Origin of the sequence: Flexivirga sp. (genome assembly GCF_051955415.1) — a bacterium.
In the GTDB taxonomy this organism is placed as follows: Bacteria; Actinomycetota; Actinomycetes; order Actinomycetales; family Dermatophilaceae; genus Flexivirga.
This window is the reverse complement of record NZ_JBQCGS010000007.1, coordinates 1-57,671: the sequence shown is the minus strand read 5'-3', so window position 1 is coordinate 57,671 and position 57,671 is coordinate 1. Positions and strand designations below refer to the sequence as shown.

The following is a 57,671-nucleotide window of genomic DNA, read 5'->3' as shown; positions in this document are numbered from 1 at the left end:
TCAGTCGCACCACCTCACCGGTGGCCGGTCGTGCGCCGGTCCGCACATGAACGGCCTCACCCGAGCGCAGGTGCGCCTCCACGGCGAACTCCCTGCCCTGGTATTCGACCACGTCGACGGTGGCGTCCACGGTGAGCGCGGCCACCGCGCCCGGGTCCCCGATCGTCAGGTCCTCGGGTCGGATGCCGACCTGCACCCGATCGCCTGGGCCGAGCGGGCCGGCGGCGACACCGCGCGCCGTCGTGCCCAGGACCGAGACGCTCACCTCGCCGCCCTCGACCCGCTCCACCACGCCGTCGAACAGGTTGCGGTAACCCATGAAATCGGCGACATGTGCGTTGCTCGGTCTCTCGTGCAGTTCCTGCGGGGTGCCGACCTGCTGCACCTCGCCGTGTCGCAGCACGACGAGCCGATCGGCGAGCGACAACGCCTCCTCCTGGTCGTGGGTGACGTAGATCGTCGTCAGCCCGAGAGACTGGTGCAGGCGCCGGATCTCGGTGCGCATCTCCAGGCGCAGCTTCGCGTCGAGGTTCGACAGCGGCTCGTCCATCAGCACCAGCGGCGGACGCAGCACGACCGCGCGCGCGATCGCGACGCGCTGCTGCTGGCCGCCGGACATCTGGCCGGGCAGCTTCGTGGCGTGCGGCCCGAGCTGCACCAGCTCGATGGCTTCCGCCACACGACGCTTGATCTCGGCGCGCGGCACCTTGCGCATCTGCAGACCGAAGGCGATGTTCTTGCGCACCGACAGGTGCGGAAACAGGGCGTAATTCTGGAACACCATGCCGAATCCCCGCTTCTCGGGCGGCAACTGGTCCACTGGGTGATCGTCGAGCATGATGCGGCCGGCGGTCAGCGGCAACAGACCGGCGATGCAGTTCAACGCCGTCGACTTGCCGCAGCCGGAGGGGCCGAGCAGCGCGATGAACTCGCCACGCTGGATCTGCAGGTCGAGACCGTGCAGTGCCGTGTGACCGCCGAAGCTGCGGGTCAGCCCGTCCAGCCGCAGGGTGTTGAAGTCCTCGTGTCGGCCGGTCACTGACTCCCCGCCTTCCCGCCGCCGACCTTCTTGTCCCACATGCTGAAGGCCTTCACCAGCTTCTGCGCGTCGATCGGCGTGACCACCGGGTGGGACGCGATGAGGTCGGCGTACTCGGGCCGGCCGTATTCCTTGATCACCTGCTGGCTCTTGGGCGGCGCCATGTCGATCGTCACGCCCTTGACCGCCGGCCCCGGGTAGAAGTAGCCGTCGTCGAACGTCTTCGCCTGCTGCTTCTGGGTGAGCGCGTAGTTGAGCACCTGCAGGATCGCCGACATCTTGTCCGCCGAGACGCCCTTCGGCACCGCGGCATACTGCGCGTCCGACACCCACTTGAACCCGTCGAGCGAGGTGACCTTGAAGTTCTTCGGCACCTGGTTGAGCGCCCGCGGATTGATGTCCCAGCCGGTGGTGGTCAGGGCCATGTCCCAGGCACCGGTCTTCAGGTTGTTCATCGTGACGCTGGCGCCGGTCGGGTAGGTCTTGACGTACTTGCCGAGCTTCTGCAGGTAGTCCCAGGTCTTGGTCCAGCCGTTGACCGGGTCCTTGGGGTCGTTGTCGCCCAGGATGTAGGGCAGCCCCATCAGCCAGGTGCGGCCGGGGCCGGAGTTCGCCGGTTGGGCGTAGCCGAACTTGCCCGGGTGCGCCTTGGCCCACGCCAGCAGTTCGTCCGCCGTCTTCGGCGGGTTCTTCACCTTGTCCGGGTTGTACTCCAGCAGCGGACCGGACGGGTAGTAGACCAGCTCGACGGCCTGGTCCTGGGCGAGCTTCTGCATGTTCGCCGCGGGTGCCTGGTAGTCGGCCATGTTGGACAGCCGGTCGGAGAACTTCTTCATGTTGACGAACAGGCCCTGCTCGATGCCGGCGGACAGCCCGTCGGTGCCGGTGAGCACCAGGTCGATGTGCAGGTTTCCCGCGTCCTGCTGCGCCTTCACCTTGCCGGCCATGTCCGGCGCTCCCGCGGTCTGCCAGGTGACCTTCGAGATGACGTCGGGGTGCTCGTGGGCGAAGGACGAGAAGATGTCGCCGGTCAGCTGCTTGTTGCCGGCGACGTCGAGGATGTTGAGGGTCACGGGCTTCGATGGTGTGGTCGGCACCGCCGAGGCCTGGAGCGCCTTCGACGGATCGGAGCCGCCGCCTCCCGGCGTTCCGCACGCGGTCATGACGAGCCCTGCCGCCGCGAATGCGGCGACTGCTCCAACTGTGGTGAAACGCATAGGGTTTCGCTCCTTGATGTGTGCGAGCGTGTGGCTCACGCCCTGAACGAGAAAGAGTTCAGCGGTGGTGCGGGGGCACCGAGGTGGACTGCCGAACCACCAGCTGGACCGGCAGGTCTTCCACCGAAGTGGGCCGATCCGTGGGGTTGATCAGATCGACCAGGTTGTTGACCGCGGCCCGACCGACCCGCTTCAACGGAGAGCGCACGGTCGTCAGGCCGGGCGAGACCAGGGTCGCGACGTTGACGTCGTCGATGCCCATGACCGAGAGTTCCTCGGGCACCCGCACACCCCTGGTGCTCAGCCGCGCGAGTATGCCGAGCCCCACCAGGTCGTTGTATGCCAGCGCCGCGGTGGCGCCCGAGGCCAACACCACATCGGCGGCCGACTGGCCACCGTCGAAGTTCGGCGCATAGGAGCCGACCTTGTCGACCTCGAGATCGTCGAAGGCCGGCGCGATCCGCTCGATGGCCGCCCAGCGTTTCTGGTTGGACCAGGACTTCTCCGGACCTCCGACGTAGGCCACCTTGCGGTGGCCGAGCGCGTGCAGATGCTCCAGCGCCAGGCGGATGATCTCCTCGTCGTCGACGATGACGGAGGTCAGTCCTTCCCACTCACGGTTGATCAGGACCATCATCGTCTGGCCGGCGACGGCCGCGATGTCGGAGGCCGACATACGCGGCGAACACAGGATGAGACCGTCCACCTGCTTGGACAGCTGATGCACCAACTCCAGCTCGGTCCTCGTGTCCTCGTCGGAGTCGGCGATGAACACCGAGTATCCGGCCGCGAGCGCGCGACTCTGCACGCTCTTGGTGATCGAGGCGAAGTAGGGGTTCTCCAGGTCGGGGACCACCAGCCCGATGTTGTGGGTCGTTCCGGTGATCAGTCCTCGTGCGGCGAGGTTAGGCCGGTAGCCCAGCTGACGGGCGGCCTCGACCACGCGATCGCGGGTGTCGGCCGCTACGGCGGTGTTGCCGGACAGCGCCCGGGACACCGTCGACGCGGACACGCCGGCGGCTTTGGCCACGTCGTGAACGGTGATGGATGTCGCCACCGGCCACCTCCTTGATGTGCGGTGCAGCACAGACTGCAATCGTGCCCACGACCACGTCAATGTCCGTTATCAAACCGTTACCTTCCGAGTTCTGCGCCTCCTGCAAGTCGCGTGCCGGATACGGATTTTGTTGAAGACACTGCAAATAACTCTTGATCAATTCACGGCCCGCGTGCATAGTGATCTCTGCAATCGGTTGCAGACCATTTCATCGAGAGAGTGCAATGACTGAGCGCTGGCAGCTTGATCCGGACCGGGCCCTCCCCGCCGACCCGACCACTCGCGGGCTGGCCCGCACGATCTACCGGCACGCCGCGGCATGCCCCCTGGTGTCGATGCACGGGCACGTCGACGTCGAGCTGTTCGCCGACGACACACCGTTCGGCGACCCGGCCGAACTGCTCATCACCCCGGATCACTACCTCGTGCGCATGCTGGTGTCGCAGGGCTACCGGCACACCGAACTCGGCGTCGACTATCGCGGCACCGCGCATCCGCAGGGCGCCACCGGGGCCGAGGCAGGCGCCGTAGACGTCGAGCGTGACCCACGCGCCATCTGGCGCCGCTTCTGCGAGAACTGGCACCTCTTCCGCGGGACGCCGACGCGCTACTGGCTCGAACACGAACTGGTCGAGATCTTCGAGCTGCCCGCACCGCCCTCGGCTGCCGACGCAGACGATCTCTACGACCACCTCATCGCGACGCTGCAGCGCGACGATTTCCGGCCGCTGGCTCTGCTGGACCGGATGAACGTCCAGATCCTCGCCACCACGGACTCGGCGCTGTCCGATCTGTCGGCACATGCCGCGCTCGCCCACCGGCTGGGGCCCGACCGGATCGTTCCGACGTTCCGCCCCGATTCACTGGTGCACGTGGGCCACCGGGCCTGGCCCGCCGAGATCGCCCGGCTCGCCGACGTCTCGGACATCGACACCGGCGACTACCGCGGCTTCCTCGCTGCGCTGCGCGAACGGCGCCGCGCCTTCATCGCAGCCGGCGCCCGCGCCACCGACCACGGTCATCTCACCGCCGACACGACGCCACTCCCGGCCGCCGAGGCCGAGCGGATCTATCGCGCGGCGCTGCGCGGCGACGTCCGTCCGGCGGATGCCGACGCGTTCGCGGCCCACATGCTCTTCCAGATGGCGCAGATGTCCGCCGAGGACGGCCTGGTGATGCAGCTGCACCCGGGCGTGCTGCGCAACCACAACAGTGAGATCTACCGGCTCCACGGCCCCGATCAGGGTTTCGACGTGCCCGTCCGGGTGGAGTTCACCCGCAGCCTGCAGCCGCTGCTGGAGCGGTTCGGCCTGAGCCGCGACTTCCGGTGCATCCTGTTCACCACCGACGAGACCGTCTACTCCCGCGAGCTGGCACCGCTGGCCGGTGCCTACCCCTCCATCCGGCTCGGAGCGCCCTGGTGGTTCCTGGACAGCCCCGAGCAGATGCGCCGTTTCCGGGAGTCGGCCGTGGAGACCGCCGGCTTCTACAACACCAGCGGGTTCGTCGATGACACAAGGGCTTTCGCATCGATCCCGGCACGTCACGACCTCGCCCGGCGCATCGACGCTGGCTACCTCGCCAAGCTGGTCGCCGAAGGCCGGCTCGCGATGGACGAAGCCCTGGACACGATGATCGATCTGGCTCACCGACTCGCGCTGGCGGCATACGCCCGCCGCCTCGACTGATCCGCGCAGCGGGCAGGAAGGAGAATCATGGCAATCGCGTCAGCAGAGGTGCTGGTGACCAGCCCCGGCCGCAATTTCGTCACCCTGCGCATCACCACCGGTGACGGCGTCACCGGGCTCGGCGACGCCACGCTCAACGGCCGCGAGCTCGCGGCCGCGGCATACCTGCGCGAGCATGTCGTCCCGTTGCTCATCGGTCGCGACGAAGCGCAGATCGAGGACATCTGGCAGTACCTCTACCGCGGCGCCTACTGGCGACGCGGTCCGGTGACGATGGCGGCCGTCGCCGCCGTCGACATGGCGCTGTGGGACATCAAGGCCAAGACCGCCGGTATGCCGCTGTACCAACTGCTCGGCGGACGCTCGCGGCTCGGCTGCCTGGCCTACGGACATGCCTCCGGCAGCACCACGGACGCGCTGTTCACCTCCATCCGCAACCACCTGGAGCAGGGCTACCGCGCGATCCGGGTGCAGACCGGCGTGCCGGGGCTCGGCCAGGTCTACGGCGTCGCGTCGGACCAGAAGCCTGGCCAGCGCTATGACTACGAACCCGCCAAGCGGCAGCCGCTGCCGGCGGAGGAGTCGTGGGACACCCGCGCCTACCTGCGTCACGTGCCGACGGTCTTCGAAGCGGTGCGCAGCGAGTTCGGCCCCGAACTGCCGCTGCTGCACGACGGGCACCACCGGATGTCGCCGAACGAGGGGGCGATCCTGGGCAAGAGCCTGGAACCCTACGACCTGTTCTGGCTGGAGGACTGCACACCGGGCGAGAACCAGGAGGTGCTGCGGCGGGTGCGGTCCCAGACCACCACTCCGCTGGCCATCGGCGAGGTCTTCAACTCCGTCTTCGACTACCAGACGCTGATCACCGAGCAGCTCATCGACTACGTGCGATCCGCGGTCACGCACACCGGAGGCATCACCGCGCTGAAGAAGCTGATGGACTTCGCGGCGATCTATGGCATCCGGTCCGGTTTCCACGGCCCCACCGACATCTCCCCGGTGGGGCAGGCCGCCCATTTGCATCTCGGCGTCGCATTGCACAACTTCGGCATCCAGGAGTACATGAAGCACTCGCAGGACACGCTGCGGGTCTTCCGCACGAGCTACACCTTTCGCGACGGCCTGCTCGATCCGGGCGAAGCACCGGGACTGGGTGTCGAGTACGACGACCAGGCAGCGGCGTCCTTCGACTACGAACCGGCCTACCTGCCGGTCAATCGGCGAGCCGACGGCACGGTGCACGACTGGTGACGGAGGATCCGATGGCCGGACTGCTGGTGCTTGCCGCCGGCGACGACGTCGCGCTGGCGACCCGCACGTTGTCGGCGGGCGAGGAAGTGGTCGCCGGCGGGCACACTGTGCTCGTCCGCTCCACCGTCCCCCCGGGGCACAAGCTCGCGATCACTGCGCGCGCGGCCGGCGACCCGGTCCGCAAGTACGGTGCGACGATCGGCCGGGCGTCGACCGCGATCTCCCCCGGCGACCACGTCCACGTCCACAACCTCTCGATCACCGAGGCCGACGAACCGCACGAGTTCGGCACTGATCGGCACGTGCCGCCGCTGCCGCCCGGGCCACGGCCGACCTTCCAGGGCTACCGCCGCGCCGATGGCCGGGTGGGCACCCGCAACTACATCGGTGTGCTGACCTCGGTGAACTGCTCGGCCAGCACGGCACGGATGATCGCCGACCAGTTCCGCGGGCCGGTGCTCGATGCGTATCCCGACGTGGACGGCGTCGTGGCGCTCACCCATCGCAGTGGCTGCGGGCTGGTCAGCGACAGCGAGGGCGCCCGCATCCTGGTGCGCACCCTGCGCGGGTATGCCGCACACCCCAACATCGCCGGGTTGCTGGTGGTCGGCCTGGGCTGCGAGATGCTGCAATCGGCGAGCATCGTGGAATCGGCGAACATCCCCGCATCCACTGTGATCCGGCAACTGGTCATCCAGGACGAAGGAGGCATCCGCCGCACCGTGCGGGCCGGCGTGGATGCGATCACCGACATGCTCGAACCGATCAATGCGCTGCGCCGCACACCCTGCGATGTCTCCGAACTCGTGCTCGGTCTGAACTGCGGCGGTTCCGACGGCTATTCGGGCATCACCGCGAATCCCGCGCTCGGCGTCGCCTCCGACCGGCTGGTGTCGTACGGCGGGACGTCGATCCTGGCGGAGACACCCGAGGTGCACGGCGCGGAGGGCCTGCTGACCCGTCGTGCGGTCTCGGAGGCGGTCGGTCGCAAGCTGCTCGCCCGGCTCGACTGGTGGCGCGCATACACCGCTGCGGGCGGAGGCAGTATGGACAACAACCCGTCGCCGGGCAACAAGGCGGGCGGGCTGACCACCATCCTGGAGAAGTCTCTCGGCGCGGTCGCCAAGAGCGGTCACGCCGAACTCACCGACGTCCTGGAGTATGCCGAGGCGCCGCACGGGCCCGGTCTGGTGTTCATGGACACGCCCGGCTACGACCCGGTCTCGGTCACCGGCATCGTTGCCGGCGGCGCCACGGTGGTGTGCTTCACGACCGGCCGCGGCTCGGTCTTCGGCTGCAAACCGGTCCCCAGCATCAAGCTCGCGACCAGCACCGAACTCTACGAGCGGATGCCGGAGGACATCGACATCAATTGCGGCACGATCGTCGACGGCACCCAGACGCTCGCCGACGTGGGCGACACGATCTTCCGTCAGATCATCGACGTGGCGTCCGGTCGCCGGACGGTCAGTGAGGAGCTCGACCTCGGCCAGGAGGAATTCGTCCCCTGGCAGCTCGGCGCGGTGACCTGACGCGCATCGGTGCACCACGAATGTGCTGGTTCCGCGCCGAATCTCCGCCGGTCACGACGAGGTGCAATTAGTCGGCTCCGGCCACGTGGCTTCCGCACAATGGCCGACAGGATTCCCACCCCGGGATCCGGAAGATCTCCGACGGGCGCGATCCAGGGCAACCACCCGAGGGAGCGGAGCGGCCTGCCACGTCAGCAGGTCGGATCGGAGGATCCATGCGTCATCTGCGCTCGATCGTCGTCGGCTGCGCGGCAGCCGGCCTCACGGTCGCCACGCCGGGCATCGCCTCGGCGCACCCGAAACCGTCGCCGCCGAGGACCCTGTCGACCTCGGTGGGCGCACCGTTCAACCTGGAGGTCGACGGCCGGCGGGTCCTGATCGCCGACGGTGGGCCCGGCTACGTCGGGCAGCTGCAACGGAACGGCTCCGTCACGCCGGTCGTCGGCGACGTCCCCGGCGCGGCCGGGGTCGCGACCCGCGGCCACTGGCTGGCCTACACCTCCACGGTCACCCAGGAGGAGACGTTCGAGAACACCGCATCGGGGCTGCACGTCCGCCGGCCCGGCGGCCAGACCGTCTACGCCGACACCACGGCATACGAGGCCGCCCACAACCCGGACGGCGCGACCGAGTACGGCCCGCGCAGCACCGATCCGTGCGTGATCGACGTCGTCGGTCCGCGCTACAGCGGCATACTGGACTCCCACGCCTACTCGGTCGCCAGCTACCGGAACGGCTGGCTGGTCGCCGACGCCGGTGCCAACGACCTGCTCTCGGTGAGCGACAACGGCGCGATCAGCACCGTGGCGACATTCCCGGCGCAGCCCGCGACCGTCACCCAGGAGGCGGCCGATGCGATGGGTATGCCGTCGTGCATGGTCGGCGTGACCTACGACTTCGAGCCCGTGCCGACCGATGTCGAGGTCGGTCCGGGCGGCACCATCTACGTCACCACCCTGCCCGGCGGCCCGGAAGGACCGGAGCTGGGTGCGCGCGGTTCGCTGTGGAAGGTCAACCCCAGCACCCACTCGGTCACCAGGATCGCGACCGGCTTCGCAGGGGCGACCAACCTGGCGATCGGCAAGCACGGCGACATCTACGTCGCCGAACTCTTCGGCGGCAAGATCTCCGTCGTGAACCGGCACGGAGTGTCGACCTTGGTGAATCTGCCCGGCGTCGTCTCGGTCGAGACCGCAGCGAACGGCACGGTGTATGCCGGCACGATGGGGATGGATCAGTCCACTCCCGGCAGCATCGTGGAGATCGCGAACGGCAGGATCCACGCTCGACACCACGTCCACTGAGCGGGTAGGTCGGTGGGCGGCCGATTCCCTGGACTCCGCCCGCCGGCCTACCTTTCGTCCCGGATGCAGCCACCCAGCTGTGCCGGATCCGTCGTGGTGCCCCCGACGGGACTCGAACCCGCACTCCAGCGATTTTAAGTCGCCCGCCTCTGCCAATTGGGCTACGAGGGCGAGAGTCAGGCTACGCGTGGAGGTCGGTGCGGCCACGCGTCGGTCCGGCCCGCGCGGTGAACGACGATCGCCGACCGACCGTTTCTTTGACGTTAAATCGTAAATACAAATGCCGTTCAGGTAACTGTGCGATCATCGTTACGTGGACCGCCGTGAACTCCGTCGCGCGGACCCGCACGCGGGTCCGGTGCTCGGGGAAAGCCGCGCTCAGGTGCTGTCGGCGTTGCAGGGGCGCGCCGCGGCCACGTCGGTGACCGAGGTCGCACAGCAGGTCGGACTGCACCCGAACACGGCGCGCTTCCACCTCGACGGTCTGGTCCGGCAAGGACTGGCGGCGCGCGAGACGGAACAACGCGATGCTCCCGGCCGGCCGCGCACCCTCTACCGTGCCAGCGCGGAGAGCCCCCGTGGGGGACGTCGCAGTTACCGGCTGCTCGCCGAGATTCTCACCAGCTATCTGGCGACCCGGACGCCGCAGGCCAGCACGGCGGCGCAAGCTGCCGGGTCCGCGTGGGGACGGTTCCTCACCGATCGCCCCGCTCCGTTCCGGCAGGTCGACACCGCGTCCGCCATACGACAGCTCACCCAGCTCCTCGATGACGTCGGTTTCGCACCGGAGGCAACGACGGCCGGGGGCGAACAGCGGATTCTGTTGCACCACTGTCCGTTTCGCGAGGTGGCCGAAGAGCATCCCGAGGTGGCCTGCGCCGTGCACCTGGGTCTTATGCGCGGCGTGCTGTCCGAGCTGAACGCTCCTGTCGAGGCGGCTGCACTGGACGCGTTCGTCGAACCCGACCTGTGCGTGACTCGGCTAACGGATCGCCTGCCCGACGACCGGTGATCTGCACTGCACCGTCATCCCGGGCGTGCCTCAACACTCGCCGCTCGTCCGCGGTCAGCCCGCCCCAGATGCCGGCGTCCTCGCCGGTGGCCAGCGCGGCCGCCAGGCACTGCGCGGCCACGGGGCAGCGGCGGCAGATCTCCTTGGCCTGCTCGATCTCCCGCAACGCGGGGCCGCTGGTGCCGACCGGGAAGAAGAGCTCCGGGTTTTCACCTCGGCAGGCGGCGTGCTCTCGCCAGTCGTCCGCCATACCTTCTCTCCTCAGCCTCGGTGCACGTGTGTCGGCACGGGCTGTCACCCGGCTCCGTCGCGATAAAGGTGCAGCCAGTCGCCGCCGATCTGGGACACCCACGACAACGCCGGAGCGCCGTCCAACGGGGGGTAACGCCGGGCATCGCTCAGCACCGGCTCGACGTCGGCGTCGAGCCGAACAATCTCCTTGCCCAGCCGGCATACCGCATCGAGGCCGGTCAGCGTCGCGTCGTCGACCAGCAGCACAGGCAGTTCCGGTGCACCGAGTTCCTGCCACTGCGCGCGCCAGTCCCGGATCCGGCGGTACGCACCCGACGTGATCGGATCGCGATGCGGCCCCACGGCGTAGCCGAACTGCAGCAGCGGGTCGGCGGCCGCTCCGGACCGCAGCATCGGCCCGGCGAGCGGAGTGCGTAACACCGTCGGGCTCCCGATGTCCGCACCTTCGCGCCAATAGAGGTCGAAGAGCAGGCGTCGCACCTCGTCCGCCACTGCGGTGCCGTGCGCCTCCGCGTAGGCCGACACCGCCGCCTGGGTCTTGGGAACCACCGGCGGCAATCGCCAGGGCAACTGCTCACCGGGCAGCAGCAGTGGCGCCAGCGAGTCGAACCTGGATCGCAGCTCGTCCGCCCGTCGGGCGCCGGGGTCACCCATGACCGGCCGGTGCGGATCGCACTCGACGGCCCGCCAGTCCACCAGGACGGGCTCGGCGGACTCGGCGGGCGCTGGTGGTTGCGAGTGCGTCAACGCATCGACGCGGCGGCCGGCCAGGTAGCACTCCGGCTCCGTGAAGTCGGCGTAGACGACCAGGTTCACGACAGTCCTCCGATCCACCGGCGTGGCACGGCGCAGTGCGCCACTTCCTTTTTAACGAGTGTATTAGTTTTTATTAGCCGCGGGAAGACCTGCGCAGAGGATCACGTGGACGGAGCCGCTCAGGCGAGGCTGAGCGCTATCCCGTCGAGGATGTCGTGCTCGCTGGCGAGCACCGTGTCGATGCCGGCGACGTCCGCCACGCGGCGGACGATGGTGCGCCAGATCAATGCCCCGGAGCCGATGACGTCGATCCGGCCCGGATGCATGTAGCCCAGCGCCGCGCGCTGCTCGCGGGTGGCGTGGATCAGCGCATCGCAGGACGCCTCGACCAGGGCGACCGGCAGACGGGCGCCGTGGATGCGGTCGGCGTCGTAGGTCGTGAGGCCGAGCGCGTGCGCAGTGATCGTGGTGACCGAACCGGCCAGTCCGATCAGGGTGCCGGTCCGCTCCAGCGGCACGACCGCCGCGGCCTCGTCGATCGCCGCATGGATGTCGGTCAGCGCCGCATCGATCTCCGCGTCCGTCGGTGGGTCGCTGTGCAGGTGGCGTTCGGTGAACCGTACGCAGCCGATGTTGGTCGAGCGTGCGGCCTCGACGTCGCGGCTGCCGAGCACGAACTCCGTCGAGCCTCCGCCCAGGTCCACCACGAGGTATGGCGCGGGCGCTGACGCGTCCGCAACACTCGTCGCGCCTCGGAAACTCAGCCGTGCTTCGTCGTCACCGGTGATGACCTCGGGCTCGATGCCGAAACCGTTGAAGGCAGAAGCGATCCCGCGAGTGAAATCGGCGGCGTTGACCGCGTCCCGGGAGGCCGACGTCGCCACGAACCGCACTCGGTGCACGCTCGCCTCCGTGCACGCGGCGGCATACCGGGTCGCCACGTGCAGCGTGCGCTCCATCGCCTCGGGTGCAATGCGCCCGGTGACGTCGACACCTTGCCCGAGGCGCACGATCTCCATGGTGCGGACCACGTCGGTCAACGCGGTCCCATCGGTGTCGGCGATGAGCAGCCGGATGGAGTTGGTGCCGCAGTCGACCGCGGCGACGCGTGTCACGAGCGTTCGGGGGCGGCGTCGCAGCAACCGCCCTCCCACCAGGCCGGCAGTGCTGCCAGGGCTTCGTCGCCCAGCGGATTGACCCCGGGACCGACGGCCATGGCGTGCGCGACCAGCACGTGCAGACACTTCACCCGCTCCGGCATACCGCCGGCGGAGATGCCGTCGATCTCGGGCACCTCACCGAGCTCCGCGCGGCGGCGCAGGTAGTCCTCGTGTGCGCCGCGGTAGGCGGCCGCGAGCTGCGGGTCGGTGGCGAGGCGGTCGGTCATCTCGCGCATCATCCCCTGCGACTCCAGTGTGCCGATCGCCGCGGTGAGGCGCGGGCAGGTCGCGTAGAAGCTCGTCGGGAACGGTGTGCCGTCCGGCAGCCGGGGCAGCGTGCGCACCACGGCGGGGCAGCCGCACGGGCACCGTGCCGCGATCGCGACGACGCCGCGCGGCAGTCTGCCGAGCTGTTGCTCGACGACGTCCAGGTCCGCCGGGTCGACCGGCGGAAACGTCTCCTCGGTCACCGGATCAGTGCTCACCGGAGGCCACGACGGACTTCCACAGCGTGCCGTACCAGGTCTGCCGCGCCTCAGCCTGCTTCGCGGCGGCCTGCTGGGACTTCTGGTCGGTGACATAGACCGTCAACGTCTTGCCCGGTTTGGCGAAACCGAGCCGCTGACCCGCCTGCGCCGCGACGTAGTCGGGGTCGCTCCACTTGCGCTTGGTCTCCTGCAGTGAGGCGACATTCGCTTGCTGGGCGGCCACCTGCGCCTGCAGCCGCGACACGTGCTGCCGCTCGGAGATGTAGGAGCGCACCGTGGGCGCGATGACCACCGCGAGGAAGACGATCAGCGCACCGAGCACCGCCAGGCGGCGCATGGACCGCGGTGACCGCGGTGCCCGCACGGCGCGGCCGGCCGCCGACGCGGTGCGCACGGTCGTGGTGCGCGCCGCGCTCGACCGACGCCGACCGGCCGACGGCGCCGAGGGGCGTGATGTCGCGCGGGACCGTCCGGTTGCGGCCTTGCGCGAATCGCGTGTCACAAGTCGGCCTTTCGTTGCGTGCGTGTCGTCGGGGCGGGCGATCGGCTCAGGCCGTGAAGCGTGGGAACGCCCCGGCACCTGCGTAGACCGCCGCGTCGTCCAGCTCCTCCTCGATGCGCAGCAGCTGGTTGTACTTGGCGACGCGGTCGGAGCGAGCCGGTGCACCGGTTTTGATCTGACCGCAGTTGGTGGCGACCGCGAGGTCGGCGATCGTGGTGTCCTCGGTCTCACCGGAGCGGTGGCTCATCATGCACCGGAAACCGTTGCTCTGGGCGAGCGACACGGCGTCGAGGGTCTCGGTGAGCGTGCCGATCTGGTTGACCTTGACCAGCAGCGCGTTGGCCGTGCCGGACTGGATGCCCCGAGCCAGCCGCGTCGGGTTGGTCACGAACAGGTCGTCGCCGACGATCTGCACCTTCTCACCCAGCTCGTCGGTGAGGGTCTTCCAACCCTCCCAGTCCTCCTCGTGCAGCGGGTCCTCGATCGAGACCAGCGGGTAGGACGCGACCAGCTCTGCGTAGTAGGCGGTCATCTCGGCGGCGGACTTCCGGGCGCCCTCGAAGGTGTAGCTGCCGTCGGCGAAGAACTCGCTGGCGGCCACGTCGAGCGCGAGCGCGATGTCCTTGCCGGGGGTGTAACCGGCAGCCTTGATCGCGTCGAGGATCAGGTCGAGTGCGGCCCGGTTGGACTCCAGGTCGGGCGCGAAGCCGCCCTCGTCGCCCAGTCCGGTGGACAGCCCACGCTCCTTGAGCACGCCCTTGAGGGAGTGGTAGACCTCGGCGCCCCAGCGCAGCGCCTCCCGGAACGAGCCGGCGCCGATCGGCGCGATCATGAACTCCTGGATGTCGACGTTGGAGTCGGCGTGCGCGCCACCGTTGAGGATGTTCATCATCGGCACCGGCAGCAGGTGGGCGTTGGGTCCGCCGACGTAGCGGAACAACGGCAGGTCCGCGGACTCCGCGGCGGCCTGCGCCACCGCGAGGCTGACCCCGAGGATCGCGTTGGCCCCGATACGGCCCGTGTTGTCGGTGCCGTCGATGCCGATCATCTCCTGGTCGACCAACCGCTGCTCGCTGGCGTCATACCCGAGCACATGCGGGGCGATCTCCTCGGCGACGGCGTCGACGGCGTCCTGCACGCCCTTGCCCAGGTAGCGCTTCTTGTCGCCGTCCCGCCGCTCGACGGCCTCGAACTGGCCGGTGCTGGCACCGGAGGGGACCGCGGCCCGGCCGACCGTGCCGTCGTCGAGGGCGACCTCGACCTCGACGGTCGGGTTGCCTCGGGAGTCGAGGATCTCGCGGGCGAGCAGGGCGTCAATCGTGGCCACTTGGTGAGTCTCCTGGCGCATCGTCGGTGAGTCCGGCAGGCACGATGCCCGCGTCGCTTTCTGCGCCCAGACTATCGCCGAAGACGGCCGGATCCGGGAGGACCCGCTCACACCGGGCCAACCGTCCCGACGGCCGGACGATCGCAGGTTCAGGCGACGGCCGCGACCGCGCCGATGTCGGCGATCTCGGTCGCGTCCGCGTTGCCGCCGGTGCATACGACGGCGCAGCGCTGCGGGCGGTCGGTGTGCTGCAGCAGGCCGGCGAGTGCCGCGGCGCCGGCGCCCTCGGCCAGCGTGTGCGCGGCGGTGCTGAACAACCGCATCGCCGCCATGATCTGCGCGTCGTCCACCAGCAGGAAGTCGTCGAGCCTCCCGTGCATCACCGACAGCGGCAGCTGCGAGCCGCGGGAGGTCGCCACGCCGCTGAAACGGGTGCCGCACTCGGCCTGCTCCACGCGGCCACTGCGCCAGGAGTTGTATGCCGCGGGCGCGGCCGCGCTCTGCACGCCGATGATCCGGCAGCCGGGGGCCAGCTGGTCGCGGACCACGCACGCGCCGGCCGCGCCGGAACCGCTGCCGACCGGCACGTAGACGGCCTCCAGGTCGGGGTGCCGGCGCAGCAGCTCCAGATAGATCGTGGCGTGCCCGTGCACGATGGCCGGGTCGTCGCCCGGACTGACGAATCGCATGCCCCGCTCGGTCGCGAGCTGCACTGCGTGGTCGCACGACTCGCCCATCGTCGCCCCGTACCGGATGACCTCCGCGCCGAGCAGCTGTGTCGCGTGCGCTTTCTCCTCAGGCGCCGTCACCGGCATCACCACGATGGTGGGTGCCTTGGCGAGCCGGCCGGCATACGCCAGGCTCTGCGCGTGGTTGCCGGTCGACGCGCTGATCAGGCCGGCGCGACGCTCGTCCTCGGTCAGGTCCGCGGCGAGGGACACCCCACCTCGTACCTTGAAAGCGCCTGTCGGCTGGACGTTCTCGTGCTTGACGACGACCTCCGCACCGACTGCCTCATTGAGCGCTGGGTAGGTCCAGGACGGCGTCGGCGGCAGCTCGGCCGCGATCGCGTCGGCTGCGTGCAGGACTCCGGCGAAGGTCAGTGCGCTCATGCCGATCAGTGTGAGCGGTCCGCGTCCCATCGGTCCAATAGATGTTTTCTCGGAATGAGAACGACAACATCGATACATTGTCTGCATGCTCGATCTGCGTCGACTGCAGGCACTGGTCGCCGTCGCCCGCACCGGATCGGTGTCCGCGGCGGCCGAGGAGTTGCACTACGGCCAGCCGACCATCTCCCACCACCTGCGCCGGCTCGAGGCCGAGACCCACACGGTGCTGGTGCAGCGGGTCGGCCGCGGCATCCGGCTGACCGCGGAGGGCCCGGCGCTGGCACACCGCGCCGAGGAGATCCTCGCGCTCGGCAGGCGTGCCGAGGAGGAGCTGCAGCTGGCCGCCGGGCTGCGAGCCGGCCGTGTCCGGCTCGCGGCCTTCCCGTCCGCAGCCGCCACTCTGGTGCCGCCCGCGCTCACCTCGCTGCGGACCTCCGCGCCCGGTGTGGCCATCGAGCTGGTCGAGGCGGAACCGCCCGATGCCATCGAACTGCTGCGGGCCGGCCGGGTGGACCTGGCGATCACCTTCACGTATGACGACAGCGACGCCGAGCTGCTCAGCGCCGACACCGTGCTGACCGACCATCTCTACCTCGTCGAACCGGCCGGCGCACGGCGCCGGACCGCCGGGCGCGCGCTGCGCGCGCATCGTCATACGCCGTGGGTGGCAGGCTGCGAGCGGTGCCGGGCGCAACTGGTCCAGTTGTGCGCGGCGAGTGGGTACGAGCCCGAGATCAGCTTCGCGACCGACGACTACCTGGCCGTGCAGGCGCTCGTGGCCCAGGGCGCGCTGGTCAGCATCCTGCCCGGCCTCACGCTCGCCGTACACCGGCATCCCGGCGTGCGCGCCACCCGGCTGCCCGCCACCCGGCAGGTGCAGGTCGTCACCTACGGCGCACCGCCGCGCCCCCGGGCGGTCGACGCCGTGGCCGATGCCATCGTGGCCGCGGCCCGCGAGGTCGTGACACCGGACTGAGCGACGGAGACCGGATTGCGCTACCGCACGACCGCCGTCAGCAGTTCACCGCCCCGACACCGCGCATCGCCACGACGAGCGGCGTGGTGCCCGCCTCGGCCTCGATACCGTCAGCGGCGCCACCGCGGTCCGCGCTGCTGCGGTGGGCACTGACCTTGAACTTGCCCACGATCCGAGAGATCCGCAGCTCGACCCCGACGATCTTGTCGAGCTGTTCGGCGAGGTAGTCGGTGGGCGCCTGACCCATGTGCCACGCGTCATCGCGCCCCCGCTCCATCGCGCCGGTGAGCTTGGCGACCACGCCACGGGTCCAGCGCGGGTCGTCGTGTACGACGAGCTCGCCGTACACGTGCGCCACGAGGTAGTTCCAGGTCGGCACGACCCGGTGGTGCTCCCGCTTGGACGGATACCAGGTGGGCGACACGTAATGATCGGACCCGTTGAACACCACCAGCGTCTCCCCCTCGTGGTGGCCCTCGCGCCATACGTCGTTGGCCCGCGCGACGTGCCCGACCAGCCGGTCGTCGCCGCTCCCGCTCTCCAGCAGAAGCGGAATGTGGTTGGCGCTCAACGTGTTTCCGTCACTGGTCACGACCGTGGCAAGCGGCACGTCGGCGATCAGTCCGGCGATCTCGGCGGCGGACGTCGCTGCGTCGTGGGCGGGCAGATAGACCATGCGGTCATCGTGGCACTTCGGAGCCGTCGGCGCCCGGTCAGGCCGTCGGTCAGGGCGTCGGTCAGGGCGATGAGGTCCGGGCGACGCGGCGCAGTACGTCGCGCAGGGCGGCGTCGGCCGACGTTCCGGCAGCACGCGCCTCCGCCACCAGGGCGAGCAGCCGGCCACCGAGGTCCACCCTGTCGTCATACGCCAGTTGTATGCCGCGCCGGTCCGCGCGGGTCAGGACCTTCTCGGCCGTGAGCAACGGGGACAAGGACACCGGTATGCCGGCCAGCAGGTCGTCCTGGTCGCGGTCCGCCTTCTCCGCCGCCTTGATGCGCTCCCAGGACTGCTCGACCTCGTCCGGCGTGGTCGCGTCACCGTCGCCGAACACGTGCGGGTGCCGGCGGATGAGCTTGTCCACCAACCCCGCTGCGACCTGATCGATGTCGAAACCGGGGTCCTCGTCAGCGGCGATACGCGCATGGAAGAGCACTTGCAGCAGCACGTCGCCGAGTTCCTCGGCCACGTGAGCGGTGTCACCGATCTCGATCGCCTCGACCGTCTCGTGCGCCTCCTCGAGGAGATATTTGGCCAGCGATTCGTGCGTCTGCGCCGCATCCCAGGGGCAGCCGCCCGGCGACCGGAGGCTGTCCATGACCGAGACGGCGTCCAGCAGGCGTGCTCCCGGCAGGTCCCAGGACCCCACCAGCACCTCGATCTGCGGCGGCGACTCCAGCCGGGTGAGTTCCTCGGCCAGCGCGTCGGTCAGTCCGGGATCGGCATCGGGCGAGCCGATCCACACCACCGAGCCGGCTGCCGCCGCTTCGACCAGCGCGCGAGCGGCCGCGGCGGCCGAGTCGAACGGCATCGCCGTGACCTCGAGACCGGAGGCGGCAACGGTCGACGGCAACGGGTCGTCCACATCCGCGGCGAGCACCCGATCGGCGGTCTCGAGCGCGAGCCAGGCGTCCCGGGACATCAGCCCGGCCGGCACGCGGGGGCTGGTGACCAGGACGGTCAGCAACGGGTCGGCGCTCAACCCTGGCCTTGGGCCTGGCCCTGCGGCTGAGCCGCCTGGCCCGACGGCGTCGCCTTGATCCACGGATCGGAGTCGGCGACCATGCCCTTGCCCTTCTCCCAGGCGCCGTACCGCGGATTGACCGTGACGTCGCTCTTCTTGGTCAGTGCCTGCAGGCTGGCGTTGTCCAGGTCGCCGTTGTTGGCCAGGGTGCTGATCAGCGCATCGACCTCCAGCGCCTTCAACGCGACGTCGGACAGCTCGGCCTTGGGCTTCTGCGCCTGGATCTGGCTGGCCGTGATGGGCGACTGGCCCTTCTGCGCGGCATACTTCTCGACCTGCGGGCCGATCGCCAGCCGGCCGGCCACCACACCGGGATCCACCGGACCACCGACGAATGCGGAGATGTCCTTGGCCGCGGTCTGCAACTGATCGTTGGTCACCGTCTTGCCGTCATACGTCAGCGCGGTGCTGCCGTCGTGCATCACGCCGCTGCTCCCGCATCCTGCGAGCGCGAGGGTGCACAGCATTGCTGCGCCGCCCAGGGCGAATCGACCGCGACGGAAGCTCGGCATGGCAGATGGGCCTTTCTCGGTACGTTGTCGTCGTGGCGTGGAGCGACGCCACGCCTCATGCATCATGCCAGCCCGACCTGGGGCGACGCCGGTCCGGGTCGCGGGTCACGATGCAGCACCGGCGGCCGCCCCGATGTCGTCCAGCAGCACCGCCTTGATCAGCTGCGCGGCCCAGCGCAACACCTCGGTGTCGCGCAGCGGCTTGCCGCCGACGGGTGCCGTCTTGGGCTGCGGCACCAGGATCTGATGGATGGCGGGCTTGACCATCGTGCCCTTGTAGAGCCGCTCCAGCCGTAGTTGCTGGCTCTCCCGCAGGTCGACCGGCCCGAAACGCACCATCCGGCCCTGCACCGCGATGTCGCCGATGCCGGCCCGGCGCGCGATGACCCTCAGTCGCGCCACCTCGAACAGGTGCTGCACCGGCTCCGGCGGGGCGCCGTAGCGGTCGCGCAGTTCGGCCTCGATCTCTCCCAGCCCCGCCTCGTCCTCGACGGTGGCCAGCTTCTTGTAGGCCTCCAGCCGCAACCGCTCCCCCGGCACGTAGTCGTGCGGCAGGTGGGCATCGACCGGCAGCTCGATCTTGACCTCCGTGGGCGCCGCGGAGGTGCCGTCGCCCCGGAAGTCGGCGACCGCCTCGCCGACCATGCGGACATAGAGATCGAAGCCGACGCCGGCGAGGGGACCGGACTGCTCACCGCCCAGCAGGTTGCCGGCACCGCGGATCTCCAGGTCCTTCATCGCCACCTGCATGCCGGCACCGAGATCGGTGTGGCTGGCGATCGTCTGCAGGCGGTCGTGCGCGGTGTCGGTCAGCGGCTTCTCCGGCGGGAAGAGGAAGTAGGAGTAGGCGCGCTCGCGGCCGCGGCCGACCCGTCCGCGCAACTGGTGCAGCTGGGACAGGCCGAGCTGGTCGGCTCGGTCCACGATCAGGGTGTTGGCGTTGGAGATGTCCAGACCGGTCTCGATGATGGTGGTGCACACCAGCACGTCGAACTCGCGATCCCAGAAGGACGTGACGACGTCCTCCAGTCGATGCTCCGACATCTTCCCGTGCGCCGTCGCCACCCGGGCCTCCGGCACGAGCTCACGCAGCCGGGAGGCGACCTTCTCGATCGTGCCGACCTTGTTGTGGACGAAGAACACCTGCCCCTCGCGCATGAGTTCACGGCGTATGGCGGCGGCGATCTGCTTCTCCTCGTAGCCGCCGACGAAGGTCAGCACCGGATGACGTTCCTCCGGGGGTGTCGCCAGCGTCGACATCTCGCGGATGCCGGTCACCGCCATCTCCAACGTGCGCGGGATCGGGGTTGCGGACATGGCCAGCACGTCGACCGCGGTGCGCATCTGCTTCAGCTGCTCCTTGTGCTCCACACCGAAACGCTGTTCCTCGTCGATGACGGCCAACCCGAGGTCCTTGAACTTCACCTCGTTGCCGAGCAGGCGGTGCGTGCCGATGACCAGATCGACTGCTCCGGAACGCAACCCGTCGAGGACCTCACGCGCCTCGCGGTCGCTCTGGAAGCGGGACAGCGCCTTCACCACCACCGGAAAACCGGCATAGCGCTCGGTGAATGTCTGGTAGTGCTGCTTGACCAGCAACGTCGTCGGCACCAGCACCGCGACCTGCTTGCCGTCCTGGATCGCCTTGAACGCGGCCCGGATGGCGATCTCGGTCTTGCCGTAGCCGACGTCGCCGCAGATGAGGCGGTCCATCGGCACCGACTTCTCCATGTCGGCCTTGACCTCGTCGATGCTGCTGGCCTGGTCCGGGGTCTCGATGTAGGCGAACGCGTCCTCCAGCTCCCGCTGCCACGGGGTGTCCGGCCCGAAGGCGTGACCCTCGGTCGCCATACGGGCGGAGTAGAGCTGGATCAGCTCGGCCGCGATCTGCCGCACGTGCCGGCGGGCCCGCGATTTGGTGGTCTGCCAGTCGGATCCGCCCATCTTGTTCAGGGACGGCGCCTCGCCACCGACGTAGCGGGTGACCTGGTCCAGCTGATCGGTCGGCACGTAGAGCTGGTCGGCCGGCTGTCCCTTCTTGGCCGGTGCGTAGTCGATCACCAGGTATTCACGGGTGGCGCCACCGACGGTGCGCTGCATCATCTTGGCGAACCGTCCGACGCCGTGCTGCTCGTGCACCACGAAGTCGCCCGGGTGCAGCTGCAGCGGGTCGACGACGTTGCGCCGCCGCGACGGCATCTTGCGCATGTCCTTGGTGCTGCCGCCGTGGGTCGAGGAACCGGTGAGGTCGCCTTCGGTGAGCAGGACGAAATCGCTTGAGCCGAGCGTGAATCCGTGGCCCAGAGCACCTGTGGCGAGCTCGACCGAACCCGTCGCCAGGTCCTCGATCCGACGTGACGGCACGTCGTGGTCGCGGAGCACCTCCCCGATGCGGTGCCCCAGCCCGGGGCCCTCGGTGACGATCAGCACCCGGTTGCCCTCGCGGATCCAGTCGCGGATGTCCCCGATCGCCTGCTCGGTGTTGCCGCGGTAGAGCGGGACCTCTGCGGTGCCGAGGGTCACCTGCTCACCGGCCAGGGCGTCGTCCTCCTGGAACTGCGTGAGCTCGTCATCGCTGGCGAAGGACGAGAACGCCCACCAGGCAAGGCCTTCGGACAGTGCGTGGTCGCGCAGCTCCGGCAACGACCAGTAGGACGCGGTTCCGAGCACCGACTGCAGGTCGACCGGCACGGCGTTGCCGGCCGCCGCGTTGGCCCAGCTCGCGTCGAGGAACTCCGCACTGGTCGCGACCAGGTCATGGGCGCGCGTGCGCACGCGTTCGGGGTCCGCGACCAGGACGTGGGTGCCCTGCGGCAGCACGTCCAGCAGCGTCTCCATGCCTCCGGCGGTCCCACCGGCCAGCAGGATCGGCGCGAGCGACTCCATGCCCTCGACCGCGATCCCCTCGGCGACCTTCAGGAGCATGTCCTGCACGCCGGGCAGCTGAGTCGCCAAGGTGGCGGCGCGCGAGCGCACGTCCTCGGTGAGCAGCAGCTCGCGGCACGGCGGCGCCCACAGCCCGTGCTCGGCGACCTCCAGGCTGCGCTGGTCGGCAACCTTGAACCACCGGATCTCCTCGACCGTGTCTCCCCAGAACTCCACGCGGACGGGGTGTTCCTCGGTCGGCGGGAAGACGTCGAGAATGCCTCCGCGCACGGCGAATTCGCCGCGCCGTTCGACCAGGTCGGTGCGGGTGTATGCCGCCCCGGCCAACGCCTCGACGACATCCGGCAACAGGGCATCCTGCCCCACCCGCAACGACACCGGCGCCAGGTCGCCCAGCCCCTTCGCGATCGGCTGCATGAGCGCCCGGACGCTGGCGATGACCACGCTGATCTCGCCATACGTCTCGTCGCCGGCATCGGGATGCGCCAAGCGACGCAGCACGGCCAGGCGCCGGCCGACGGTGTCGCTGCGCGGGCTGAGGCGTTCGTGCGGCAGCGTCTCCCAGCTGGGGAACTCCACGACGCGTTCGGCGGGCAGGAAGCCGCGCAGACAGGCGGCGAGGTCCTGCGCTTCCCGGCCGGTGGCTGTCACGGCGAGCACGGTGCGTGCCGGACGGCCGGCCGCGCCCTGGGCCACCATCGCCGTCAGCGGGCCGCGAGCGCCCGGCGCACAGGCGATGTCGACGACGTTCGCGGTGCCGACGTGACTCATCAGCCGGGCGACGGCCGCGTCGCGTGCCAACAGGTCGAGGACGGGTTGCAAGCTCACCGGTGAGCAGCTCCTTCGGGCATCGTGGCCGCGCTCGCGGACACGCAAAAGGGCCCCGTTCGCGGGCGAGACGGGGTTGACGAGGTCAATTCTAGACGTGGCCGGCGACAGCCGCGGCGCCGCGACGGTTGCTCAGCGGGCGTGGACGATGTTCTGACTGTCCGTGAGCCCCTTGGTCATCAGCAGTTCGACGGCCTCGACGGCGTCGGGCACCAGGAAGTCCAACTCCTTGCGCTCGGTCGCGTTGAAGTCCTTCAGCACGTATGCCGCGGCGTCCATCCGGCCCGGGGGCCGGCCGATGCCGACCCGCACCCGCAGGTAGTCCTTGCTGCCGACCGACTTGCTGATCGACTTCAGGCCGTTGTGGCCGCCCTCGCCGCCGCCGCGCTTGAGCCGCAGGGTCGCGAAATCGATGTCGAGTTCGTCGTGCACCACGATGAGGTGTTCCAGCGGGACCTTGAAGAAGCGCAGCAGGCCCGCCACCGGGCCGCCCGACTCGTTCATGTAGCTGGTCGGCGTCGCGATGACCGCCGGCCGGCCGGCGACGTGCACCTGCGCGGCGAGCGCGCCGGCCTTGTGGGCCCGCAGCCCCGTGCCGGCGTCGGACGCCAGCCGGTCGATCACCATCGCGCCGACATTGTGCCGGTTGCCGGCGTACTTGGGGCCGGGGTTGCCGAGACCGACGATGAGGAACACGAGGACACGGTATACGGGCCGCCCGATCGACGACTTCATGACCCGATCCCCTGACGTTGCAATTAATCCGCGACGCATTCCGGGGTCGGATTTACTGACTCGGCCGAGGGGACTTCACCCAGGTTTTCACCGCAGTAATGAGGGGGCGGCCATTCGTTGTTCACCGATATCTCGGACGGTAGTCCCGCCGCAGTCGCGGCCGGTCGTGACCGCCGGAGGTGATGCCGCGATCAACCGTCCCCCGTCTCGTTCCGAGGGCACCGGGTCACACCCGTCCGCCACAGACCGGAGGTCACAGTTGATGGCTGCCAGAACCGCTGCCTCACCGCAGCCCGGAGTCGGCGCGGACCAGGTCTCGTCGTCGCTGATACTCCGCGTCGGCACCGACGTGCAGGCCATCGCCAGTGTCACCGAATCGATACAGCGGCACGGCCGGCGCTACCTGGATCGCATGTTCACCGCGCAGGAGGTCGAATCGTGCGGCGGCTACGACGCCGAACCGTACGTGCTCGCTCCGGGGCTGACGGCGCGGTTCTGTGCCAAAGAAGCCGTGCTGAAAGCGCTGCGGCCGCTCAGCATCATCCCCGAATGGCGCGACATCGAAATCGTCCGGATGCCCGGCGGGTGGGTGGGCGTGCGACTGGTCCGCGGCGCCAAGACACTCGCCGAGGACAACCAGCTGCTCAATTTCGAGATATCGCTCTCGCACGACCGGGAGGTCGCCGTGGCGACCGCCGTCGCCATCGGCTTCCGCGAACCGGAGGACGACCGATGACTGCCCCGACAGCTGGGCGTGGCGCTCGGACCATCGGCGACCACCAGCGACGACGTTCGAATCTTCGATAGGGAGGACTCAGCAATGGAAACACGCATCAAGTCGGTCCTGGCGGCATACGGCCGATTGCCCCGTCCGGTCGAGGAACTCGGCCGCGAGGACGACCTCTACCGGGCAGGACTCACCTCACATGCCAGCGTCAACGTCATGCTCGGCCTGGAGGACGAGTTCGACATCGAATTCCCGGACTCGATGCTGCGCAAGAGCACTTTCGAATCAATCATCGCAATCGAATCGGCGCTGCGCGAGCTCACCGATCAGACGCAGCTACCTGCCTGAAGCCGGAGGATCGCATGTCCAGCATTGCCGAGACCGTCGTCGCCCCCACCAGCCTGTCACCGGTCGAGATCGCGTCCGCGATCGCCGCGGACGTCGCCGCGCCGGCGGCCGAATCGGTCGACCGGGAGTCGCGTTTCCCCTCCGAGGCGATCGGGGCGATGCGGGATGCCGGCATGCTCGGCGCGCTCATACCCGTCGCCGACGGCGGGCTCGGGTGGTCACTGGAGGATGTCGCCCGGTCGATCACCGAGCTGGCCAAGGGCTGCTCGTCGGCCGCGATGGTCTACGCGATGCACCAGATCCAGGTCGCCTGCCTGGTGCGGCACGGCAGCAACGCGGCGCTGCGCGAATTCACCCGCCGCGTCGCCGCCGAGGGGCTCCTGCTCGCGTCCGCGACCACCGAGGTCGGCATCGGCGGCAACGTCCGCAACAGCAGTTGCGCGGTCGAGACCGACGGCGACCGCTTCTCATTGACGAAGCAGGCCCCGGTCATCTCCTACGGGCAGCACGCCGACGCCATACTGGCCACCGCCCGGCGCACGCCGAACAGCCCACCGAACGATCAGGTGCTCGTGCTGTGCCGAGGCGAGAACGTCACGCTGGAGCCGAAATCCGGCTGGGACGCGCTCGGTTTCCGCGGCACCTGCAGTCTCGGCTTCGTCCTGTCGGTGACCGGTGACCTCGAGGACGTCCTGCCGGTCCCGTACGGCGACATCTCCTCGCAGACGATGCTGCCGGTCTCCCACATCCTGTGGTCGTCTCTCTGGTTCGGGATCGCCAGCGCCGCGAGCGACAAGGCGCGTCGCTTCGTGCAAGCGGCCGCGCGCAAGAACCCGGATGTGACACCGCCCAACGCGTTGCGGCTGGCCGAGCTGACCACGGTGCTGCAGCAGTTCCAGGACCTGGTCATCGCCGCCCGCGATCGTTACACCGCGATCGCCGAGGACCAGTCGCAGACGACGTCGATCGGCTTCGCGATCAACATGAACTCCCTGAAGGTCTCGGCTTCCACACTCGTCGTCGACGTCGTCCAGCGAGCCCTGCTGATCTGCGGGATGGCGGGTTACGCCAACCACAGCCCGTTCACGCTCGGGCGGCTGCTGCGCGATGCGTATGGCGCCCAGTTGATGGTCAACAACGATCGCATCAACGCCAACAACGCCCAACTGCTGCTCGTGTCACGGGGTTGAGAACAATGGTCCAGCACACGACTCTCGCCACCGACCGGCTGGCGGCACAACGTGAATTCCGCACGGAGCTGATCGATTCCGGCGTGCTGGTCGCGACCTCGGTCGACGGTCTCTATCAGCGCTCGGCGGTCTTCGAGTCCGTGGTCCGCGGTCTCGAACGTCGGGTGTCGGCCGAGGGCGCCGACCGGTACGAACCGCTGCTGTTCTTCCCGCCGGTGCTGCCGCGGGACGTGTTCGTCCGCAGCGACTACCTGCGTTCCTTCCCCGACCTGACCGGGTCCGTGGACACCTTCGTGGGCGACGATCGTGACCATGCCGAGTTGCTGCAGGCGCTGGACTCGGGTGCGGACTGGACGCAGTACCTGACGCCCGCCGAGGTGATGCTGTGCTCGGCGGCCTGCCACCCGCTCTACCCGAGCCTGACGGGCACCTTGCCGGTGGGCGGCCGGCGGATGGAGGTGCAGGGGTTCTGCTTCCGCCACGAACCGAGCATCGACCCGGCTCGGATGCAGGTCTTCCGCCAGCACGAGTTCGTCGCCGTGGGCGACCCGGAGGTCTGTGTCGCGCACCGGGAGGAGTGGCTCGAGCGGGCGCTGCGCATCCTTGGCGGTCTGGGTCTTGCGGTTCGCAAGGTCGTCGCCAACGACCCGTTCTTCGGACGCGCCGGCCGCATGCTGGCAGCGAACCAGCGTGACACCGCCCTGAAGTACGAGATCGTCTGCCCGATCACCTCCGCGGAGTTCCCGACAGCGATCGCCTCGGGCAATTACCACATCGACCACTTCGGCGGGCCGTTCTCGATCCGCACCGCCGACGGCGACACGGCGCACTCGGCCTGCATCGGCTTCGGGATGGAACGGATCACCCTGGCACTGTTGAAGACCCACGGCCTCGACCCGCAGTGCTGGCCGAGCACGGTGCGGACGCAGCTGGCACTATGACCATCCACCGCTGGCCCGCCGCCGAGGGACCGCCCTCGGTGACCACGCAGCTGCTGCCGGTGCGCGCCGACGACTACCGGACCCATGCACTGCACTCGACCGACCGGATCTGGACCGAGACCAACTGCTACGTCGACGTCTGGTGGGAGGTGCTGCACTGCCTCGGACTGGACCCGATGGTGGCCGGCGCCTTCGCAGTCGGCGCAGACTTCGAGGGCGACCAATGGACCTTCTTCAAGTACCCCGAGGGGGACCTGCGGCGTGCATATGGAATCGACGTGCATGAGATGAACCCCTGGCGCGGCGTGCTCGAGCACGTCGTCGAACAACTCTCGCTCGGTCGGTTGATGACCGTCGAGGCGGACTCCTTCCACCTGCCGGACACACGAGGGGTCGCGTACCAACTCGAGCACGTCAAGTCGACGATCGTGCCGAATGCGGTGGATGTCGCGGGCCGGTTCCTCGGCTACTTCCACAATGCAGGCTACTTCGAGCTGCAGGGCGACGACTTCGACGGCGTCTTCCGGCGGGGCGAGCATGCAGCGTCCGGCGCCCTGCCGCCATACACGGAGATCATCCGGCTCGAGGGGATGCACCGGCTGGCCGACCGGCAGGCGACCGCACTGGCCGTGGACCTGCTCGCCGAGCACATCGCGCGAGCACCGGTCGACAACCCGGTCACCCGCCTGGCGGGACGGATGACGACCGACCTGCCCTGGTTGCGGAACCAGCCACCGGAGACGTTCCATCTGTGGGCATTCGGGACCGTGCGGCAGTGCGGAGCATCCGCCGAGACCGCGGCGTCGTTCCTGACCTGGCTCGCCGACCGCGGTGGTCCGGCCGATGCCCGTGCGGCTGCCGAGCCGTGGATGAACCTCGCGGACCAGGCCAAGTCCTTGCAGTTCGCGCTTGCTCGTGTCGCTCGCGGCCGAACGATCGATCTGCGGCAGAGCATGCACCAGATGGCTCACGAGTGGGAGCGGGCCCGCACCCTCACCGCGGCGTTGGTCGGGTCGTGAACGCTGCGGCCGATCTGCTCGCCGGCGCCTCATGGGAGTGCGCTGCCGCAGCTGTGGGGTCCACGGATGCGCCCGGGCACGGCTGGACGCCCGCGCACGTGCCCGGGACCGCGGCGCACGCGCTCGTGCTGGCCGGGGACCCGGGTGCGCTGGCGCGCGACTACGACAACGAGGACTGGTGGTGGCGCTGCGAGTTCGTCACTGACAGAGCAGGCCGCTACACCCTGGTCAGCGACGGGCTGGCGACGTATGGCGAGGTGCTGATCGACGACGAGCCCGTGCTGGAGACCCGCAACATGTTCGTCGGTCAGCGCGCCGAGATCAGGCTCGACAAGGGCGCTCACCTGCTCCACATCCACTGCCGCTCGCTCCAACCCGTGCTGGCCCGACGCCATCCCCGGCCGCGGTGGAAGAGCCCCGATCTGGTGCACCAGAACCTGCGCTGGATCCGCACCTCGCTGGTCGGTCGCCAGGTCGGCGGGGTCCCGGCTCCGGCCCCCGTCGGCCCGTGGCGACCGCTCACCCTGCATCGTGCGGACGACCGCCACGCCCGGACGACCGCGCTGCGGGCCGATTGCGCTCCGGATGGGTCGGGGACCGTCCAGGTCACCGTCGAGGTCACCGGCATCGGCAGCACTGCACCCGTGGAGATCCGGGTCGGGCACGTCGCCGCGCCCTGTGACGTCACCCGGCGGCGCAACGCCGCCGTCGTCAGCGCCCGGGTCCACCTGCCACACGTCGAACGCTGGTGGCCGCACACACATGGCGACCAGCCGCTCTACGACGTCGTCCTCGTCGCGGGGCAGACCGAGTTGCCGGTCGGACGCGTCGGCTTCCGCACGGTCGCGGTCGACCGCACCGACGGCGCCTTCACATTGCTGGTCAACGACACCCCGATCTTCACCCGTGGCGCCTGCTGGTCACCGACCGACCCCGTCTCCCTGCAGGACGGGCCGGTGCGGCAGCAGCTGCACACGGTGCGCGACGGCGGGCACAACATCGTGCGCGTCAGCGGCACCGGTGTCTATCCCAGCACCGACTTCCTGGACCACTGCGACGACCTGGGCCTGTTGGTCTGGCAGGACTGCATGCTGGCGTTCTTCGACGCGCCCGATGACGTGGACTTCGCGGCCGATCTGCGCGCGGAGGTCGAGCACCTGCTGCGGGCCTTCGGCGGACGGCCCTGCCTGGCAGTGCTGTGCGGGAGCAGTGACGCCGAGGAACAGGCCGCCTATCTCGGCCTGCCACCGGACCGGTGGGTCGCGTCGGTCGCGGCACAGGACATTCCGCAGCTGGTCGAAGAGTTGGCACCCGGCACGCCATACGTGCGTAGCTCGCCCGGCGAGAGCCCCCTGCCCAGCATGGTCAGCTCCGGGCCCTCCCACTACTACGGCGTCGGCGCCTACCTCCGGCCGACAACCGACGCCCGCCGCGCGGGAGTGCGGTTCGCCTCCGAGTGCCTGTGTATGGCGTGCCCGGCCGATGTCGAGGACAGTGTCGACGGCGTCCTGGCGCACCGCCGGCTCGGGCACCATCCCTCGTGGAAAGCGTTGATCCACAGGGATGCCCAGTCGTCGTGGGATCTGGAGGACGTTCGAGAGTGGTACACCCGCCACCTCTTCGGGCTCGACCCGATCGAGCTGCGCCGGTCCGACGGCGCCCGCGCTGCAGCGGTCGCGCGAGCAACCGTCGCCACTGTCTTCGACGATGTGCTCTCCGAATGGCGTCGGCCCGGCTCCACCTGCGCCGGTGCGATCGTCTTCGAGGGTCACGATGTCGGCTTCGGCGGCGGGATCGGCATCGTCGACGGGCACGGCCGGCCCAAGGCACCGTGGTACGTGATGCGGCGGTTGATGCAACCGGTCGCCGTGATGATCACCGACGAGGGCGTCAACGGGCTCGGCATACACGTCGCCAATGACGGCCCGCGCACCTGGGACGGGACGCTCCGTGTCGACCTGGTCCAGGACGGGGAGCACATCGCCGATGCGATCACCGTTCCCGTACGAGCGCCCGCACCGGGAACCACGGTCGATCTGGCGGCGGCGCTCGGCGGCTTCCGGGACATCAGCTATGTGCACCGCTTCGGTCCTCCGGCGTATGACGTCGTCGCGGTGACCCTCGTCGCAGCGGACGGCTCCGAGGTCTCCCAGGCGAGTTTCGTGGCCGGCGAACGGTTGCGGCCGGTGGACGCCCACCTCGGGCTGGCGGCGACAGCCCGCCAGGATGCCTCGCGGCAATGGGTGCTGGACGTCTCCGCTGCCCGTTTCGCGCAATGGGTGCAGGTGTGCATCGACGGTTGGCAACCGGAGGACAGCTGGTTCCATCTGTTGCCCGGTGTGCCGCGGTCGGTGCCGCTGCACCGCCGGGCCGACGCGCTGCCGGGTCCGCCGCGCGGCGACGTCACCGCGCTGAACGCCGTGCGCTCGACTCGGATCGAGGTGGCGATGTGATCGACACCCCCACCTGGTTCGGACCGGCGGACCGTGCCTTGTTCGGGTGGTTCTGCACGCCCGACTCCGGTTGCGCCGACTACGGCGTCCTGCTGTGCCCGCCGATCGGGGAAGAGGAACACAACGCCCACGAGACGATCCGTCGTACGGCCTGGGGCCTCGCCGGGAAGGGGATCGCGACACTGCGTTTCGACTATCACGGCACCGGCGACTCGATGGGCCGCTGGACCGACGAGGGCCGCGTCGCGGCGTGGTTGACCAGCATCACCGATGCGTACGACGCCCTGCGCGCAACCGGTGTCCCACAACTGGGCGGGCTCGGGATGCGTGTGGGCGCAACACTTCTCGCGACCGCACTGGCCCGTGGCGCCATTGATCAGAACCTCCTGGTCCTGTGGGACGCGTGCAGCGGCAAGAGCATGCTGCGGGAAGGCCTGGCGCGCAGCCCGGGCGCCACCGAACGCCACGACGGATCGATCGAGACACCGGGCTACCTCTATGCCCCGCAGACCGTCATGGATCTGCACACCATCGACCCCGCCACACTGGACGCCGGCATCGTGGCCGACACGGTGCTGGTGCTCAACCGTGACGACCGGCCGGCGCCGCGCGGACTGCGTCGGCGGCTGCCGCCCTCGGACCGAGTGCACTGGCAGACCTGCTCCGGCATGTCCGACATGCTCGACGTCCCGATGGACAAGAACACCGTGCCGGATGCCGCGGTCGAGCAGGTCGTCGGGTGGATCGAACAACACGTCGAACGTGGCGAGCCCGCGACACTGAAGATCCCGTGCGCCACGGTCGACCTGCCCCAGCATGACGGTCCCACGGTGATCGAGTCGGCGATCCGGCTCGGCGACGTGGGCCTGTTCGGCATCTGCACCGAACCGGCCGAGCGAACGCGCGGAGTGACGGTCGTCTTCGTCAATGTCGCCAACGACCGACAGACCGGTCCCGGACGTCGATGGGTCGACATGGCGCGGGCACTCGCTGCGGACGGCTTCCGGTGCATCCGGCTCAGCCAGTCCGGCACCGGTGACAGTCCGACCGGGCAGGGACAGACCTTCGGCGATCTGTACTGTCCGCAGTGGCTCACCGACCTGCCGGACGCGCTGTCCGATCCACTGGTGTCCGGGACGCTCGGCGCTGAGCGAATCGCGTTGGTCTCGTTGTGTTCCGGTGCGTACAGCGCGCTCGAGGCGGCGATGCGTGTCCCGGTCGCGGTCGTCTACCCGATCAACGTCATCCTGACCATCTACGACACCAGTCGTGGCCAGCGGCTGCACAGCGACGAGCGGCTGGTGGCCCGACCGGTCGGCCATGCCTTCCTGCCCCGTTCGATGCCGTGCTCGGCCGCCGTCGCGCGCAGGCGGCTGATCGCATGGCGGGTCTACCGGCAGGTCGCCGTGCGGAACGCACCGCTTTCCGCCATACACAGCCTGATCCGCCGTGGTACGGCGGTCGTGCTGCTGATGAGTCCGGACGACGGACGACATTTCTGGGAGTCGGCCTTCTGGTCCGGGCTCTTCTCCTGGCGCTGGCGGCGGGCCGGAATGTTCCGGCTGCCGATCGATGAGCGGATCGACCACCCGCTCATGACTCAGGACGGCCAACAGGCCGTGGTCACCTTCATCCATCGGGACCTTCGTGACCGCTTCCCGAGCGGGTAGTACGCGTCCCGGGCCAAGGAGCACAACATGAGCGATCGTCCGGCCAACCCCGTGCCAGCAGCACCCGTGGCCGCAGATGTGAACGATCCGGTCTGGACGGCGACCGCTGCCACCTACCAGACCCACTTCAACTGGAACGACGCCGGTGAACGCGTCGTCATCCGGCAGCTGGCTGACGAGGTCCGCGATAGCCGCATCCTGGACGTCGGCGTCGGCGCCGGACGGACCAGCTGGTTGATCGGGCTGCTCACCGCCCGGTACACCGGGGTCGACTACACGCCGGCGAGGGTCGAAGCGGCCCGCCAGAACTGCCCGTGGGCCGACATACGGCTCGGCGACGCGTGCTCGTTGGAGTTCGCGGACCGGTCGGTCGACCTGGTCTTCTTCAGCAACGCCGGCATCGATTCGCTCGACCACGCGAACCGGTCCCGGGCACTGAGCGAGTTCGCGCGGGTGCTGCGCCCGGGTGGACTGCTGGTCTACTCGACCCTGAACCGGTCAGGGCCGTTCTTCGGTGCTCATCCCGGCCCCGTCCACGCACCCGGCAAGCCGCCGTCGCCGTACCGGGTGGGCAGGTTCGCGGCCCGGGCCGTGTTGCACCCGGCCATGCACCTGACCGGTTTCCGGAACGTCCGGCACCACACGGACCTCTTCGAGGATCACCAGGACTGGGCGATCGACACCATGCCGACGCACGACTGGTCCCTGATCGTGCACTACGTCACGCCCGACGCAGCCCGGGCCGAGGTGGCGGCCCATGGCTTCGGGGGGACGCGCCTGGTGGATCATCTCGGTCTGCCGATCGACCCGTCCGACGCCGCGGATCGTTCGGCGTGGTTCTACGTCGTCACCCGGCGACGACCGAATGACGAACCGTCGCAAGGAAATGAGGGTCCTGCGCCGGTGCCGGCCGTCAGCTGATCGCAGGCTGCGCGAGCAGTTCCCAGGCGGCCTGACGCACCGGCATCGCGGTGCGTGACTTGGCGGAGATCATCATGGCGACGTCCTCGGGGCGACACTCACCGGTGAAGTCGTGGATCTCCTTGTCGTGCATCGGCACGGTGCCCCAGTACTCGTGACACAGTGAGCGGCCCCGGTGGAGTTCGGGTCGGTCACGCCAACCGAGCACCTCGTCGGCGAAGACGCCGTAGAGGGTCCACTCCGAGAAGTGGAGCTGCCGTGCCAGCACCCGCTGCCAGGAGACACCGTGCCGGCGTTCCAGGTGAGCTCGCAACAGCTTCACCACCTCGGCGTCCACAGCGATGAAGCCGCTGATGTAGTCGTGGTACGGCGGTTCGATCATCGGCAGCCCCAACAGCGCACGAGCCGCCTTGTGCCATCGCACGTGGTCCGGCAACGCCGTCGTGACCGCGTTGTCACGGCGGTAGAGCACCGTGCGACCGTCGTGCTGGAACACGTCCGCTCGGACCGGCCGGATGAGTTCGACGTCGGAGTCGGCCACCAGGACCGTGGCCGCCGCCAGTCGATCCGCTGCGGCGAGCTTGAGCACCTGCTGCAGGATCCAGCCCCGGATCGGCGGCAACGGGTGGCGCGGCTCGATCGCCACCACGCGCGCGGACGGCGGCACGCGGGGCAGCCGGTCGCTGAGCCGGGACAACCACGGGGTCAAGCGGATCGATGCGGTGAGGAGCTCCCGCGCCGACCACACCACACAGCTCGGTCCACCGAACGGTGCGAAGAGCTGCACGTCCTCCTCGGGAACGATGAGGTAGTGGATCGTCCCGGGCGGCGCGAAGCGTTCGACCGACCGGCGCAATCGCGTGAAGACCGCGTAGTCGACCGAGTAGGTCGGCGTGACGATCGCCAGCGCGTCGCCGTTCTTGGCGTCCCTGGTGCTCATCGCGCACCACCCCCGGCGGCTCGGGTCAGCGACGGGACCGCACGGGTGGACGGCACCCGCTCGCCGGTGAGCACGACGTAGTCGGCGGGCATCGACGGATCCGACGGGTCCCTCGGCCCCACCCGGATCCGCGTGTCGTCGCGATAGCGACGCATGACCTGGTCGGGTGTCGCATCGGTGATGACTGCCCACAGGGCCGCGCGGGATCGCGCGCGCCGCAAGCGCAGGGCGTTCTCGAGCACGAACTGCGCCCGGCGCAACGCACCGCGGCCGGTCCGGCTCTCCCGGCGGATGCGATTGATCTGGGAGAGGGCATGCCGCCAGGGCGCGTTGGCGTCGCCGAACACGGTGCGGGCGACGACGGCTTGCGGCACGTACCAGACCAGCAGACCGGCCTGCGCGACGCGCTCGCAGAAGTCGACCTCCTCCTCGTACATGAAGTACTCCTCGTTCCACGGACCCACTCGATCGAGGCACTGCCCGGAGATGGCGAGGAGACCACCGCACGCCCATCCCACGGCATGTGCGCGCCCATACGCGGACGTGTCACGGATCACCTCCACCGGCAGCCCGAGCGCTGCGGTCCGCCGGGCGCCGACGCAGGCACTCACCAGCCCTGCCCACACATTGGGCAATCGACTGAGTGAATCGTCACGGACGCCGTGCTGGTCGACGATCTTCGGGCAGCTCACCCCGACGCCCTCCAGCTCCAAGGCGTTGACCAGCAACCTGACGGCACCGGGTCCCAGCAGGACATCCGGATTGGCGACGACGAAGGCACTGGCTCCCCCGGTCCTTCGGACATGGTCGACACCGACGTTGATGCCCGCCGCATATCCGCAGTTGGCCGTCATCACGCAGATGTCGACCGCCGGTGAGACGGCCCGGACCACCTCCGGCGTGCCGTCCGTGGATGCGCTGTCCACGACCACGACCCGGTATGTCGCGGTGGTGTCGTCGGCCCGGACGGCATGCAGGAAACCGGCGACCAGGTCGGCGCTGTTGTGGGTGACACAGATGATCGCGGCGTCCGCGCACTCCCGCGCCGGAGCCGGCCGGGAAAGCTCGTCAATCGACATGTCTGTCCTCCTGCTCGGCACGAGTCACCGGTTGCGTGACGCGCGACTCGGCTGCGGGCTGCGGTGGGTCGGCCGCGTGGATGCGCGCCAGCGCCCCGATCATCCCGACGACGAGGAAGAGCAGGCACGGCACCATCGGAAACCCCATCGTGTCGAACGTCCCGAAGCTTGCGAACGCCGAAATCACCGCAGCCGCAAGCGATCTCGACAGTGAGTCCGACCACATGCCACGGGTCGAACTGCGCATGATGCGTACGGCGGTGACGATCGCGGCGCGGGCGAACCAGATCGTCAACAACAGACCCACCACCCCGCCGCCGATCAGCACACCGAGGGCCATGTTGTCGAGGATCCGGTACTGCGGCAGGAAGGTTCCGTAGCCTCGGCCGAAGATCGGCCAGCGTCCGATGAATTCGAAGGCGTAGGCGTAGCTGTCGGTGCGTGACTTGGCACTGCCGTCGGTGCTGATCCCGGTGAACATGCCGGCCAAGGTCCCGAGCATTCCGGGGACCAGTTCGTAGAAGACCACGAGTACCCCGAGGGTCACGAGGTACATCACCCGGCGCCGGTGGCGCGGCCAGGCCGCGACGACGACGGGCAGGGACAGCACCAGGCACATGATCGTGGTGCGGGAGATGCTCACCGGACAGGCCATCGCGAGCGCGGCCACCGGCCACCACCTGCGCAGCACCGATCGGCCCTCGCGGCCGTGCAGGGCGTCGTGGATGGCGATCGGCAGGCACATGGCGATGATCACGCCGAACTCGATCGGGTGGGTCGCGGTCCCGGCCGGGCGGTCGAAGCCGCTCCGGCTGACCGTCTCCAGATCGAAGTTGAAACTCAGTCCCGGGATCTGGATCAGATCGATCCACTGTCGCTTGGTGACGAACTGGATCAAGCCGAGTGCTCCGACGGCACCGCCGGACACCGCGATCCGGTGCACGAGCAGGGCGAGGCGTTCACGGCTGGCGATGCCGTCGAGCGCGACCAGCAGCACGCCGCTCCATGCCACAAGGCTGATCAACGACCGATCCGAACCGTTGATCTCCAACGGAGCGATCGGTCGGGTCGCGGCAGCGACGTACGCAGCGGTCATCCCCCACGCATAGGCAGTCAGCCCGAACCGCACGGTCGCTCCGCCCGCGTGCCCTCGCTCGCCGCGCCGGAGCCGCTCGGCGGCCCACCACAGGAACGCCAGGATGCCGAGCATCTGGGCCGGTGTGCCGGCGGCGCCCAGTGGTGCGAAGACCAGCACGGACGGGATGAAGGCGAACATCCACACATACAGCGACAGGACCGCCGTGGCGTCGAAGCGCCAGATGCGCCAGTCCGCGGCGGGCGCACCGGCCGGTTCGGCGTACACCGCCTGTTCCGTCGCACGGACCTGAAGGTCGGTCATCATTGCCTTCGCGACGCCGCCAGGTCAGGAACGACTGCTCAGATGCGGTGCGTCCAGACCGCTGAGTGCCGGCTCGTCGTCGGGGTCCAATGCGATACGGGAGGAGGACGCGTCACTCGTCGCGCCGATCAGGTCGTCGACGGCTGCCGTCTCGCTCTCGCGGGGCACTGCCGGTGCTGTCAGGCTGTCGTGCCCCTTGCCCTTGCCCCTGCGCCGGCCACCGGGACGGGCTGCGCGCCGCCGGCTACGCCGGCCGGCGAAACCATCGGTGAACGCCGCAGCAAGGACGGTCAATGCCACGCCGAGCGCCGCGACGAGCAGCCCGGCGCGTTGCTGACTCTTATGGCTGGCAACGGGTTTGGTGTCCTGCGCCACCAGGTCGGTGGTGATGTGCCCCGGTGACGGTGTGTTCGCCGCCGACTGCAGTTCGTTGAGTTGCTGCGGCGCCAGCGCGGCCAGCAGCTTCATCACCTTCGCGGCACCGGAGGACGTCGTGTCCTTCACATCGATGATGAGCACGGCGCCGCTCGTCGCTGGGTCCGGGGCCACCGTGTAGCTCGCGGTGGGACTCACCTCGCGCACGGCCTGAGCGGTCTGTTGGCTGAGCATCGAATCGGACAGAACACCGACCACCGGCTGCATGCTGCCCAGGTTGAGGTAGGGATTGCCGGCTTTGGGCACGCTCGCGCCGGGTGGCAACAGCACCAGCATCGCCTTGGCCTCGTACTTGACGCCGACGAACTGCAGAGCGCCGAGGCACAACATCGGGGTGAGCAACAAACCGAGGAGGACGACATACCAACGCCGACGTAGCGCTCCTGAGAGATCTACCTTCAACGGGATCCCCCTCCGTTCAGATTTCGACGAAATTATTTCCGGTTCACCGTCGACCCGCTGTTACTTTATGGACCACCTCAGCGGAAGGCAGGTTTTCTCCGTGGTACCGGTCCTGCGAAAACAACCCCTCGACAACAGGGTTCGGTTGCTACGTACCCGTGCGCCATTGCTCCTCGTGCTGGTGTGTCTGACAGCGGGCTGGATGTGGGCTTATCGCATTCACGGCGCCTATCAGGGAACGGTTCAGGTGACCTTCGCCTCGCCGAACCCACAAGACGCTCGTGACCCGTTCACCCAGGCGATCAATCCGCTGACGTCCGAGTCCCGCCACAGCCTGATCGACCTGGCCGGCATCACGGTCCGCGCGGTCACCGGGCTGCACACCCCGCCACAGGCCGTGTCCGGCGACGTCACGCTGCTGGACAGCGGTGTGTATGACGGCTCCTCGGTCATCCAACCCAACGTCGGCGGCCAGTGGTCCTACTCCTTCAGCGAAGCGGGAATGCAGGTGCAGGCGACGGGGCCGACCGCCGAGGCGGTGACCGCGAAGATCGACAATCTGGTGAGCCGCATCCGCGCGAGTGTGACCGCCCGCGAGGATGCCAAGCATGTCGCCGCGAACCAGCGGGTGAAGATCCTGGTCAGTTCCGGACCGCCGCCGGTCTATTTCGTCTCCGGCAGCCGCACTCGGGCACTTGCCGGAATGGCGATGGTCTCCGCGCTCACCATCGCGGCCATGACACAGCTCCTGCGAGGTCGTGAATCCTGGTTCTGAACGGTCCGGTGCGGTGACATTCCGCGGGTCCGTGCGCCTTGCACAATCACCCCGTCCGGGGCCGTGCCGCCGCCATACTCGCCGGCATGATCGACGTGGACCGCTACACCGGGGGCATTCTCGTCCTTTCCTGCGACGAGCAGCGGGGCGGCCCTGATCCCGCCGTCGCGTTGCGACGTGCGGGCGTCATCGCACCCACCTCGGTGCGGCACGGCAACGTCACGGTGGCCGTCTGGGGGCAATTGGCGACGGAGCGGGCGGGTGGCTCCCCCATCGTCGTCAGTGGGTTGGCCCGAGGGCCGCACGCCGACGTCCCGACCGGGCAGATCGACCTGGCGAACGGTGTGGCCGGCGGCCACTCGATCGCCGAGCTGATGCCGCCGTTCGCTGCGGTGCAGATCGAGCACGATGCCCGCGACGCCGCCCCGCACAGCACGGTGCGGGCAGTCACCGACGCGCTCGGCTACCGGCACGTCTATCACCGCGAGGGCAACGGCTGGAGTGCGGTCTCGACCTCGAGCCTCGCGCTCGCACACCTCGACGACGCGCACCTGGACCGTGCGGGATTCGCGGTCCAGGCGATGCTGGGCTGGCAATTGGGGCATCGGACGCTCTTCGGCGGTGTCGACAAGTTGCGTCAGCGCGAGCGTGTCACTCTCCGCCACGGCCGATCCATGATCGACCACTACGCGCTCGACGCGCGCCGACCCCGCGCGCGGCTGGACCGGGCCGTCAGCGATGCCTCGGCGCTGCTGCGGGACTACGTGGTCGACTACCTCGACGACCACCCGGACGCGATACTGCAGCTGACGGGGGGCCTCGACTCGCGCATCCTGCTGGCGGCGATCCCGCCCGACCGGCGGCGCGGCATCCGGGTCCTGACGCTGGAGAGCGGTCCGGGTTCGGAGGACGTCCGCATCGCCCGGCAACTGGCCGAGCGCTACGGGATGCGGCACCTCGTCCAGGGACTGTCGCGGCTGGACGACATGGACCCGGCGGCGGCACACGACCTGGTCATGTCCGCCGCGCGCGACCTGAACGGTATGGCGGACCCGGTCGCCCACGCCGCCCTGCTGACCGTGGAATCGACCTTCCCGCAGGGGGACCGGATCTCCGGCCTGGGCGGGGAGGTGGCCCGCGGCTTCTACTACGTCGGCCCGGTCGTCGGCTACCCCGTCGCGCGACCGCTGACGCGCGCCCTCGTCGGATGGCGGATGTTCGCCAACGACTCGGTGGCGCCCGCTGCACTGGACCGCGAATTCGGTCCGTGGGCAAGGGAATTCGCGACCGATGAAGTGCACCGCATCCTGCAGGGATCCGGCATGGCGTGGCCGGACGCGACCGACCAGCTGTACCTCTACGAGCGCATGCAGCGTTGGGCCGGGGTGACCGACAGCGCGGTCTGCCTGGGCCGGGCGACGGTGAATCCGATGCTCGATCCGCGGTTCATCGACATCGCCAACTCACTGGCGCCCGCAGACAAGGCGCACGCCGGTTTCCTGGCCCGACTCGTCTGCCGGCTCGACCCCGGCCTCGCCGAAGTCCCGCTGGACGGCCGGCGCGCACCCTCGGCATACGCCGCTCCCGGGCCGCGCCAGCGGCTGGCGAACGGTGTTCCGATGGCGCAGAAGGCCCGGCGCAAGATCGTCCAACGGCTGCGCAACGACCGGCGGCCACCGGCGGGTGGCGACACCCTCACCGCCCTGGTGACCGAACACTGGCGGGGTCACCCGGAGCTGCTGGATCCGGTCCGGGAGACGCACCTCTTCGACGACCAGTGGCTGGACGCGCTGATCGCCGGCGGGTCGGCCGATCCCTCGACCACCGCGCTGCTCGCGACCACCGTCGCGCTCACGACGACCTGAGGTGACGGAGGCCTGCTTCGGCGGACTGCCTTCGCTCCGCGCCGCACTCAGTCACGCACTGCGGCGGCCGACGGTCGGCGCAGGTGGTCGTACAGCGGGTAGCGTGCCCAGTCCCCCAGCCCGACCCGGCCGAGCAACCGCATCACCCGGCCGGGGAGAAAACGACCCATCACCGGCAGTCCGAAGCCGAGGTAGACGACGCCGCCCACGGTCAGCCCCAGGGCGAGCCGCAACACCGTCACATCGGTCACCTGCTTGGCCGCCCACGCCGCGAGCGCGCTGACGATGGTGAGCCCGAGAGCCGGCAGGGTCGACGCCAGCAGGATCCTGCCCAGGTGATCGACCAGCCGCCGGGTGAGCGCGAAGTATGCCGGCAGCACGACCAGCACGATGACCGCGACATGGGCCCAGGCCGCGCCTCGCATTCCATCGAACTCGACACCGGCGAACATCGCCGGCACGAGCACGACGAGCCAGATCATCTGCACGACCAGGTTGCGGGTCGGCATCCCGGCACCGACCAGCAGGTTGCTGAGCAACAGCGAACAGACGAAGAGGCTGCCGTAGACGCCCAGCACGACGATCACCGGGGCGGCATCGATCCAACGGTGCCCGTAGAGGGTGTCGACGATCTCGCCGGAGAGCACCAGGGTGAATCCGGAGATCGGGAACGCCGCCAGGCAGATGAGACTCAGTGAACTGCGCAGCGCCCGTCCCAGGCGGTCGGGGTCGCTCTTGGCATGGCTGAACATCGGCATGGCCACGTTCATCACCATCGAACTCAACGTCGCGGTCGCCCACGAACTGACGTTGAAGGCAAGGGTGTAGATGCCCAGCCGCACCGGGCCCAGCACTTTGCTCACGAACAGGTAGTCCGCGTTGAGGAGCATGAATCCCACGAGGTTCGCCGCCGCGATCGGCAGGCCGAAACGCAGCACGCGCCGGGCCTGCCGGGCGTCGAACCGGGGACGGTAGAACTTCCTGGCGAACCACAGCAACACACAACCGGTCACCAGCTGGCCGAAGACTCGCGACCACGCGAAGGCGATGTCGCCCGGACCGTTGAGTGCGAGCAGCAACATCAGCACATTGCCCGGGACGAACGCTGCGGCCGCCCCGAAGAACATTGCGTCCTGGCGGAATTCGCGGGCGAGCAGGCCGCACGGCACGGTGAACAGACCGACCATCGCGATGCACAACGCCAGGATCCGCAGCGCGTTCGCGCTGTCGGGCGCACCCAGCAGGACCGCCAGCTGCGGTGCCAGGAGCAACATCACGCCTGCGAGACCGAGGCCGATGACGATGGACAGGAAGGACACCGTGGGACCGACCTCGGCCGGGTCCATGTCGGCCTGCGCCATACAGGCGGTGAGCCCGAGCTCGGAGAACGAGCTCACCACGGTGAAGACCGCGAGCGCGACGGCGTAATTGCCGAACTGCGCCGGCGTCACGATCCGCAGCATGACCATGGTGATCACCACACCGGACAAGCGCATGGCCACCGTGTTGACGCCGCTCCACAGCGCTGCCCGGGTCACTCGGCCGGCAAGCGAATCGGGCACGACGCCTCCCGCGCAGCCATGGTTGCGAACACTCCGAGCAATCGGAGGAGGACCCGGTGACCTCTGCTCGGTGTCACTCCCGGCCCAGCGCTAGGAACTATAGGGCCGCCGCGGAGGCCGCCATCGGTTATTTCAGCGGACCGTGAAACCGGAAATTCCGACCGGAAAGTGCTGACTCCCAGACGTTTTCGCCGCGCCGGGAAGGGACCGGGAACTTCTCGGCATCGGTGCCGCAACTCGTCCATCATCGGGTCATGCAACGGCGTGAAGGAAGCGTCCCCCCGGCGGCGGCGTGGGTGCGGGCAGCCTTGTGGTTGATGTGCGGCGGCTGCCTGCTGCTCGCGGTGGTGCTCACACCGATGCACTGGATCGACGTGTCACGACCACGGTTGGTCGAACTGGCCGCCTTCACACCACTGGGCACCGTCTTCGCCCTCGCCGTGGTGGCGATCGGCGTCGTACTCCTCGCGGTACATCGAGCCCGCACGCGGGAGGTCGGTGCCATCCTCGCGGCCGGCGCAGTGCTGCTCGCCCTGCACCTGTGGTGGATCGGGCCGCTGTATGTCGGACCCCGGCCTGCGACCAGTGGCCGGCCATTGGTGATCCTCAGCCAGAACTTCGAGTACGGCGATCCGGCAGCGTTGGCGCGACTGGTGGCGCAGGAGAAGGTGGACGTCCTGGTGCTCACCGATCTCGACAGCCAGCGCGTCGCCGAACTGCAGGCGACCGACATACCGCGGCTGCTCCCGCACGCCATCGGCACCGAACCGGACCAGACGATCTCCTCCGTCGTCTTCAGCCGCTACCCCATCGACTCCGTCCGCAGCGGACCACATTCGTCCCACGCGGACCTGGTCCGCCTGCACACCCCAACGCTCGGCGATGTCGACCTGGTGGCCGTGCATCCGCAACCGCCGTACACGGTGCGCTGGCGCCCGGATTACCGGGCGCTGACGTCATACCTGCGCAGCGCCGTGCCACAACCGGCGCGCCGTCCCACGATCGTGGCGGGCGACTTCAACGCGACGACGGACAATGTGCCGTTCCGAGCCGTGCTCGGCCTGGGGTATGCCGACGCCATCGCACAACGACGTGGCGGTTTCCAGCCCACCTGGCCGGACTCGGCGACCAAGCGCTACCTGGGTGTGCCGGTCCCGCGGCTGGTGACGATCGACCACATCCTGCTGTCGAGCACGGTGGCCGCCTCGTCCGCGCGGACCGTGCACGTGTCGGGCGCGGACCATCGCGGCGTGCTGGCGTCGGTGGCTCAACGCGCCGGCTGAGCGGTCCGTCGCCGGCGCAGTGCCCGATCGGTCGCCCTGGCAGCGGACCGGGACAACACCGCGACCACGGTCTCCAGCGGCCCCTTCCGACGCAGCGCGGCGAACACGACACCGACGGCCAGGACCACCGAGACCTCCGGCAGCAGCCTGCGCCGACCGTAGTCGGGCCACGTCTGCGGCAGCACCATGATCAGGTGCGCGCTGTAGAGGGTGAGCGTCATGGCGCCCGCCCCGCAGAGCACCTGCCAGCACCGGGCCGCCACCCGGGTCACCAGCAGGGCCAGCCCGATGACTGCGAGCGCCACCCCGCTCGTGAACGCCAGATCCGCAACGGAGCCGGAATGTGGGGCGTTCACCGCCAGCCACCACCAGCTGTGTGTCGGGGTGACGCCTTCCAGACCCACCTGCACGTGCGGCTGCAGCGCCGGCCAGGACGACACGGCGGGACCGGTCCAGCTCTGCACGAGGCGTGCATGCACCGCCGTGCCGGACGTGAGGAGGTATGACGCGAGGCTCGCGGCCACCGCGAGCAGCGCACCGGCGCACATCACCTGGATCGCCCGGTCCTTGCGGCGCAGATCCAGCCGACCGACGGCCAGCCCGCAGGCCAGGTAGGCCAGCCAGGTGAACGCCGGGTATTCACCGGTCACCAGCAGCCGGAGCAGGATCCCCGCGACACTCAGACCGCTGAAGCCACCGGCGACCGATGTCGGGTCGAGCAGCCGGAACGCCTGAGAAGCCACCGGTGCCCACAGCATCCACACCCCGGCCACCAGGAACAGCCGTGACGGCCGCAGCCACAGCAACGGCAACCCCAGGACGAACAGCACCCCGTAGTAAGGCAGTATCACCGCGATCCCCGCCGGGTGCAGGTGTTCCAGCAGCATCCCGATCAGGCAGATCACCCCGGCCCGTACGACGATCCCCGCCGCGTCGGCGGTCCGGCGGCGACGCCCGGTGTGCGGTGTGGACCCTCCGGTCAGCTGCGCCAGCGACACCCCCGCCAGCACGGCGAACAGCGCCGCTGCATTGCCGGTCGCCACGCGCTGGGCCAACGGCACCCGGCCACCGACCATCTTCGGCAGGATGTGCGCCACCATCATGCCGAGCAGCGCCAGGCACCGGGCGACGTCAATCCCGACGAACCGGCCGCCCTCGACCGCGCTCCACCGTCGCGCCCGCACCGCCGCGGACGCCGGTGCGGCCGGCGACGACGCGGTCGCTGTCGGCAGTGAGGCAGCCGCCGGCGCTGATGCCGGTCGCGATCTCAATGTCCGCTCCCGTCGCCCGCCGGGCGCCTACAATGCGATGCATGGCGCGGCCACCGGTGACGGAGGGATGGCAGTCCGACACGCCTCCTCCGGACGACTTCGCAGATGACGTCTCTCCCAATTACGTCGACGCCGCCACCGTGGCGCTCCGTTTCGCGTCCACGTCGGTCGATGCGAGCGCGGCGCAGCCCTCCGGCCTGACCGAAGCGGTCACGCCTCGCTCGCTGCGCGACGCGATGGGTTGTCTCGCGACCGGCGTGTGCGTGATCACCACCTTCTCCGGCGACAACGACGTCGCGATGACCGCCAACTCGGTGACCTCGGTGTCCTTGGAGCCGCCGCTCGTGCTGGTGTGCATCGCAAAGACGGCTCGGTTCCACGAGGCGATCCTTCGATCCGCCCGGTGGGGTGTCAGCATCCTGGACGCCGGATCGCATGAGCTGTCAACCCAATTCGCGACCCCGGGCCGCGATGCCGCTGGTCAACTGGCCCAGGTGCGTTTCGATCGAGGACCCGAGACGGGTGTGGCGTTGCTGTCCGGATCGGTCGCCCAGTTGGAGTGCGTCACGACCGACGTGCACCAGGCCGGCGATCACGACGTGATCATCGGCGAAGTGAGATCCCTTGCACAGGTCGGCCCCGGCAAGCACCCGTTGCTGTTCCACCGCGGCCGCTACCGGTGGCTGCTCTGAGCGCACCCTCATCGGTCAGGCCCAGCTCTTGCGCAGTTTGTTCATCGCCGAACACACCCGGCGCGGCATACGATTCGCGTCCCGGACCATGCGAGACAGCGACTCCGGCGTGACACCGCTCTGCACACTGAAGCGGGCCTGCAGCCAGGAGTCGACGGCGGCGGGCTGACGGTCGCTGGTGAAGACGGTGGTGTAGCCGGCACTCCGAGCGGCCTTGAGCACTTCCCGGTTGTACTGGCCGAGCGGCAGAGCAGCGGTCCGGACCGCTTCCCCGCTCAGCACGCTGAGCGCGGCCCGAGCCTCGATCACCTCGCGCTCCAGTTCCTCGTCGCTGAACCTGGTCCACGGTTCGTGGGTCCATCCGTGGTTGCCGAGGGTCATGCCCGACCGCACCAGCTCGCGTACATCCGTCCTGGACAGGCTGCCCGGACGGCCCAACCGGTCGACGACGACGAAGAACGTCGCGTGCAGCCCCCTCTCCAGCAGCGCGGGGAGTACGATCTCCACGTCGGATGCGTTGCCGTCGTCGACGCTCAGCGAGACGGCGTGGCGGTCCTGAGCGAATACGTCCAGCAGGCGCAGGAATTCGTCGTGACTCACCCAGTAGCGATCCTCCCCGGGATCGAGCCTGCGGTGTGGACGACCGACCCCGTGGAAGCAGACATTGAGCCTCCGGCGCGGGGCCAAGCCCGTTGCGATGGTCATCACCCGATCACTCCTTCGGTTGCTGATGCCGCGCGCTCGGAGCCCCAGCTCCTGCTGCCCCAGCGGGCCCTGGCCTCTGCGATGACGGTGAGGCCGACGTAGACGGCGGCGGCCGGTGCGAGAACGGGATCGGCGCGCACGGCTGCGACCAGCCACCTCGTGCCCGCTGCGGGTCGGACGCGGCCCGTCCGGTCCGCCGCCCGCAACTGCTTGTTGCCCCGCCGCACCCGGGCCAGCCGGCGCAGCAGCAATCGTGTCGAGGTGACGGCCTCGACCACGCTGACGACGTCGTCGAGGTGGGTGGCCTCGGAGGTGTCGAACAACGAGTCCAGGAAGAGATCGTCCGCGATCACCTCCGGGAAGTCGGCGAACCTGGCGCGCCCCGCTTCGGAGATCGCCACCGCTCCGCGACCGAAAAGTGCTGTGGCGTATGACGGGTGAAGTGCGTGGATCCGGTAGTACATGCGCACACACCGGCAGCTGCGCGACACATCGACCGCGCGCGTCGGCACTGCGACGAGCGGCCGAGGAGCGGGATCGTCCGGGTTCGCCCGCAGCGAGTCGGACAGCCGCTCGATCGCGCATTTGTCCAGGCGGATGTCCGCATCGAGGTAGATCCGTGGGTAACCGATGGCCCGTCGTTCGGCGGCGTTCAGCGCGGCCGCCTTCCCCGCGGCCGCGACCTCCACGACCTCCACCGGGCGGCTGCCCACGACGGACACCGTGTTGTCGGTGCAACCGTTCGCAGCCACGATCACCCGCAGTGGCTCCGGCGAGCCGCCGGCGAGCAGCCCGTCGAGGGTTCGCCCGATCACCGCCTCCTCGTTGTGCGCGGCGATCAGCACCGTGGTCATCGTGTGCCGCCCGACCCGGTCAGCTCGTCGAAGACGGCCACGTAGGCGTCCCGCTGGTACGGCCAGGCAAGTTCCTCCTCGACCCGCCGACGACCACATGCCCCCATGCGGGACCGGGACTCCGGGTCGTCGAGCAGCGCGACGATCTCCTTGGCGTACAGCTCCACGGCGTCGGCCGGGACGTAGCGCGCGGCGTCGCCGGCCGAGACCCGGGTCTCGTGCAGGTCGAACGCGAGGACCGGCACGCCGAACGCCATGTACTCCATCGTCTTGTTCATCGTCGATACGTCGTTGAGCGGATTCTTCGGGTCGGGTGACAGGCCGAGGTCCGCGGTCGACAGCACCTCGATGACGTAGTCGTCCGGTACCCGGCCGGGCATCTCGACGAAATCCTGCAGGCCCAACCGGTCGCGTTCGGCGACGAGGTCCGCCCAGCAGTCACCGCCACCGATCAGGGTGAAGGACACATCGGTCCGGCCCATTTCATGGACGACGAGTTCGGCGGCACGCAAGGCGAGGTCGACCCCGTCCTGCGGACCCATCACCCCCAGATAGGCGACCAGGTAACGGCGTCCGCGCCGTCGTGCCGGGTCCGGAGGCACGCTGCGCAACCGATCCAGGTCCGGGCCGGTGCGCACGACCGTCACGTCCGAGGCCGGCTTGCCGCCGCGGGTGCGGGCGACGGCGGCATACGACTCGTTCGTCGAGGTCACCTTGTCGGCTGCCGCGAACGTCGCCCTCTCGAGGGCCAGCAATCCGCGCAGCGGCAGGCCGCCGCTGCCGGGGAACCGGGATCGATACAGCTCCGGCGACAGGTCGTGATGGTCGAAGACGAAACGCGTGCCGTCGGCCCACCGCAGCACCCGCGCCAGCGGCCAGAAGATCTCCGGCGGGTTGCAGGCCTGCAGCACGTCGAAGCGGCCACCCCACCGTGCGCGGGCCAGCTGGTATGCCGTGGCGACGAACGAGTAGGCGTATTCGGCGACATAGCTCAGGGCGCTGCCACCGGGCGCATAGGGCGGGTAGGCACGGATCGTGATGCCGTCGATGACCTGATGGGAGGCGGTTCCGCGTCCTTGCGGACACACCACGGTGACGTCGTAGCCGGAGTCCCGCAGTGCCAGGCTCTCCAGCCAGACCCGGCGGTCGAACGGGACCGGCAGGTTCTGGACGATGATGAGGACCCGTGGTGTGTCGCGTGACTTCACCAGCCGACTCCCTCATATCCGACGACGCGTTCGACGTCGCCGCCCAGCCGGCCGCTCAGGTCGATGAGCAGCTGCGGGTTCGCCTCCCGGAGCGCACCGACGATCGCCGGGGCCGAGGAGGTGACCAGTGCGACGTTCGCATCGGCGAGCGCCTCTTCCGGTGACCCGGTGAGCAGCCGGTCCAGGTGGGGCAGCCGGGCCATGACGTTCTCCCGGTTGGCACCGATCAGCTGACTGGTGTTGAGGATCGGATCGTAGATGCGCACCTCGAAGCCCTTGCCGATCAGCCGCTCGGCCAGCTCGACGTTCGGGCTCTCGCGCAGGTCGTCGGTGTCCGATTTGAAGCTGAGCCCGAGCAGCGCGACCTTGCGTCCGCCGGCAGCCAGCACACGGTCGACGACCTCCCGCACCGAGACCTCGTTGCTGGTCGTGGTGCCGAGCAGTTGCGGGGCGTCGACTCCGTTGAGCCGCGCCATGTGCTGCAGCGAACGCAGGTCCTTGGGCAGGCACGAACCGCCGAAGGCGAAGCCGGGGCGCAGGTACGTCGGTGAGATGTTGAGCTTGGCGTCCTCGCAGAACAGGCTCATGACCTCCCGCGAGTCGACCCCGTAAGGGCGGAAGACCCGGCCGATCTCGTTGGCGAAGGTGACCTTCGTGGCGTGGAAGGCGTTGCAGGCGTACTTCAGCGCTTCCGCGGTCTCCACGCTCACCTGGTGGACCGGCAGGCCGAGGAAGGCGAAGACGTCCTCCATCGCCTGTTGGGTCCGCCCGTCGGTCGAACCCACCACGACGAACGGCGGGTCGAAGAAGTCGGACACGCCCGCGCCCTCGCGCAGGAACTCCGGGCACATCGCGGTGCCGATCCGCCAGCCGGTCGGCAACTGCTCCGCGAAGGCCGGGGCGACGACCGTGCGGCCGGTTCCCGGTGGGACGGTGCTGCGCACGACGACGCTGTGGTGACCGGAGGCCGGTGGCGACACCTCGTCCATCGCGTCCCGGATGTCCTGGACCGCCCGACTGATGTAGGTCAGGTCCGTGGCGCCGTGTGCGGTGGACGGCGTGCCCACGCACACCAACGAGACGTCGGCACGGTCGACGGCCTCACGCGCATCCAGCGTCGCGGTGAGCCGTCCGCTCTCGACCCCTTCACGCATCAGTTCATCGATGCCCGGTTCCACCACCGGACTCCTGCCACAGGCGATGAGCCCGACCTTGTAGGAATCGACGTCGACCCCCACGACGGTGTGCCCTCGAGAGGCCAGGCCGGCGGCAGTCACCGCGCCGACATACCCGAGTCCGAAAACGGCGATTTTCATTGGTGCCCCCAGCAGTGCTGCGACGGACGCGCGCCCGCAACCGCGGTGTGACGGTTGCTCGGCTGTCGCGGAAAGTACGCGGAAATTAGCAAGATTCGCGTCGTGCTCCGTGAGTTATTGCTCCTGCCGGTGACGTCCGCAGGAAGGCCGCTCGCGATGTGATGGACCACCGTGCTGGGACCGATGTGGGGTCGCCGCGACGGTGCGGCTGTCAGGGTGCCGCCGTGATCTCGGAGTAGAGGTAGTCGATGTCGTCGGGTCCCAACGTCGCGCTCTTGAACATCCGGCGCGGTGGTCCCGAGATCGCCACCGACGGCGTGATGGCACCCCCGGCCACATGGTCGTCGACCACGGTGAACAGCGCCCGGTGCCGGAAGGCCAGATGACGGGACAGTTGGCGCAACCCGGCACGGAACAGGCCCGGGTCGCTCGCGTACTGGATCGCGGCGAACCACCGCAGGTTCTTGCGCCGCTCGAAGCGCCACTGCACGTAGCAGGCCGTGTCATCGGTGACGATCACCGCGTGACGCGCCCAACGACAACGCACGTGGTCCTGGTAGTAACGCAACGGTTCTCCGGTCAGCACCCGGGCGATCTCGTCCGGATCGGAACTGACCTGTACCCGACGCGGCGGCGTCGGCCAGGGCAGATTGACCGTGAGTTGGCTGCGGGGGTCCAGGTAGCGGAAACCTAGTCGCAGATTGAGCTGCTGGACGGCGGGCGTCGGCGACAGGTCGGTGAAGTGGTAGCCGTCCTGCGCCAGGAGCGCGTTGAGCATGCGGATGCTGCCGGAACGGAATCCCGGCGCGACACACCAAACCGCGAGGTTGCAGAAGCGTTCGGTGCGGCCGTTGATGACGCGCGTGGAGTAGATCGCCGGATAGGCGCCGACGACCTGCGGGCCCGACCACAGCGCCATGCCGTGGTTGGGTGCATCGGTCCCGGGCCGGCTGTTGATCTCCGACCAGGCGGCCACCCAGTCCTCCGCTGGGCTGTTCGGCGGGAAGTTGTCGGCCAGGAAACGACCCACCGGTGGAAGATCTGCTGTCTCGATCGGGCGAACGGTGACGGACTGTTTGCTCGATGACACGGCGGTGCCCTATGCGTCCGGATGCGCGCGTTCGGCCTCGACGAACTCGGTGAGCGTGCCCAAGGTGCCGAAGACCTCGCCGCTCACCGCAGTGTCGTCGATGCGAATGTCGAAGTGGTTCTCCAAGCGCACGAGCAGATCCACCACTGCCATCGAGTCCAGCTCGGGCATGCTGTCCAGCAACTCCGTCTCCCGGGTGAGGGTCGCCGAACGACCTTGGATGCCAAGGGTTTCGACGACGACATCCCTCACCTGGTCGAAGGTTGTTTCAGTCATGGTTGTGCGCCTTTCGTTGGTCGGGCCCCACGAGGACCTCGAGTGCCGGTGGATGTCCGAGGAAATCTGCGGGACTGGCGGTCCTGCCGTAGGCGCCGGCCTGAAAGATGACGACGAGATCGCCGACATCGGTGGAGCTGGGCACCTGGACGTTGTCACCGAGCAGGTCGAGCGGGGTGCAGAGACACCCGACCACCGTGGCTGTCATCTCCCCACCTGTCGGGCCCATCCGGGTGCCTACGACCAGCGGGTAGTTGCGCCGGATGGCCGCACCGAGATTGCCGGTCGCGGCGAGCTGGTGGTGCAGGCCGCCGTCGACCACGAGGTAGGTCCGCCCCCGGGAGACCTTCCGGTCGATGATCTCGGTGACGTAGACACCGGCCTCACCGACGAGGAAGCGCCCGAGTTCGAGCGAGAGTTCGGCGCCCGGGAGCGCAGGTGAGAGCCGGTCCTCGGCCAGTGTGCGCAGGTGATCACCCACCGTCTCGATGTCGAGCGGCCGGTCGCGGTCGTGGTACGGGATCCCGAATCCGCCGCCGAGGTTGACCTGCCGGACCTCGCTCGGTGCGGAGTCGGCGAGTCGCAGCACCAGATCGACGGTGCGGTCCTGGGACTCCATCAGGATCTCCGCGTGCAGGTTCTGGGACCCGGAGAAGACGTGCAATCCAACGAATTCCAGGTCGTATGCCGCCAGGTCGGCGAGGAAGGCCGGCACGAGTTCGGCGTCCATGCCGAACTGCTGTGGGCCGCCGCCCATACGCATTCCCGAGCCACGGACCGCGAAATCGGGGTTGACCCGCACTGCGACCCTCGGCCGCACACCCAGCTCCGCACCGATCGCCACCAGCCGCTCCGCCTCCAGCGACGACTCGACCTCCACGGTGATGCCAGCGGCCACCGCACATCGCAACTCGGACGGCCTCTTACCCGGGCCCGCGAAACTGACTCGGGTCGCAGGCATTCCGGCATCCAGCGCCACCTTGAGCTCCCCCGATGACGCGACATCGAGGTGCTCGACCTGGCCGGCGACATACTGCACGACCGCCGGCATCGGGTTGGCCTTGATGGCGTAGGACAGTCCGATCAACGGTCCGAGATGACGGTGCAGCAACGAAATCCGCTCGGTGATCGCCGACCGGTCGTAGGCGAAGAACGGTGTCGATCCGACCTGCGCGGCGAGACGCCGCAGTCCTACTCCGCCGATCGTCAGTTGCTCGCCGGTCGTGGCGAATCGGGCGATGGTGCTGTGCACGGGAGCTCCTGTGGTGCTCACACCGCCACCAATGTCCGTAGCGCGGTCCGGTCGAACTTGCCGTTCGGCGAGCGCGGCAGGTCGTCGAGGAGTACGACGCGTCGCGGCACCATGAACAACGGCAACCGGGCGCGCATCGCGGCGAGGACCTCGTCCTCGTCGGTGCCGGCCCTCGTCACCGCGGCGATCAGCACGATCTGCTGCCCGAGCGCCTCGTCGTCGACCCCGAGCACCACGGCGTCGCGCACCAGCCCCGTGTCGTAGGCGGCTTCCTCCACCTCGCTCGGGCTGACGCGGTAGCCGGAGGTCTTGATCATCTCGTCCCGTCGGCCGACGAAGTAGAGGAAGCCTTCCTCGTCGCACATGACGGTGTCGCCCGACCAGACGGCGAGCTCCTCGCCCACGGCACCGGCTCGCGCCGCCGGCAGCGGCCGGAAGCGTTCGGCGGTGCGCACCGGGTCGTTCCAGTTCCCCTGGGCGACCAGTGGTCCACGGTGCACCAGTTCACCGGGTTCGCCCGGTTCGCAACGGGTTCCGTCGGGGTGGACGACCAGTACCTCGGCATTCGGTATCGCCTTGCCGATCGAGTCCGGCCGACGGTCCACTTCGTCCGGGTCCAGATAGGTGGAGCGGAAGGCCTCGGTGAGTCCGTACATCAGGAAGGGGCGGGCGCCGGGGAAGAGCGCGCGCAGACGGGTCAGGGTCGACTTCGGCATACGACCGCCGGTGTTGGCGAAGTAGCGAAGCGTCCGTGTCGCCTCGGCGGGCCAGGTCGCGGTGACCAGCTGGATCCACAACGGGGGCACCGCGGTCAGGCCGGTGACCCCGTGCTGCGCACACAATCGCACGACATCGCCCGGTAGGAGGTAGTTGACCAGGATCACGTGCGCCCCGACGTGCAGCGCGGTGGTCAGCTGGCTCAGGCCCGCGTCGAAACTCAGCGGAAGCGCGGCCAGGATGACATCGTCCGCCGTGTTGGCGAGATATTCGCTGACACTCTCCGCGCCGACGACGAGGTTGCGGTGGCTGAGGACCACGCCCTTCGGCATGCCGGTGCTGCCCGAGGTGTAGAGGATCGCGGCCAGATCACTGTCCACCGGCCGGTACGTCGGCTCGCTCCCCGCGGTGGCGATCAGCGACCGCCACCGCACGACGGTCGTGCCCGGCGGCACCTCGGCCGCGATCTCCCCGTCGTCGACCAGGACGACGACCTCGACGTCGGCAGTGGCCCCGCAGGACAGCAGCGCCGTCAACCGCTCCGACGACGTCACCACGCAGCGCGCCGAGCAGTTGGCCAGGATGTAGCCGACCTGGCGCGGTTTCAGCACCGGGTTCACCGGGACGAAGAGTGCCCCCACCGCCGACGATGCCAGCATGGCGACGACGTTCTCCACGCGCTTGTCCAGGAAGATCGCGATCCGGTCGCCCCGCTCGATGCTGTATGCCGCAAAGCCCACGGCGCACCGTTCGACGACGTCCTGCAGCCCGCCGTAGGTCGTGGTGCCGGAGCGGTCCGTCACCGCCGGTGCGGACGGCACCAGGCCCGCCGCGGACCGCACCATCTCGTGCAATGCCCTCACCATGGCTGCCTCCCCTTCTCCCTCACCACGCCAGACATGTGAGTTCGCTGTAAAGATTGTCAATGTCGTCCGCACGCAGCGTCGTGCTCTTGAACATTTTTGGCCGGCCCGCAAGATGGCGCGCAAAAAACAACGGCCCGACCGTTCGTTCCTCCAGCAAGAGCACCAGACCGTGCCTGCGACGCAACACGTGACTGCCGAATGCCGTCACACCGGAACGAAATTGAGCCGGATCGCTGACATACAAGACCGACACGAATGCCGGGATGTTCCGTCGGCGGTCCTTGCGGTAGATGACGTAGCAGATGCGGCCGTCGCGGCGCAGGACGACGTGGTGGGCCGCTCGGGCGCGCCGGTGGTCGCGGTAGATCCGCAGCTCGTCGCCGTGGAGCACCTGCTCGATCCGCGGACCGTCGTGGATGACCTCGGTGCGTCGTGCCGGCAGGGGAAGGCAGGGCACGAGCTGGACGGAGGTGTCGAGCCGGCTGAAGCCCAGCCGTTCGTTGAGCGGTATGACGGCACCGCTCGGTGACAGATCGGTGAAGGTGAAGCCCGGCTGCGCGAGGGCGGCTCGCAACAACCGGAAGCTGTGCGCCCGGTGGGTCGGCAGCACGCACCACGCCCCCAGATTGCAGATCCGCTCCGTCGTGTCGCCGAGGTGTCGTTCGGAGTAGAAGGCCAGAAGGACCCCGGCCAGCGTCGCGTCGTCCAGCCGCAGTTGGAAGCCGAAGTTGGGCCGGTCCACCCGCCAGGGCACGTCGACGGCGTGCAGCCAGTCGGCGACGGAGACGCGCTGGTTGAGGTGTCGGTGCAGGAAGTCAGCGACCTCCGGGAGGTCCTCGGCCGCGATCTGCGAAACGGTGATGCGTGGAACAGCGATGTGCGGAACGACCACTGCGACTCACCCCTGCTCACCCTGGCGAACGCGGCTTCCTCACGGCCGCGGCACGGCAGCGAAGTCGTCTGTCGTCGCGACCGACAGTATCCGTGATCGCGTGTCGCACCGACGGATCCGTTCTTTTCCGCTGCTGCTGCGAGGTGCGCGGAATTAATCCGCTCCGAACAGCGGAACGCCTGCTGCCGACCAGGTCGACAGCAGGCGTTCGGTGGTGCAGCGGGCGATCAGGCCTCGTCGCCCGACTCGTCCTCGGTGTTCTCCTCGGTGGACTCGGCCTCGTCCTTCTCGATGCCGGCCTCTTCCTCGGCCTCGGCGAGCTCCTCCTCGAGCGCCTCGGCGGCGATCTGCTGGCTGACGTTGACGACCAGCAGCTCCTCGTCGGCGATCAGGCTGACACCCTCGGGCAGCGCGACGTCCTTGGCCAGGATCTGGCTGCCGGCCTCCAGGCCCTCGACCGAGACGGTGAACAACTCGGGAATGGCGATGACGTCGGCCTCGACGGTCAGCGTGCTGTTCTCGACGACGACGTTGGTCTCCGGCGCCGCGTCACCCTCGACGTGGACCGGGACGTCGACCGTGACCTTCTCGCCGCGCTTGACGATGACCAGGTCGACGTGCTCGATGACCGGCTTGATGGCGTCCCGCTGCACGTCCTTGGCCAGGGCAAGCTCCTGCTTGCCGTCGAAGTCGAGCGTCAGGATCGCGTTGACGTGCTTGAGCGCGAGCATTGTCTCGTGACCCGGCAGGGTCAGGTGCACCGGCTCGGTGCCGTGGCCGTAGAGCACGGCGGGGATCTTGTGGTCGCGGCGGATGCGGCGGGCCGCACCCTTGCCGAACTCGGTGCGCAGTTCGGCGTTCAGGCGGATCTCGGTCAGGGCCATGGGTGTCCTCGCTTCGGGAAGCAGCTGTCGGAATGGAAGTGGCTGCCTCGACGCGGGACGCGGCGCGAGCGGTGCTGGACCGCCGTCGGCGCGCGCTGCAGCGGCATACGGACGATGCCGGCGGTGCACACACCTTGTCGATCACGGACGTTCGTGCATCGTCCCTCGCCGAGGCTGGCGGCTCACATGGTATGCCGCCGGCCGCGTCCGGCCCAAATCAGGGCGTGAACATCGAGGTGACGGAGCCGTCCTCGAACACCTCGCGGATCGCCTTGCTCAGCAGCGGTGCGATCGACAGCGCCGTGAGCTTGTCGAACTGCTTCTCCGGGGTGATCGGCAGGGTGTCGGTCACGACGACCTCGCGGGCGACTGAGTCGCGCAGCCGCTGCACCGCCGGGTCCGAGAAGATCGCGTGCGTGGCGGCGATCACCACGCTGGCCGCACCGTCTTTCATCAGCGCGTCCGCCGCGTGGCAGATCGTGCCGCCGGAGTCGATCATGTCGTCGACCAGGATGCACGTGCGGCCTTCGACCGCCCCGATCACCCGGTTCGCGACGCTGGCATTGGCTCGGGTGACGTCACGGGTCTTGTGGATGAATGCCAGCGGCGTACCGCCCAGGCGTCGCGACCATTGTTCGGCGACCTTGATGCGACCCGCGTCCGGGGAGACGACGGTGAGGTCCTCGCTGCCGTACTTGTCGTTGACGTAGCCGGTCAGGATCGGGAGCGCCTGCAGGTGGTCGACCGGCCCGTCGAAGAAGCCCTGGATCTGGTCGGTGTGCAGGTCGACCGCCATCAGCCGGTCGGCGCCGGCCGTCTTGAACATGTCCGCCATCAGCCGGGCACTGATCGGCTCGCGGCCACGGGACTTCTTGTCCTGTCGGGCATAGCCGTAGAAGGGTGTGACGACCGTGATCCGCTTGGCGCTGGCGCGCTTCAGCGCGTCGACCATGATCAGGTGCTCCATGATCCATTTGTTGATCGGCGCCGTGTGGCTCTGGATGACGAAGGCGTCACAGCCGCGGACCGACTCCTCGAAGCGGACGTACATCTCGGTGTTGGCGAAGTCGCGCAGTTCGGTGGGCACCAGTTGCGTGCCGAGGTCGTCGGCCACCGCCTGGGCGAGCTCGTGGTGTGCACGACCCGAGAAGACCATGAGGTTCTTCTCGGTCGTCCGCTTCATGCCAGTGCTCATTGCGACTGTGAACCTTCCTGCTGTGCCCGGGTTGCTTGCTGTGCGGCGGCCGCGGACGCGGTGCCGGAACGCTTGTCTTCGACCCAGCCGGGCAGGTTGCGCTGCCGCCCGCGCGCAATGGCCAGCTCGCCGGGGCCGACGTCGTCGACGACAGCCGACCCCGCGGCGACATACGCTCCGTCAGCGATCCGCACCGGCGCGACGACCACCGAGTTGCTGCCGACGAAGCTGTCCTTGCCGACGATCGTGGGGCTCTTGGTCACCCCGTCGTAGTTGGCGAAGATCGTGCCGGCGCCGATGTTGCTGCCCTCGCCGATGGTGGCATCGCCGCAGTAGGTCAGGTGCGGGACCTTGGCGCCGTCGCCGATCCGGGCGTTCTTGGTCTCCACGAAGCCGCCGATCTTGCCGCCGCGGCCGAGCTCGGTGCCGGGCCGCAGATAGGAGAACGGACCGACGGTCGCCACGGCGCCGATGAGCGCCAGATTGGCCTGCGTGCGTATGACGCTGGCGCGGTCCTCGACCTGGGTGTCCACCAGCGTGGTGTCCGGACCGATCTCGCAGTCGGCGCCGATGGTCGTCGCACCGTGCAACTGACAGCCCGGGCGGATGACGGTGTCCTGCCCGACGCTGACGGTGACGTCGGCCCAGGTGGTGTCGGGATCGATGACGATGGCGCCACTCTCCCGCATCAGCGCGTCGAGCGTGCGACGGTTGAGCTCCTTGCCGAGGCGGGCCAGCTGTGCCTTGTCGTTGACTCCCTCGGTCTGCCACAGGTCGTCCAGGACGTGCCCGCTGACCGGCAGGCCGCGCTGCACGGCGATCTCGACCACGTCGGTGAGGTACTTCTCCCCCGCTTCGGCGTGCACCCCGACCTCGGCGAGTGCTTCACGCAGCACTGCCGCGTCGAAAGCGAAGATGCCGGAATTGAATTCGCCGATCGCGCGCTGCTCGGGAGTGGCCTGCTTGTGTTCGACGATGGCACGGACCGCACCGTGTTCGTCGCGGATGATCCGCCCGTATCCCGTCGCGTCCGCCAGCATCCCCGTCAGCACGGTGACCGCTGAGGAGGCGCGCTGATGCTCCTCGGTCAGCCGCTGCAGTGTCTCGGCGGTGAGCAGCGGGGTGTCACCGGTGGTCACCAGCACGGTGCCGGCCAGCGATTCCGGGAGCGCCCGCAACCCGCATTCGGCGGCTCGGCCGGTGCCGTAGACGTCATCCTGCTCGGCGACGACGATGTCCTCGTAGATCTCGCGGGCTGCGGCGGCCACCGATTCCTTCTGGGCACGGACCACGACGGCGACATACGGTGCGCCGGTGCCGACGGCGGCACTCACCGCATGACCGACGAGCGTGCGGCCGCCGATGGCGTGCAGTGCCTTGTTCCGTCGTGACTTCATCCGGGTGCCGTCCCCTGCGGACAGGACGATGACGGCGGCGGGCGTTGCTGTCACGGGGTCGACTCCTCGGCAGTGGATCGGGACATGACCAGGTGCGGGTGACCAGGCCGCGTGCGCGTGCGGCCCGGCGGCGATGTTACCGGCTCTGCCGAGGTGTGCCCGTCGTCGGCTCCCGCGCCGGGCCGGCCGCGTGCGGCCATGCCGGCCGGATCGCCGACTGCATCGCTCGCTGGATCGACCGGTCCGCGGTTCTCGGGCACACCATCGATAGCTGCCGGAACACGGCTCGGGTCGAGCCACCCAACGCGTTGCGTTTCCCGAGCAGCGCTTCCGCGATGACGTGGATTCGCCAGGGAAGGCAGTGGGGGTAAATTGCGCGAAAATCGTTGCCCTTGCTCATCATTCATGACATAATCGAACACATGAACGATACCGGATCACGCGACGTCGACGTGCTGGATGCCGTCGCGGTCCGGGCGTTCCACGACCGGTTGGACGACCCGGTCGCCACCGATGACCCGTGGGCTGAGATGCGAGCACTGGAGGAGCTGCGCAACGCGATCAGTGCCCGCCAAGCCCGGCTGGTGATGCAGGCCCATGCCGAACAACGCGACGCGGACGACCGGCGCCGGATCGCCCGTCAGGCCACGACGCGGTTGGTCGGATCC

General features: G+C 69.0%; 51 protein-coding genes, 1 tRNA gene and 1 pseudogene (1 of these 53 running past the window's edge). 19 read left to right on the top strand and 34 right to left on the bottom strand.

Annotation, left to right across the window (positions count from 1 at the left end; genetic code table 11):
* From ACTHL4_RS00830 to ACTHL4_RS00820, 3 genes are all read right to left on the bottom strand, one after another.
* On the bottom strand, nt 1-1,039 hold the 5' portion of the coding sequence (locus tag ACTHL4_RS00830; protein ID WP_440280830.1) for an ABC transporter ATP-binding protein. The gene continues 104 nt to the left of window position 1, outside the view; the window shows 1,039 of its 1,143 coding nt (coding positions 1-1,039); it begins with the start codon at nt 1,037-1,039; the stop codon falls past the left edge of the window.
* Nucleotides 1,036-2,112 (bottom strand): extracellular solute-binding protein, encoded by a 1,077-nt coding sequence (locus ACTHL4_RS00825; protein WP_440280829.1) that lies wholly within the window; start codon nt 2,110-2,112, stop codon nt 1,036-1,038. The genes ACTHL4_RS00830 and ACTHL4_RS00825 overlap by 4 nt, the downstream gene beginning before the upstream one ends.
* Before the next feature lie 202 nt (nt 2,113-2,314).
* The gene (locus ACTHL4_RS00820; RefSeq protein WP_440280828.1) at nt 2,315-3,313 is read right to left on the bottom strand and encodes a LacI family DNA-binding transcriptional regulator; all 999 of its coding nucleotides are present in this window, start codon (nt 3,311-3,313) and stop codon (nt 2,315-2,317) included.
* A 224-nt stretch (nt 3,314-3,537) separates the two neighbouring features.
* Here ACTHL4_RS00820 and uxaC point away from each other — a divergent pair, with 224 nt between their 5' ends.
* From uxaC to ACTHL4_RS00800, 4 genes are all read left to right on the top strand, one after another.
* Entirely contained in the window at nt 3,538-5,001 is a 1,464-nt protein-coding gene (uxaC, locus tag ACTHL4_RS00815; protein ID WP_440280827.1) for a glucuronate isomerase, read from the top strand.
* Nucleotides 5,002-5,028: 27 nt separating this feature from the next.
* Entirely contained in the window at nt 5,029-6,255 is a 1,227-nt protein-coding gene (gene manD, locus ACTHL4_RS00810) for a D-mannonate dehydratase ManD (protein ID WP_440280826.1), read from the top strand.
* On the top strand, nt 6,252-7,787 hold the full coding sequence (locus tag ACTHL4_RS00805; protein ID WP_440280825.1) for a UxaA family hydrolase: 1,536 nt from the start codon (nt 6,252-6,254) through the stop codon (nt 7,785-7,787). Before manD ends, ACTHL4_RS00805 begins: the two co-directional genes overlap by 4 nt.
* A 215-nt stretch (nt 7,788-8,002) precedes the next feature.
* Entirely contained in the window at nt 8,003-9,091 is a 1,089-nt protein-coding gene (locus tag ACTHL4_RS00800) for a ScyD/ScyE family protein (RefSeq protein WP_440280824.1), read from the top strand.
* Nucleotides 9,092-9,185: 94 nt separating this feature from the next.
* On the opposite strand, the gene ACTHL4_RS00795 is transcribed toward ACTHL4_RS00800, so the two are convergent.
* A tRNA-Leu gene (locus tag ACTHL4_RS00795) sits at nt 9,186-9,262 on the bottom strand.
* Nucleotides 9,263-9,404: 142 nt separating this feature from the next.
* On the opposite strand from ACTHL4_RS00795, the gene ACTHL4_RS00790 reads away from it, so the two are divergent.
* Nucleotides 9,405-10,103, top strand: a complete 699-nt coding sequence (locus ACTHL4_RS00790) for a helix-turn-helix transcriptional regulator (RefSeq protein WP_440280823.1) — start codon at nt 9,405-9,407, stop codon at nt 10,101-10,103.
* Nucleotides 10,104-10,131: 28 nt separating this feature from the next.
* Here the strand turns inward: ACTHL4_RS00790 and ACTHL4_RS00785 are convergent.
* The 7 genes and pseudogenes from ACTHL4_RS00785 to ACTHL4_RS00755 form a co-directional block, all read right to left on the bottom strand.
* Nucleotides 10,132-10,353, bottom strand: a pseudogene (locus tag ACTHL4_RS00785) (WhiB family transcriptional regulator); the annotation flags it as partial.
* Nucleotides 10,354-10,397: 44 nt separating this feature from the next.
* The gene (locus tag ACTHL4_RS00780; RefSeq protein ID WP_440280822.1) at nt 10,398-11,171 is read right to left on the bottom strand and encodes a DsbA family oxidoreductase; all 774 of its coding nucleotides are present in this window, start codon (nt 11,169-11,171) and stop codon (nt 10,398-10,400) included.
* 119 nt (nt 11,172-11,290) lie between these two features.
* Nucleotides 11,291-12,226, bottom strand: coding sequence for a Ppx/GppA phosphatase family protein (locus ACTHL4_RS00775; RefSeq protein WP_440280821.1), 936 nt, complete (start codon nt 12,224-12,226; stop codon nt 11,291-11,293).
* Nucleotides 12,223-12,756: a DUF501 domain-containing protein gene (locus tag ACTHL4_RS00770; RefSeq protein ID WP_440280820.1), complete on the bottom strand. Its 534-nt coding sequence runs from the start codon at nt 12,754-12,756 to the stop codon at nt 12,223-12,225. Before ACTHL4_RS00770 ends, ACTHL4_RS00775 begins: the two co-directional genes overlap by 4 nt.
* Nucleotides 12,746-13,096: a septum formation initiator family protein gene (locus ACTHL4_RS00765; protein WP_440280819.1), complete on the bottom strand. Its 351-nt coding sequence runs from the start codon at nt 13,094-13,096 to the stop codon at nt 12,746-12,748. Before ACTHL4_RS00765 ends, ACTHL4_RS00770 begins: the two co-directional genes overlap by 11 nt.
* Nucleotides 13,097-13,307: 211 nt before the next feature.
* On the bottom strand, nt 13,308-14,588 hold the full coding sequence (gene eno, locus ACTHL4_RS00760; protein WP_440280818.1) for a phosphopyruvate hydratase: 1,281 nt from the start codon (nt 14,586-14,588) through the stop codon (nt 13,308-13,310).
* A 149-nt stretch (nt 14,589-14,737) separates the two neighbouring features.
* A complete protein-coding gene (locus tag ACTHL4_RS00755) occupies nt 14,738-15,700 on the bottom strand; it encodes a threonine ammonia-lyase (protein ID WP_440280817.1) in 963 nt (320 codons plus the stop codon).
* Nucleotides 15,701-15,785: 85 nt separating this feature from the next.
* On the opposite strand from ACTHL4_RS00755, the gene ACTHL4_RS00750 reads away from it, so the two are divergent.
* Nucleotides 15,786-16,676, top strand: a complete 891-nt coding sequence (locus tag ACTHL4_RS00750; RefSeq protein ID WP_440280816.1) for a LysR family transcriptional regulator — start codon at nt 15,786-15,788, stop codon at nt 16,674-16,676.
* 37 nt (nt 16,677-16,713) lie between these two features.
* Here ACTHL4_RS00750 and ACTHL4_RS00745 read toward each other — a convergent pair whose 3' ends face one another.
* The 5 genes from ACTHL4_RS00745 to pth all read right to left on the bottom strand — a co-directional run bounded on the left by ACTHL4_RS00745 (nt 16,714) and on the right by pth (nt 23,379).
* Nucleotides 16,714-17,352, bottom strand: a complete 639-nt coding sequence (locus ACTHL4_RS00745; protein ID WP_440280815.1) for an FMN-binding negative transcriptional regulator — start codon at nt 17,350-17,352, stop codon at nt 16,714-16,716.
* Nucleotides 17,353-17,413: 61 nt separating this feature from the next.
* Entirely contained in the window at nt 17,414-18,376 is a 963-nt protein-coding gene (locus ACTHL4_RS00740; protein ID WP_440280814.1) for a MazG family protein, read from the bottom strand.
* A complete protein-coding gene (locus ACTHL4_RS00735) occupies nt 18,373-18,930 on the bottom strand; it encodes a hypothetical protein (RefSeq protein ID WP_440280813.1) in 558 nt (185 codons plus the stop codon). The genes ACTHL4_RS00740 and ACTHL4_RS00735 overlap by 4 nt, the downstream gene beginning before the upstream one ends.
* Before the next feature lie 105 nt (nt 18,931-19,035).
* On the bottom strand, nt 19,036-22,587 hold the full coding sequence (mfd, locus tag ACTHL4_RS00730) for a transcription-repair coupling factor (RefSeq protein WP_440280835.1): 3,552 nt from the start codon (nt 22,585-22,587) through the stop codon (nt 19,036-19,038).
* Nucleotides 22,588-22,776: 189 nt separating this feature from the next.
* Nucleotides 22,777-23,379: an aminoacyl-tRNA hydrolase gene (gene pth, locus ACTHL4_RS00725; protein WP_440280812.1), complete on the bottom strand. Its 603-nt coding sequence runs from the start codon at nt 23,377-23,379 to the stop codon at nt 22,777-22,779.
* Between pth and ACTHL4_RS00720 the strand changes: the two genes are divergently transcribed.
* The 8 genes from ACTHL4_RS00720 (at nt 23,330) to ACTHL4_RS00685 (ending at nt 32,648) form a co-directional block, all read left to right on the top strand.
* Nucleotides 23,330-24,115 carry a holo-ACP synthase gene (locus tag ACTHL4_RS00720; protein WP_440280811.1) on the top strand — a complete coding sequence of 262 codons (786 nt, stop codon included), beginning with the start codon at nt 23,330-23,332 and terminating at the stop codon, nt 24,113-24,115. The two genes, pth and ACTHL4_RS00720, sit on opposite strands and share 50 nt — an antisense overlap.
* An 84-nt stretch (nt 24,116-24,199) precedes the next feature.
* Complete coding sequence (locus tag ACTHL4_RS00715; protein WP_440280810.1) at nt 24,200-24,454, top strand: acyl carrier protein; 255 nt, start codon at nt 24,200-24,202, stop codon at nt 24,452-24,454.
* 14 nt (nt 24,455-24,468) lie between these two features.
* Complete coding sequence (locus ACTHL4_RS00710) at nt 24,469-25,644, top strand: acyl-CoA dehydrogenase family protein (RefSeq protein ID WP_440280809.1); 1,176 nt, start codon at nt 24,469-24,471, stop codon at nt 25,642-25,644.
* A 5-nt stretch (nt 25,645-25,649) separates the two neighbouring features.
* Entirely contained in the window at nt 25,650-26,585 is a 936-nt protein-coding gene (locus ACTHL4_RS00705) for an amino acid--[acyl-carrier-protein] ligase (protein WP_440280808.1), read from the top strand.
* Between the two features lie 38 nt (nt 26,586-26,623).
* Nucleotides 26,624-27,604: a DUF1839 family protein gene (locus ACTHL4_RS00700; RefSeq protein WP_440280807.1), complete on the top strand. Its 981-nt coding sequence runs from the start codon at nt 26,624-26,626 to the stop codon at nt 27,602-27,604.
* Nucleotides 27,601-30,057 carry a glycosyl hydrolase 2 galactose-binding domain-containing protein gene (locus tag ACTHL4_RS00695; RefSeq protein ID WP_440280806.1) on the top strand — a complete coding sequence of 819 codons (2,457 nt, stop codon included), beginning with the start codon at nt 27,601-27,603 and terminating at the stop codon, nt 30,055-30,057. Before ACTHL4_RS00700 ends, ACTHL4_RS00695 begins: the two co-directional genes overlap by 4 nt.
* Nucleotides 30,054-31,727, top strand: a complete 1,674-nt coding sequence (locus tag ACTHL4_RS00690; protein WP_440280805.1) for a hypothetical protein — start codon at nt 30,054-30,056, stop codon at nt 31,725-31,727. Before ACTHL4_RS00695 ends, ACTHL4_RS00690 begins: the two co-directional genes overlap by 4 nt.
* A gap of 27 nt (nt 31,728-31,754) precedes the next feature.
* Nucleotides 31,755-32,648 carry a class I SAM-dependent methyltransferase gene (locus ACTHL4_RS00685; RefSeq protein WP_440280804.1) on the top strand — a complete coding sequence of 298 codons (894 nt, stop codon included), beginning with the start codon at nt 31,755-31,757 and terminating at the stop codon, nt 32,646-32,648.
* Here the strand turns inward: ACTHL4_RS00685 and ACTHL4_RS00680 are convergent.
* The 4 genes from ACTHL4_RS00680 to ACTHL4_RS00665 are packed head-to-tail and all read right to left on the bottom strand — an operon-like array spanning nt 32,641 to nt 36,831.
* Entirely contained in the window at nt 32,641-33,588 is a 948-nt protein-coding gene (locus tag ACTHL4_RS00680) for a DUF6492 family protein (protein ID WP_440280803.1), read from the bottom strand. The two genes, ACTHL4_RS00685 and ACTHL4_RS00680, sit on opposite strands and share 8 nt — an antisense overlap.
* Nucleotides 33,585-34,667 (bottom strand): glycosyltransferase, encoded by a 1,083-nt coding sequence (locus ACTHL4_RS00675; RefSeq protein WP_440280802.1) that lies wholly within the window; start codon nt 34,665-34,667, stop codon nt 33,585-33,587. Before ACTHL4_RS00675 ends, ACTHL4_RS00680 begins: the two co-directional genes overlap by 4 nt.
* Nucleotides 34,657-36,030 carry an O-antigen ligase family protein gene (locus tag ACTHL4_RS00670; RefSeq protein ID WP_440280801.1) on the bottom strand — a complete coding sequence of 458 codons (1,374 nt, stop codon included), beginning with the start codon at nt 36,028-36,030 and terminating at the stop codon, nt 34,657-34,659. The genes ACTHL4_RS00675 and ACTHL4_RS00670 overlap by 11 nt, the downstream gene beginning before the upstream one ends.
* Nucleotides 36,031-36,090: 60 nt before the next feature.
* On the bottom strand, nt 36,091-36,831 hold the full coding sequence (locus ACTHL4_RS00665) for a hypothetical protein (RefSeq protein ID WP_440280800.1): 741 nt from the start codon (nt 36,829-36,831) through the stop codon (nt 36,091-36,093).
* A 4-nt stretch (nt 36,832-36,835) separates the two neighbouring features.
* Between ACTHL4_RS00665 and ACTHL4_RS00660 the strand changes: the two genes are divergently transcribed.
* Nucleotides 36,836-37,678 carry a hypothetical protein gene (locus ACTHL4_RS00660; RefSeq protein ID WP_440280799.1) on the top strand — a complete coding sequence of 281 codons (843 nt, stop codon included), beginning with the start codon at nt 36,836-36,838 and terminating at the stop codon, nt 37,676-37,678.
* A gap of 86 nt (nt 37,679-37,764) precedes the next feature.
* Nucleotides 37,765-39,543: a hypothetical protein gene (locus ACTHL4_RS00655; RefSeq protein WP_440280798.1), complete on the top strand. Its 1,779-nt coding sequence runs from the start codon at nt 37,765-37,767 to the stop codon at nt 39,541-39,543.
* A gap of 47 nt (nt 39,544-39,590) precedes the next feature.
* Here the strand turns inward: ACTHL4_RS00655 and ACTHL4_RS00650 are convergent, their stop codons facing one another.
* Nucleotides 39,591-41,105, bottom strand: a complete 1,515-nt coding sequence (locus ACTHL4_RS00650; protein WP_440280797.1) for an oligosaccharide flippase family protein — start codon at nt 41,103-41,105, stop codon at nt 39,591-39,593.
* A gap of 254 nt (nt 41,106-41,359) precedes the next feature.
* Between ACTHL4_RS00650 and ACTHL4_RS00645 the strand changes: the two genes are divergently transcribed.
* The gene (locus ACTHL4_RS00645) at nt 41,360-42,388 is read left to right on the top strand and encodes an endonuclease/exonuclease/phosphatase family protein (RefSeq protein ID WP_440280796.1); all 1,029 of its coding nucleotides are present in this window, start codon (nt 41,360-41,362) and stop codon (nt 42,386-42,388) included.
* Here ACTHL4_RS00645 and ACTHL4_RS00640 read toward each other — a convergent pair.
* A complete protein-coding gene (locus ACTHL4_RS00640; protein WP_440280795.1) occupies nt 42,373-43,659 on the bottom strand; it encodes a heparan-alpha-glucosaminide N-acetyltransferase domain-containing protein in 1,287 nt (428 codons plus the stop codon). The genes ACTHL4_RS00645 and ACTHL4_RS00640 overlap by 16 nt on opposite strands.
* 41 nt (nt 43,660-43,700) lie before the next feature.
* Between ACTHL4_RS00640 and ACTHL4_RS00635 the strand changes: the two genes are divergently transcribed.
* Nucleotides 43,701-44,351 (top strand): flavin reductase family protein, encoded by a 651-nt coding sequence (locus ACTHL4_RS00635; RefSeq protein WP_440280794.1) that lies wholly within the window; start codon nt 43,701-43,703, stop codon nt 44,349-44,351.
* A gap of 15 nt (nt 44,352-44,366) precedes the next feature.
* Here the strand turns inward: ACTHL4_RS00635 and ACTHL4_RS00630 are convergent, their stop codons facing one another.
* From ACTHL4_RS00630 to glmU, 12 genes are all read right to left on the bottom strand, one after another.
* A complete protein-coding gene (locus tag ACTHL4_RS00630; RefSeq protein WP_440280793.1) occupies nt 44,367-45,056 on the bottom strand; it encodes a polysaccharide deacetylase family protein in 690 nt (229 codons plus the stop codon).
* Complete coding sequence (locus ACTHL4_RS00625) at nt 45,056-45,910, bottom strand: glycosyltransferase (RefSeq protein WP_440280792.1); 855 nt, start codon at nt 45,908-45,910, stop codon at nt 45,056-45,058. Before ACTHL4_RS00625 ends, ACTHL4_RS00630 begins: the two co-directional genes overlap by 1 nt.
* Entirely contained in the window at nt 45,907-47,118 is a 1,212-nt protein-coding gene (locus ACTHL4_RS00620) for a glycosyltransferase family 4 protein (RefSeq protein WP_440280791.1), read from the bottom strand. The genes ACTHL4_RS00625 and ACTHL4_RS00620 overlap by 4 nt, the downstream gene beginning before the upstream one ends.
* Nucleotides 47,115-48,434 carry a nucleotide sugar dehydrogenase gene (locus tag ACTHL4_RS00615; RefSeq protein ID WP_440280790.1) on the bottom strand — a complete coding sequence of 440 codons (1,320 nt, stop codon included), beginning with the start codon at nt 48,432-48,434 and terminating at the stop codon, nt 47,115-47,117. Before ACTHL4_RS00615 ends, ACTHL4_RS00620 begins: the two co-directional genes overlap by 4 nt.
* A gap of 211 nt (nt 48,435-48,645) precedes the next feature.
* Nucleotides 48,646-49,464, bottom strand: a complete 819-nt coding sequence (locus ACTHL4_RS00610; RefSeq protein ID WP_440280789.1) for a hypothetical protein — start codon at nt 49,462-49,464, stop codon at nt 48,646-48,648.
* Between the two features lie 69 nt (nt 49,465-49,533).
* Nucleotides 49,534-49,800, bottom strand: a complete 267-nt coding sequence (locus ACTHL4_RS00605; protein ID WP_440280788.1) for an acyl carrier protein — start codon at nt 49,798-49,800, stop codon at nt 49,534-49,536.
* Nucleotides 49,793-51,052 carry a pyridoxal-dependent decarboxylase, exosortase A system-associated gene (locus tag ACTHL4_RS00600; protein WP_440280787.1) on the bottom strand — a complete coding sequence of 420 codons (1,260 nt, stop codon included), beginning with the start codon at nt 51,050-51,052 and terminating at the stop codon, nt 49,793-49,795. Before ACTHL4_RS00600 ends, ACTHL4_RS00605 begins: the two co-directional genes overlap by 8 nt.
* Nucleotides 51,053-51,069: 17 nt before the next feature.
* A complete protein-coding gene (locus ACTHL4_RS00595; RefSeq protein ID WP_440280786.1) occupies nt 51,070-52,635 on the bottom strand; it encodes an acyl-CoA ligase (AMP-forming), exosortase A system-associated in 1,566 nt (521 codons plus the stop codon).
* Between the two features lie 19 nt (nt 52,636-52,654).
* Entirely contained in the window at nt 52,655-53,527 is an 873-nt protein-coding gene (locus ACTHL4_RS00590) for a hypothetical protein (protein ID WP_440280785.1), read from the bottom strand.
* 227 nt (nt 53,528-53,754) lie between these two features.
* Nucleotides 53,755-54,411 carry a 50S ribosomal protein L25/general stress protein Ctc gene (locus ACTHL4_RS00585; RefSeq protein WP_440280784.1) on the bottom strand — a complete coding sequence of 219 codons (657 nt, stop codon included), beginning with the start codon at nt 54,409-54,411 and terminating at the stop codon, nt 53,755-53,757.
* A 217-nt stretch (nt 54,412-54,628) separates the two neighbouring features.
* Complete coding sequence (locus tag ACTHL4_RS00580; RefSeq protein WP_440280783.1) at nt 54,629-55,606, bottom strand: ribose-phosphate diphosphokinase; 978 nt, start codon at nt 55,604-55,606, stop codon at nt 54,629-54,631.
* Nucleotides 55,603-57,057, bottom strand: coding sequence for a bifunctional UDP-N-acetylglucosamine diphosphorylase/glucosamine-1-phosphate N-acetyltransferase GlmU (glmU, locus tag ACTHL4_RS00575; RefSeq protein ID WP_440280782.1), 1,455 nt, complete (start codon nt 57,055-57,057; stop codon nt 55,603-55,605). Before glmU ends, ACTHL4_RS00580 begins: the two co-directional genes overlap by 4 nt.
* A gap of 368 nt (nt 57,058-57,425) precedes the next feature.
* Between glmU and ACTHL4_RS00570 the strand changes: the two genes are divergently transcribed.
* On the top strand, nt 57,426-57,671 hold a 246-nt coding region (locus ACTHL4_RS00570; protein ID WP_440280781.1), incomplete at its 3' end, for a hypothetical protein.

Bases quoted from the DNA above. Each gene is read 5' to 3' on its own strand.
- uxaC (WP_440280827.1), top strand. From the start codon at position 3,538: ATGACTGAGCGCTGGCAGCTTGATCCGGACCGGGCCCTCCCCGCCGAC.
- manD (WP_440280826.1), top strand. From the start codon at position 5,029: ATGGCAATCGCGTCAGCAGAGGTGCTGGTGACCAGCCCCGGCCGCAAT.
- ACTHL4_RS00800 (WP_440280824.1), top strand. From the start codon at position 8,003: ATGCGTCATCTGCGCTCGATCGTCGTCGGCTGCGCGGCAGCCGGCCTC.
- ACTHL4_RS00765 (WP_440280819.1), bottom strand. From the start codon at position 13,096: ATGCGCCGCCTGGCGGTGCTCGGTGCGCTGATCGTCTTCCTCGCGGTG.
- ACTHL4_RS00755 (WP_440280817.1), bottom strand. From the start codon at position 15,700: ATGAGCGCACTGACCTTCGCCGGAGTCCTGCACGCAGCCGACGCGATC.
- ACTHL4_RS00750 (WP_440280816.1), top strand. From the start codon at position 15,786: ATGCTCGATCTGCGTCGACTGCAGGCACTGGTCGCCGTCGCCCGCACC.
- ACTHL4_RS00745 (WP_440280815.1), bottom strand. From the start codon at position 17,352: ATGGTCTATCTGCCCGCCCACGACGCAGCGACGTCCGCCGCCGAGATC.
- ACTHL4_RS00735 (WP_440280813.1), bottom strand. From the start codon at position 18,930: ATGCCGAGCTTCCGTCGCGGTCGATTCGCCCTGGGCGGCGCAGCAATG.
- mfd (WP_440280835.1), bottom strand. From the start codon at position 22,587: ATGAGTCACGTCGGCACCGCGAACGTCGTCGACATCGCCTGTGCGCCG.
- ACTHL4_RS00720 (WP_440280811.1), top strand. From the start codon at position 23,330: ATGAGGAACACGAGGACACGGTATACGGGCCGCCCGATCGACGACTTC.
- pth (WP_440280812.1), bottom strand. From the start codon at position 23,379: ATGAAGTCGTCGATCGGGCGGCCCGTATACCGTGTCCTCGTGTTCCTC.
- ACTHL4_RS00715 (WP_440280810.1), top strand. From the start codon at position 24,200: ATGGAAACACGCATCAAGTCGGTCCTGGCGGCATACGGCCGATTGCCC.
- ACTHL4_RS00710 (WP_440280809.1), top strand. From the start codon at position 24,469: ATGTCCAGCATTGCCGAGACCGTCGTCGCCCCCACCAGCCTGTCACCG.
- ACTHL4_RS00705 (WP_440280808.1), top strand. From the start codon at position 25,650: ATGGTCCAGCACACGACTCTCGCCACCGACCGGCTGGCGGCACAACGT.
- ACTHL4_RS00685 (WP_440280804.1), top strand. From the start codon at position 31,755: ATGAGCGATCGTCCGGCCAACCCCGTGCCAGCAGCACCCGTGGCCGCA.
- ACTHL4_RS00680 (WP_440280803.1), bottom strand. From the start codon at position 33,588: ATGAGCACCAGGGACGCCAAGAACGGCGACGCGCTGGCGATCGTCACG.
- ACTHL4_RS00675 (WP_440280802.1), bottom strand. From the start codon at position 34,667: ATGTCGATTGACGAGCTTTCCCGGCCGGCTCCGGCGCGGGAGTGCGCG.
- ACTHL4_RS00665 (WP_440280800.1), bottom strand. From the start codon at position 36,831: ATGTTGTGCCTCGGCGCTCTGCAGTTCGTCGGCGTCAAGTACGAGGCC.
- ACTHL4_RS00655 (WP_440280798.1), top strand. From the start codon at position 37,765: ATGATCGACGTGGACCGCTACACCGGGGGCATTCTCGTCCTTTCCTGC.
- ACTHL4_RS00645 (WP_440280796.1), top strand. From the start codon at position 41,360: ATGCAACGGCGTGAAGGAAGCGTCCCCCCGGCGGCGGCGTGGGTGCGG.
- ACTHL4_RS00635 (WP_440280794.1), top strand. From the start codon at position 43,701: ATGGCGCGGCCACCGGTGACGGAGGGATGGCAGTCCGACACGCCTCCT.
- ACTHL4_RS00630 (WP_440280793.1), bottom strand. From the start codon at position 45,056: ATGACCATCGCAACGGGCTTGGCCCCGCGCCGGAGGCTCAATGTCTGC.
- ACTHL4_RS00625 (WP_440280792.1), bottom strand. From the start codon at position 45,910: ATGACCACGGTGCTGATCGCCGCGCACAACGAGGAGGCGGTGATCGGG.
- ACTHL4_RS00615 (WP_440280790.1), bottom strand. From the start codon at position 48,434: ATGAAAATCGCCGTTTTCGGACTCGGGTATGTCGGCGCGGTGACTGCC.
- ACTHL4_RS00605 (WP_440280788.1), bottom strand. From the start codon at position 49,800: ATGACTGAAACAACCTTCGACCAGGTGAGGGATGTCGTCGTCGAAACC.
- ACTHL4_RS00595 (WP_440280786.1), bottom strand. From the start codon at position 52,635: ATGGTGAGGGCATTGCACGAGATGGTGCGGTCCGCGGCGGGCCTGGTG.
- ACTHL4_RS00585 (WP_440280784.1), bottom strand. From the start codon at position 54,411: ATGGCCCTGACCGAGATCCGCCTGAACGCCGAACTGCGCACCGAGTTC.
- ACTHL4_RS00580 (WP_440280783.1), bottom strand. From the start codon at position 55,606: ATGAGCACTGGCATGAAGCGGACGACCGAGAAGAACCTCATGGTCTTC.